Origin of the sequence: Brevibacillus reuszeri, from assembly GCF_002897295.1 — a bacterium.
Classification (GTDB): Bacteria; Bacillota; Bacilli; order Brevibacillales; family Brevibacillaceae; genus Brevibacillus; species Brevibacillus reuszeri_A.
On sequence record NZ_BEXF01000022.1, the window covers coordinates 1 to 57,671 of the forward strand.

Below are 57,671 nucleotides of genomic sequence, written 5' to 3' on the forward strand. Positions count from 1 at the left end.
TAATTTCCGCGGGATAGCTTACTCTCGTTGCCACAGAAAAACACCTCCAAGTTGTCCCCATATCTTACGACATGGTCGCATTCTCTTGAAGGTGTTTTGATTTGTCTCACGTTATGGGGTCAGTTCCCCTGGATTGTCAGGGGTGTTGGCTTTTTTTATCGTCTAGGTTGCAAGCTGCCCGATCACATACTCATGCTGCAATGTAGCCCAAAACGATTGCACGGCATTATCGGCGAGGAAGCGTTCACCGCGGGTAGATACGTAGCGGCTCATTTCCTCATAAAAAAATGGATCGCAAAGCTTCTCGTATTGTTCGGCAATGTCGTACGCGTCCAGGACAAACAGAGGGTAGTTTTCCCCGAGCAACGCCTCGTTCCCAATCGTGCGTGTAGTCAGGACAGGAACTCCGAGTGCCATGTACTCCAAAATACGCGACAAGTAGGAATGCGACGGGTTTTGATCACTTGTTGTGTCGTAAAGCAAGGCGATGCCAATGCCACTCCTCAGGATCAGCTTCTTGGTTGCCCACATTGATTTTTGCCCGTGATCCACAACTCCCGGGGTACGCAGCAGCGCTTTTGCCTGCTTCTGATATTTGCCCACAATGGATGGATACAGAACACGGAGCTTGGTCTTTGGATGATTTCTGCGGATGAAGCGAATCGCCTTAGTAGCCACACCGAGCCCGTAACGAGGACGGATGACGCCTGCCAAAATGAGATCGAGGTGATCACGAGAAGGTCGGTCAGACAGGGAGTCCTTTGGTGGTTCAACAAACTGGGGGAGAACCTGAATTTTGCGATCAAGCTCCTGACTGGAGTAATTGCCTTTTTGAAGCTGATAGGTTCGGTAGCGATTCGCATTGGGCTCTGTCTGGAAAAAAACGAGTCGTGCATGCTTGAAGATACGGTTGAGTCTGCGCATGATGTACGGGTCGTTCAAATTGTATTGAATCGCCAGAAACAACAGCTTCGAGCCGAGAGCAGGCCTTTTATCCAAAAGCTTGATTGCATCGTTACGTCCACGGATGAAGATATAATCGTACCTTTTCTTTTGATCGCGACGGATGATGTCATCAATCGGATGATTCGACTTGTAAAACTGGACGTGCTGAAACGTAAAACCACCCATTCCATTACGGAACTGGAAGGGGAGGACGCAGTCTAAAGAATATTGCTCCCGCTCGTGTGTTGGCAGCTGTGCCACTTTTCGGTCAAGTGCCCGTAGCAGAATAAAAAACTGCAGAACATTCCCCTTTGGCTTAAATTCGATAAGATTGCAAAAAAAACAAATTCTCATGTGATTTTCTCCTTCGAAGGGCTCTCCACTATCGTATGGAGTTGGGCGTCAAAGGCTACTTGAAATAAAAAGAATTAAAAAACGAACTCAGATAAAATACTTTACTAGAGTTAATTTATTTACTATTATTAACACAAGGGGATTCCAACGAAAGGAAAACGGTCATGACATCAGATATGATTTCACTGCGCGAAAAGAAAAAAGCAAAAACGAAGCTGGCTCTTCTGGAAGGGTGTCTCGAACGCATCGGGGAGGGTACCTTTCGGAGTGTACTTGTGGAAGATATATGTCAGTTTGCAGAAGTATCCAAGGTTACCTTCTTTAAATTTTTTCCGCAAAAAGAGGATTTGTTGACTTACTTTATGAGTATTTGGCAGGCGGAGTGCTTCGTGGAGCTCTCGAATTCCTCCAAAAGAGGTTTGGAGGCGATTCGCTACATTTTTGCCAAGGTCATTGAGGACGGGAAAAAGCATCCAGGCATCATGCTTAGCTTGATCAGCTTTTTGTCCGAACAAAGAATGCATCCATGTGTCCCTGCTTTATCAGAGGCTGAGCTGATCTTGCTTTTTCCAGACGAGGCAAACAGATCAGCGATTGCGAAAACGTCTCTCTATGACATTTTTAAAAAAAGTGTGGAGGAGGCGCGGGTGGATGGAAATCTTACTCCGCGAGTAAGCGACGAGGAAGCTGTTGTTCTGTTGTTCTCGATGTTTTATGGGGCGTATTTGTCGGCACATTTGTTTCGCGCCAATGATTTTATGGCTTTTTACGAGATGCATCTTAAATCCTTAGTCAAGTAGGTGGAGGCTATGTCAAAAATAATGCCAGGAAGATTTACTGCTCAGATGGAAGACTCGTTCGTTGTCTTTATCATCGGGATGCGTATCAATCGATTGCTCGCTGTACACAAATGGGTGCCGGTAGCAAAGGCAATGGGAGGTATGCTGCAAGAGCTTTACCAGAACCCGGAGCTTGGATTTCTGGGTGACAGTGGGAGCTTCAATATGCGTACGATTACGCAGATTCAATATTGGCGCTCCTATGAGCATCTGGAGCATTATGCGCGGAACAGCCACAAGCATTTGACTGCCTGGCGAAAGTTTAATCAGGCGATCGGCTCTGATGGAACAGTAGGGATCTTCCACGAGACGTATCTCGTGGAAGCCGGAAAATATGAGAATGTCTATGTCAATATGCCTCCATTTGGTTTAGGGAAGGTCGGCACGCTCATTCCTGCCACAGGTAAACGGGAAACAGCTCGTGAACGTTTGACGAATTCGTAGCATCAAAACCTGGGTTTATTCGTTCGCAAGACGCAGCAGCCAATCCTTCAGATCGACAATCCGCAAAGTTTGCGGGCGGGTCTTGGTTCCGACTACGAGCAAAGGCACAAGTGAATCTGCTTCGTGTAGGGAGCCATGTGCACCGCCGCCGAGATGGGTGGGAGAGCTCTCGGTAACCAGTTCATAACCTGGTTTTACGGTAACGATTGCGTATCTGCCTTCCTGGGAGTTCATTGCTCCATGGAGTCTCGCCAATGCGTCGGGATACTTGCCATACGTGATATGGTTATTGCGGATTGTCAAATCAAGCAATTTGTCATCTCCATAGATTGTCCACGACTGACCGTAGTCGTCCTTGATCGCGCCTCCAGGACGAAAAGAAAAGGAACTGTTGCTCTTACCTGCCGTGACAATGGTTTTCTGTCCTTCTTTTACCGCGATGATGTCGAACCTCTCTTCCTTCTGCAAACGCTTGACCATATCAGTCAGGGACAGATGAGCATCGAGAGCGTAGATGTAGGCCATTCGTTCATTGGTGGCGATCACGAGCTGATCCTTCCGTTGTATTGGTTGTCCGATTTTGGCAACACGATAAGAACTCAGCAGGCTCCGCATATCGATGGTAGCTGTCCGTCGATCAGGGAGGACAGCGCTTTGCCCACTATCCCCCATAACAACCCATCTTGCCTGATTTACAGCCTGTTCCCATGAACCAAAGGCGTTCAGTACTGCTTGCAAGGCTTGGTCAGCTTTCACTATTCCTTCGATGGTAGCTGGACCTTTTTTATGCACTTCCATATCGTTTTCGGGAAAATAGGTGAGTGTTAGCGAAGGCAGCTTGTTAGTAGAAATGAGAAAGGCTGCCTCTTGCGCGGAGAACTCGTCATTCATCCCGTACTTTCGCCAGATGCGTCTTTGCTCCTTTTGATCCGGATTTAGCTGGGCAAAAGTGGCGTAGGAGAGCATTGCAGGTCCAGTCACCTTTAGCTCCGCTGGCAAAGGCGTGCTCAAGGAAATCAGGCGAGGGATTTTCAAGACGTGATCTGTTTTTCCTCGCCATACGATAGCATTAATCGAAGCCGAATGCTTGCCCATCCCCGCCAATTCCTCGTGGATTGTTTTCGTTTTCCGATTCAAATGGGTCTGATTGAGGTGATGAACGGCGTCCAGCAACACCTGTGGCTGGTCAATCTTTAGCCCTTCCTTTGGCCCCATACCATAGTAGATCATACGTTTTTCCTTTGTGCTATACCAGGATAGGCCAGGGATATGATGCTTGTTCGGGTAGGTTCCTGTAAGCATGGTGCTGTCAATCGTGACCGACATGGTAGGGAAGGAGCTTACTAGTTGGGGGTAGTAGTGCCCGTTTGCAAACAAATACGCTAAAGCAGGAGCGCGACCTTGTGTAATTGCTTCGCGCAACGGCTTGTCCATCAAAGAATCAATCAGGATGAGAATAGTCGGCTTCTGTACGGAAGACAGGCTGGGAGAGGGCGATGATGGCATGCTTTGCTGATGGAGTGGTGGGCTTGTGTTTGTCTTACAACTCGTGACAAGCATACAAAACACGACGAGAAGCACAATGGCATATGTATGTTTGAATCTCATGGGTCGATTCGCCTCCTCCTCATTCCTCTCTATTTTTTTGCTCATTTTCCTAAAATATTCTGGACGTCCTGGAACTGCGCAAATCCCACCCTGTTAATATAAGAGGTGGGATTTGTTGATTTGCTTGTTACCTTTTAAAAGGTAGGCAGGTTATCCAGATTGTTTTCTTTGATGCCATCAGGCTCGCTGCGCAAAATGTCCCGCCCGTATTTATGAAAGACGTCCACATGTGCCAGCTTGCCCGCTTTTGCATCTTGCAGGGCAGTGACGTAATCCAGCTCCCGCCCGGCGCTTGTCTTGAAAGCGATCAAGTCTCCATCGTCATTTTTTCGCACAGCAACAATTTGCTCTTTGCCGGAAGCGTCAGGCGAGCTGGTATTACCACCGCTTTCCTCCAGTGCTTGCTGCTCTCCAGCATTTTTGTAGTCGGCGTATATTTGTTCAAAGCTTTGCTGTTCCATTTGCAATCCCTCCTCATTCATAAGGGTGCCTAAAAGGGGTGGAGAACATGTATTCGTTTTAATAAAATGGGTTGTTGACAAAAGGTTCCATTTGCATGTATCTTTTTGATTAACACGAATGTCAATGAAAAATGAGGGTTCGATCATGTCACCACGTACCAAAGAACAAAATGAAGAGATCCGTAAGCAGCGGACGCAGGAAATTTTGCAGGCGGCGATTCACGTTTATGCAGAGAAAGGATATGCTGCATCGGAGATTGGCGAGATTGCGGAGAGGGCTGGTCTGGCGCGCGGACTAGTCTACCACTATTTTAAAAACAAGCAGACCTTGTTTCGAGAGCTTTTCGAGCATGTAATGGAAAAGACACAGCAATTTACAAAAACACATTTCGAGCAAGAGGGCTCCGCATTTGAGCTGTTCAATACGTATGCACGAATCGTTTGCCGACAAGTATTGGAAGAGCCAGCTGTGTCTCGTTTTTTTTCGCGAATCAGCCTGGATGTACATTACTTGTATACGGCGGAGCAATTTTCTCCGTTCAAATGGGTAAAGAGCTTCCTGCAGCCGATGACACAAGCAGTGGAGAAAGGCATGGAGCAAAAGACGATCCGTGCTGGAGATGCTAGTCTGATGGCCATGCAATTTTGGGGTGCCGTATCACAGGGCATGAATTATTTAGACCAGACACAGCAAGACCTCGCTGACCAAGGGGCGACAGCTCATGAGATCAACGAGCAGCTCAAGGGGCTGTTTGAGCAAGTGATCGAGTCGGCATTATTGGTAATCAGACCAGAGTAATTTTTTTTGCTTTTAAAATTGACTTTCGTGTCAGTCAAAAAACAAAAAGGAGCTGAATTTCAAATGAGTACTTTCGTTGTCGTTGCGCATCCACAGCTGCAGCAATCACGTGTCAACAAACGGTGGGTTGCGGAATTGTCGAAGCATCATGAGCATGTAATCGTGCACGAATTGTATGCCTCATACGCTGATAAAGAAATAGACGTCCAGTATGAGCAAACGCTTCTCGCTGATCACGAGCGACTCGTACTGCAATTCCCGTTTCAGTGGTATGGAACGCCGTCTCTATTGAAGCAATGGCTAGATGAAGTTTTCACGACTGCTTGGTTATTTGGATCTGGTGGAAAGGCGGTAGCAGGAAAAGAGCTTTTGCTCGCCATATCTATCGGAGGTACGCAAGAATCGTATCAAGCGGGTGGGTTGATTGGCTACACGATTAGTGAATTAACGCGCCCGCTTCAAGTCTTTGCCAATCAGGTCGGTATGACGATGCTTCCACTCTTCACCTTTTACGGAGCCGTTCAGGCTACAGAGGAGCAAATCGAGGTTAGTGCCAGACAGTACGTTCAGCACGTATTGAATCCAGAACTCGATCCGCGCATTGCCCGGCGACGAATGCTTGCGGAGATGAAGCAAAAAATGAACGGGTAATCACTGACAGCGCATCAGTGACGAATTTTCAAGCTATCTTGGAACTATGGTAGGAAAATAATGGCTACCACTTGCCCTGGAGGAATGGATCAGTTACAATTTGTTCCCATAGTCCAATCCGTACCGGAGGGTGATTCGCGTGTTACGATTACTGCGTTTTTTTGCGGCCTTACCGGTATATGGTCATCATGACCATGGTATTTGTGCTGCTTCAATCAATTGCCAATCTGTATCTTCCTACGTTGATGTCAGATATCGTCAACGAAGGAATCGTCAAGGAGGACACTGCTTATATATGGAGGATTGGCGGGTTCATGCTCCTCGTATCTGCAGTTGGCGCCATCTTGTCAGTCTGTGCCAGCTATTTGGCGTCCCGTGCGGCTTCAGGCTTCGGGATGCGGCTGCGCAGCAGTGTATTTCGTCATATTGAGCGTTTTTCTTTGCAGGAGTTTGACAAGCTCAGCACAGCTTCCCTCATTACTCGTACAACGAATGACATTACGCAAGTCCAGCAAGTGCTTAACATGATGCTGAGAATGATGGTTATGGCACCGATGATGTGTATCGGTGGGATTATCATGGCAGTATCCAAAGATGCGAAGCTGTCTCTTGTCATTATTGGCGCGATCCCGATCCTAGCTTTGGCGATTTACTTGATCGGGTCCAAAGGTATTCCTTACTTCAAGATGATGCAAACAAAGATCGACCGTTTGAATCTGGTATTGCGCGAATATTTGACCGGAATCCGTGTCGTACGTGCCTTTAATCGTACCGAGCATGAGCGTGCACGCTTTGATCAGGCCAATCAAGACCTCACGGCGACAGCGATCAAAGCAAATCAGATCATGGCGGCGATGATGCCCATCATGATGCTGATGATGAACGTAACCTCGATTGCGATTATTTGGTTTGGTGGCCTGCGCATCAGTACCGGACATATGCAGGTCGGTGATCTGATGGCCTTTTTGCAGTATGCCATGCAAATTTTGTTCTCACTGATGATGGCCTCCATGATGTTCAGTATGGTGCCGAGGGCTTCTGCTTCGTCGCTGCGTATTCACGAAGTGTTGACGACAGACCCTGTCATTTTAGATAGGGAACAGGCAGAAGCAAAAAAAGTCAGGGAGGCAGGAGAAGTCATTTTTGATCAAGTGACATTCCGTTACCCAGGAGCAGAGAAGCCAGCCTTGTCTTCCGTTTCGTTCACAGCGAGGCCCGGGCAGGTAACGGCGATCATTGGTGGTACGGGCTCAGGTAAGTCTACACTCATCAGCTTAATCCCGCGCTTTTATGATGTCGAAAGTGGCAGCGTCCGTATCGGGAACATCGATGTGCGTGACATCCCGCAAAGTGCGCTCCGCTCCATCATTGGCTTTGTCCCGCAAAAGGCGCTGCTCTTCACAGGGACGATCGCAGACAACGTCCGTTATGGAAATGAAGGAGCGACGGACGAGGAGGTCGAGCATGCACTACAGACTGCGCAGGCTTCCGATTTTGTCGCCGCGATGAAGGACGGACTCCAAACGGTGCTGGCACAAGGAGGAGCAAACCTGTCAGGTGGGCAAAAGCAAAGACTGTCTATTGCACGAGCGCTCATTCGAAAGCCGGAGATTTACGTCTTTGACGACAGCTTTTCTGCTCTGGATTTCAAAACAGATGCCAAGCTGCGGGCAGCTCTGAAGAACGAAACAGAAGAAGCGACTGTCATCATCGTTGCTCAGCGCGTGAATACCGTCATGGATGCCGATCAGATTATCGTGCTGGAGGAAGGCGAAATTGTAGGCAAAGGCACTCACCATGAATTAATGGATACCTGCGACGTCTACAAAGAGATTGTCAAATCCCAGCTGACGGAGGAGGAAATCGCATGAGTGAGCAGCAGCGGCGTACACCTCCTGGACCTGGTGGAGGACCTGGGGCGCAAAGACCGATGGGTTTTGGCGGACCTGGAATGATGACAATGCCCGGGCAAAAGGCAAAAAATTTCAAAGGAACATTGCGACGTCTGCTTCGCTATTTGAAGCCGTATCGCTTTCGGCTAACGATTGTTTTCTTGGCAGCCGCACTCAGTACGGTCTTTGGCATTCTCAGTCCAAAATTGCTGGGAAACGCCACGACGACCATTTTTGAAGGCTTCATGGGGAAATTAAAGGGCGTGCCAGGCGCGGCGTTTGATTTTGGTGCAGTTTGGCAAATTATTCTGACCTTGATCGGGCTCTATCTCTTTTCCTCCTTGTTTGCCTATGTGCAGCAGTATTTGATGGCAGGCATTGCGCAGAAGACAGTCTATGCCCTGCGCAAGGAAGCAAATGAGAAGCTGGCCAGATTACCACTCAAATATTTTGACGGACGAACACATGGGGAAGTCATGAGCCGCATAGTCAATGATGTGGATACGATTAGCGGTACTTTGCAGCAAAGTTTGACGCAAATGATTACCTCGGTAATTACTCTGGTGGGTGTTATCGTCATGATGCTGACCATCAGTCCACTCATGACAGTCATTTTGATGGTAACCTTGCCACTTAGCTTTGTCGTGATCAAGCAGGTGGCTGCTCGTTCCATGCCGCATTTTAAGGGCCAACAGCAAGCCATCGGCGAGATGAATGGTCACGTCGAAGAAATGTACACTGGACACAAGATCGTAAAGGCGTTCGGGCGTGAAGAGCAGGCGATTGAGAAGTTCGAAGTGATCAATGAAAAGCTGTACAATTCTGGCTGGAAGGCGCAGTTCATCTCTGGGATCATGATGCCGCTTATGATGTTTGTTGGCAACATCGGTTTTGTGCTCGTTTGTGTGGTCGGTGGTGTGCTCGTCACCCGCGGCAGCATTTTGATCGGGGATGTGCAAGCTTTTATCCAATACGCCCAGCAGTTTTCCCAGCCGATTACGCAAACCGCGAATATCGCAAATATCATTCAGTCCACCCTCGTGGCGGCAGAGCGAGTCTTCGAAATCCTCGATGAGCCCGAAGAGTCTACAGATGTGGCTGCTGCTGATTCCACGCCAGCTACTGCTGCAGGGCTTGCAGGGCATGTGCGATTTGAAAATGTTTCCTTTGGCTACAAAGAGAACGAGCCACTCATTCAAAATATGAATATCGATGTGAAGCCGGGGATGACGGTAGCTATTGTTGGACCGACCGGAGCCGGCAAAACGACCCTCGTCAACCTGCTCATGCGGTTTTATGAGATCGGAGAGGGCAGAATCACGATTGACGGAACCGATATACGCGAGCTGCCGCGCAGTGAGCTGAGAAGTAAATTTGGGATGGTTCTGCAAGATACGTGGCTGTTCAACGGCACGATCAAAGAAAATATCGCTTACGGGCGGGCTGGAGTAAACGATGATGAGATTGTGCAGGCGGCTCGTGCAGCGCATGCGGATCACTTCGTACGGACTCTGCCAGAAGGCTACGAAACGATTTTGAATGAAGAGGCATCGAATATTTCACAAGGTCAGAAGCAGCTTTTGACAATTGCCCGCGCCTTTTTGGCTGATCCGACGATTTTGATTCTCGACGAGGCAACGAGCAGTGTTGACACACGGACAGAGCTCTTGATCCAAAAAGCAATGGCGGGACTGATGGAAGGCAGAACATCCTTTGTCATCGCCCACCGACTTTCTACCATTCGTGATGCGGATCTGATCCTTGTTATGAATCAAGGAACGGTCATCGAGCAAGGCAATCATGAAGAGCTGCTGGAAAAAGGCGGCTTCTACGCAGATTTGTATAACAGCCAATTTTCCGAAGGCAACACGAGTCAGCAGGTGAGCTGACAGACAAAGCTACACAGTACCCAAAACATAGCTGCATTCAAGACGAAACCACCCTGATGTAAATACAGGGTGGTTTTTGTGTGGGCTTTTTACGGGTAAATGATCTGGTAGGTGGGCTTGACGACTCCATTGTCATATCGCTTAAAATCCATCAGCTCAAAGTGTAAGCGAGGAGAGGCATTTCCAAACAGAGGGATGCCGGAGCCAAGCATCACCGGATTGACTTTTAACACGAGTTTATCGATGAGTTTGTGCTCAATCAATGATGCTGCCAATTGTCCACCACCGCACAACCAGAGCTTTCCGTTACCCTCTCGTTTCAGATCCCGGATGTAATCAGCCGCGTCGCTTTTGACAAGCAAGACCTCATCATTGGATTCAAACTCCATCGTGGAAGAGAAAATATAATGCTTTAACCCTTTGTAGCCAGGCTCACCAGGCTTTAGGCCAAACTGAAACCCGAATGCATACGTCTTGCCGCCCATTAATACAGCATCGTACTCTTGGATGTCGGAAAGGAAATCGGTCACATGCTCGCCTTCGTATGAAAAGATGGAAGGGTCAGCATTGCCGTCTACATCGGCAATAAAGTTATCCAGCGTAGTGGCAATATGATAAATCAATTGGGCCATCGGTGTCTCCTCCCTTGTGCGAGCGAAATAAATGTACATAAAAAGTATGTATTTTTTCAAATTTTACAACAGAGACGTCCAGAAAGAAATAGAAAGAGGGCAGCCTGTCGATTTCTCGAAAGACTGCCCTTTTCGTTGGGTGGGTGCTGCCATGAACTTATTTCAAGCTCTTACTTTGTTGTTACTGGTTTGCCTTCGTCCAGCAGTTGGCGAAGAACGGTTTGCAGAATACCACCATTGCGGTAGTAGTCTACGTCTACCATGGAGTCGAGGCGCACGATTACTTCGAATTCGAAAGTGCTGCCATCTTTGCGAGTTGCTTCTACTTTTACGCGTTGGCCAGGTTGAACATCGTCGGAGAGGCCCAGGATGCTGAAGGACTCAGTACCATCGATGCCAAGGGACTTCCAGCTTTGGCCGTCAGCGAATTGCAGAGGCAGAACGCCCATACCAACCAGGTTAGCACGGTGGATACGCTCGAAGCTCTCAGCGATAACCGCTTTGATGCCGAGGAGGAAAGTACCTTTTGCTGCCCAGTCACGGGAAGAACCAGTACCGTACTCTTTACCAGCCAGTACAACGAGTGGAGTACCGTCTGCTTGATACTTCATGGAAGCATCGTAGATGGACATTACTTCGTCAGTTGGCAAGTATTTGGTTACGCCGCCCTCAGTGCCAGGAGCCACTTGGTTGCGGATACGGATGTTAGCGAATGTACCGCGCATCATTACATCGTGGCTACCGCGACGAGCGCCATAGGAGTTGAAGTCTTTGCGTTCTACGCCGTTCGCTTGCAGATAGAGACCTGCAGGGCTTGTAGGCGAGATGTTACCAGCTGGGGAGATGTGGTCAGTTGTCACAGAGTCGCCGAACAGAGCGATGGTGTTCGCTGCTTTGATGTCTGCGATCGCTGCGATTTCGCCAGCCAGGTCTTTGAAGAATGGCGGTTCTTGAATGTACGTGGATTTTTCATCCCACTCGTACAGATCGCCAGTTGGAACATCGATTTTGTTCCAAGCTTCGTTTTGTGTGAACACTTGGCCGTATTCTGCACGGAACAAGTCAGGGTTCATTGCTTTACCCATTGCTTCCGAGATCTCTTGTGGAGTTGGCCAGATGTCTTTCAAGAATACAGGCTGTCCGTCTTTGCCAGTACCGATTGGCTCTGTAGACAGGTCGATATCAACAGTACCCGCCAGTGCATAAGCGATAACCAATGGAGGAGAAGCGAGGTAGTTCGCTTTTACCTGTGCATGGATACGGCCTTCAAAGTTACGGTTACCGGAAAGAACAGCTGCAACAGTCAGGTCTTCGTCAGCGATTGCTTTGCTGGTTTCTTCTGGCAATGGACCGGAGTTACCAATGCAAGTTGTGCAACCATAACCAACTACGTTGAAGCCGATCGTGTTCAAGGAATCGATCAGTCCAGCGTCAGTCAGGTATTGCGTAACTACGCGGGAACCTGGAGCCAGAGAGCTTTTTACGAAAGCAGGTTTTGTCAGGCCTTTTTCCACAGCTTTTTTCGCCAGGATACCTGCACCCAGCATTACGCTAGGATTTGATGTATTGGTACAGGAAGTGATCGCTGCGATAACAACCGCACCTGTTTTCAGCGTAGCTTTTTCACCGTTTGCATATTCAACTGGTGCGCTAGCTGCGATTTTCTCTTCGGAGAGACCAAAGCCGCCTTTGTCGATTGGCGTACGCAGGCTGTTATTGAAGGATTCCTTCATAGCAGTCAGTTCTACGCGGTCTTGTGGACGTTTTGGACCAGCCAAGCTTGGTACTACAGTGGACAGATCCAGCTCCAATGTTTCGGAGAATACTGGGTCTGGTGTAGCATCAGTACGGAAGAGGCCTTGTGCTTTGGTGTAAGTTTCAACCAAGGAGATGAGGTCTTCTTCGCGACCAGTTTGACGCATATAGTTGAGCGTTTCGGAGTCTACTGGGAAGAAGCCCATAGTAGCGCCGTATTCAGGTGCCATGTTAGCTACGGTTGCGCGGTCTGCCAGCGAGATGTTGGACAAGCCAGGGCCGTAGAACTCAACGAATTTACCTACAACGCCTTTTTTACGCAGCATTTGCGTAACAGTCAGAGCGAGGTCGGTTGCAGTTGCACCAGCACTCAGAGTGCCAGTCAGTTTGAAACCAACAACTTCTGGAGTTACGAAGTACAGAGGTTGACCGAGCATTCCAGCTTCTGCCTCGATACCACCAACACCCCATCCAAGAACACCAAGACCGTTGATCATAGTGGTGTGGGAGTCAGTACCTACGAGAGAGTCAGGGAAAGCTACGAGCTCGCCGTCTACTTCACGAGTAGCGATTACAGTTGCGAGGTACTCCAGGTTAACTTGGTGAACGATACCAGTTGCCGGAGGAACCGCACGGAAATTGTCAAACGCAGTTTGTGCCCAACGCAGGAAGCGGTAGCGCTCTTGGTTGCGTTCGAATTCCAGCTTCATGTTGTTGTCCAGAGCAGCTGCATTACCGAAATCATCTACCATTACGGAGTGGTCGATAACGAGGTCTACTGGTACGAGTGGGTTGATTCGTTTTGGATCTCCACCAGCGCGTTTCATCGCGATACGCATCGCAGCGAGGTCAACTACAGCCGGTACACCGGTGAAGTCTTGCAGTACGATACGAGCAGGCATGAGAGGTACTTCTTGGTTTTCGTCGCGGCCTTTTGTCCAAGTCGCGAGTTGTTGTACGTGTTCTTTAGTGATCGCGCGTCCGTCGAACTGACGTACAGCAGCCTCAAGCAGAACTTTAATGGAGAATGGAAGCTTGGAAACATCACCAAGTCCTTGTTCTTCCAATCCTTGCAGGCGATAATACGCGAAAGACTTGTCGCCTACCTGCAGGGAAGATTTTACTTTGTAAGCATCTTTGTTAGCCAATGTATACAACCTCCCTATTGTTACTTGGAGTTTCATCAGATGAAACATAGTTTCGTTTCTTCTTCATCACGACCCTATTATACTCGATTTGTTTCTCGTCTTCTACCCCAAATTCATCATTTCTATACAAAATCCTTGAAGAAAAAACCCCGAAGCCATTTTCCTGTGAAAAGGAAAGGAAAATTTCCAGACTTCCTGTATTATCCCGTTTATATTTCGTTTACATTCATGCGGTATCTTTTCTCTAGCGGGGCTGCACATGCTTCAATGGCGCCAAACGAAAGCTGTGCGATTCCTGCAAACGAGTGAAGTAAATACGGATAGGAGATACAAAAAGATGACGACAAAACAAAAACGTACGTCAGGAAAGCTGAGACCGTTCTTTCATTTAATAAAGGAAACAAAGCCATCCAAGCTGATGCTCGGGACCGCGCTCTTCCTGAGCATTGCAACCACTCTCGTGAGCCTGGTGATTCCGCTTTTCACCAAGGATCTGATCGATGGCTTCACACTATCCTCGATAAGCAAGGGGCAAATTGTCCTTTTGATCGGGGCATTTATCGCACAAGCCGTTGTTAGCGGACTCTCCATTTACATGTTAAATCATGTGGGACAAAAAATCGTAGCCGCACTCCGGGATCGCCTCTGGAAAAAGCTGCTCGTCCTGCCTGTCCCGTATTATGATAACAATCGTACGGGGGAAACGATTAGCCGAATGACCAACGATACAGGTGTAGTCAAAGGATTGATCACCGACCATCTTTCCAACTTTTTTACCGGGACCATCTCTATTATCGGTTCAATCGCTACGTTGCTTTACCTTGATTGGCAAATGACCATGACTATGCTCATTGCAGTGCCGCTCGCCCTGTTGATTTTATTGCCGCTGGGTCGCCAAATGTACAAGATTTCCAAAGGGCTGCAAGACGAAACGGCAAGCTTCACAACGATTATGACGCAAGTGCTGTCTGAGATTCGCCTCGTAAAATCATCAAATGCAGAGCCGCACGAATATGCCAGCGGTAAGCGAGGAATCGACAAACTGTTTCATTTTGGCATCCGCGAAGGCAGAGTACAGGCGATGATCGGTCCACTCATGTCTCTGGTTATCATGGTACTGCTCGTCGTGGTGATGGGATATGGAGGCATGCGTGTATCATCAGGTGCTTTGACAGCAGGAGAGCTGGTTGCTTTCATCTTGTATCTCGTACAAATCATGATGCCGCTCGGACAGTTTACGCACTTCTTTACACAGCTGCAAAAGGCGATGGGTGCAACAGAGCGAATTATTACGACATTGGAAGCTGACGAGGAAGACCATACATCAGGAAAAATCCTGGAAAACGCCAGCTTGCCGATCCGGGTAGAGAATGTGAGCTTTGCCTATGAAAATGGGGAAACGATCCTGAATGATGTCAGCTTTACGATTCAGGCAGGAAAAGTAAATGCTATTGTAGGGCCTAGCGGAAGCGGAAAGACGACCCTCTTTTCCTTGATCGAGCGCTACTATTTGCCACAGCAAGGACGAATCAAGCTGGGAGATAAATCAATTGCCGACTTTACACTTGCATCATGGAGAAGCAAAATCGGTTATGTGTCACAGGAAAGCCCATTGATCGCCGGAACGATCCGTGAAAATATTTGTTATGGCGTCTTTCGTGAAGTGAGTGATGAAGAGCTGCGAAAGGCAGCAGAAATGGCTTATGCCGATGGGTTTATTTCCGAATTCCCGGATGGCTATGACACTGAGGTAGGGGAGCGAGGTGTCAAGCTCTCAGGAGGACAGAGACAACGAATTGGGATTGCCAGAGCACTGCTTCGCGATCCGCAAATTCTGATGCTGGATGAGGCAACCTCCAGCTTGGACAGCAAATCGGAAATCATCGTTCAGCAGGCGCTTCAGAACTTAATGAAGGGACGCACGACACTTGTGATTGCCCATCGCTTGTCGACAGTCGTTGATGCGGACCAGATTCTGTTCATGGAAAAAGGCCGAATTACTGGCAAAGGAACACATGATGAGCTATTCGACAGTCACGATATGTACAAAGAATTTGCGACGCAGCAATTACGTGTAAAAGAGAGGGTGTAATCATGACCAGACTGATGGTAGTAGACGACGATCCGCATATTCGTGAGCTGGTTCGCGTCTTTTTGGAGAGGGAGGGCTTTGAAGTCATGGAGGCGGCAGACGGGGAAGAAGCTCTTTCCTTATTTGCTACCGCTCCTGCAGACCTCGTCATCCTGGATATCATGATGCCGAATATGGACGGATGGGAGCTGTGCCGGGAGCTGCGACGATTCTATCCCGATATCCCGCTGCTCATGCTTACAGCAAAAGGCGAAACCTCGCAAAAAATTAAAGGCTTTGAGCTGGGAACCGATGACTACCTCGTCAAGCCGTTCGAACCCGCCGAGCTGGTCGTTCGGGTAAAAGCACTGCTAAAGCGTTATCGGATCGAGTCTTCCCACACCGTGCAGATCGGGCAACTGCAACTGAACAAGAAAACGTTCGAAATGACAAAGGGAACCAAGGCGCTAACGATTCCGCTAAAAGAATTTGAGCTTCTGTTTAAGCTAGGCAGCAATCCGGGCAAAACGATTACTCGCGAGCAGCTGATCGAGCAAATTTGGGGCTTTGATTTTGAAGGGAATGAGCGGACAGTGGATGTGCATATCAATCGGCTGCGCGAAAGGTTCCCACAGGAGGAATACAGCTTCTTGATTCGAACGGTTCGCGGTTTAGGCTATCGACTGGAGCTGAACCAATGAGCAGAAACCCGGATCACTCGTGGAAATTATTTTTTCTCAGGTTGCTTGGACTCATCGCTTTTATGCTAGCCATGGCTCTTTGCTGGTCGCTTGCATATTGGGTAACGAATTTCTTCTATAGTAATGGCAATCTAAATCTATCTGAATACTTCAAGGGGATCATAAACACAGTCCTCGGCTTTGTCTTCTTTTTCCTGTTAGCATGGATCATCAGATTTAAAAAACCTAGACAATACGATTTTTTTGATGCCTTTCGCAATGCGATCAACCGGATTGCAAAGGGTGATTTCAAGGTGAATCTCGATTTTAAGCTAAAGCATCAGTGGGGTGAGCTGATCGACGGTTTCAATCATATGGCAGAGCAGCTGAACCAGATGGAGCAGATGAAGCAGGAGTTTATTTCGAACGTATCGCATGAAATCCAGTCTCCATTGACGTCGATTAGCGGATTTGCCCGCGCCTTGCACAATGAGCAGCTTACACAGCAGCAACGTTTGCATTATTTGGAGATTATTGAAACAGAGAGCAAAAGACTCTCCAAGCTAAGTGACAATTTGCTGAGACTGACTTCTTTGGAGGCAGTACAACAGCCGCTCGAACGCAAGACGTACCGTTTGGATCTACAGATTCGGGGAATTATTTTGGCTTGTGAGCCGCAATGGCTGGAGCAAGAAATCGAGATGGATGTAGAGCTGGGAAAGGCGGAAATAACAGCAGATGAAGATATGCTCAGTCAGGTATGGATGAATCTGATTAGCAACGCGATCAAATTTACTCCAGCAGGTGGGACGATCACGGTTCAGCTGAAACAGGAAGGTAATGAATTGGTTGTCCACGTATCAGATACAGGGATCGGGATTACCGAGGAGGATCAGGGGCGAATATTCGAGAGATTCTTCAAAGCGGATAAATCGCGCAACCGGGGCAAGGGTGGCAGCGGTCTTGGCCTTTCTATCGTTCAAAGAATTATAGATATGCATCAAGGCAAGATTACAGTGAAAAGTCACTTTGGAGAAGGTACGACCTTTACCGTTCGACTGCCAGTTGCAGTAGCGGATACAAAAAGTCCCCATTCGTAGAGGAAAGGGGACTTTGTTTGTGTAGTGAAAACAAGAGCGATTATGCTCCGATATATTTGGCGTGCAGCGTACGTGCCAGGCTGCTGTCGTCTGTACCTTGGACGAGCACACGTCCATCGGGGAAAACAACAAGCGTATACGGCTCGACCCGAAAGCGCAGCAAAAACTTGTTTCGCTCGATTTGACCGAGTGGGGCAAGACGCTCAGCAAGCGCATCGAGATCGAGTGAGATCGCAGCAGAGGGCGAGATTTGCACCGTATCGCGTCCACAAAGCGATACAGCTTGTCCTTCTGGCGTATCCGGCTGTAAAAAAGCAAACTCGCGCTGTCCACAGGCGGGACAGTCTGCCCGGCGGCCATTTGAAACCTTGATCTGCTGATGGCGGTTGTTCCAAATCTCAAAATGCTCCAGGTTTGGATTGAGTGCATCTGTTGCGCCTACCAGCATTTTAAAAGCCTCTGTTGCTTGATAAGAAGCAACGATATGAATAATCGGACCGATGACACCTGCTGTATCACAGGTGGCCATTTCTCCCGGGTTCGGGGCCTCGGGGAAAAGGCAGCGCAAGCAAGGGGTCGTTCCCGGGCGAATCGCGGTAAAAGTCCCTGTCGCACTGACAGCCCCTCCGTAAACCCATGGGATGCTGTGTTTGACGCAAACATCGTTTACGAGATAGCGAACTTGAAAGTTATCGGTAGCATCGAGCACGAGATCGACGTCAGTCAAATATTGCTCTGCATTGTACGCGGTGAGATCGGCAACAATCGGCTCAATGGTGACTTGCGAATTGATTTTACTCAGCTTGGCGTGGGCAGCAATCGCTTTTGGCAAATGCTCGGCAGCATCCGACTCATCGTAGAGCATTTGGCGCTGCAAATTGCTTGGCTCTACAAAATCACGGTCAATGAGGCGAACAAAGCCGACTCCAGCGCGGACCATGTGGTTGGACAAGACGGTCCCGAGCGCTCCCATCCCGACAATGGCGACTCGGCTTTGCCCGAGCTTCTCCTGTCCACTTCGCCCGATCGGAGCAAACAAGATCTGGCGCGAATAGCGGGTATCCACGGTGTTATTCCACCTTTCCTTCTGTCATCTCCAAGGGGTTCCAGGGACCTTGCTGATGGCCCTTCCATTCACTTCCATCTTCCCACATTTCTTTTTTCCATATCGGAACGATCTGCTTCAGGCGCTCGATCGCATAGCGTCCAGCCTCAAAGGATTCGTTGCGATGAGCAGTAGCGACTGCTACGATCACGGCGATCTCCTCGACAGCCAAATCCCCGATCCGGTGATGCATCGCGACCTCGGCACCGGGCCAGCGCTCCTCGATCTCAGTGGCAATCTGCTTCATTTTTTCAACGGCCATTGGAGCATATGCCTCGTAGGAAAGATAGACAGTCCGCTGTCCATGGGTAAATTCACGAACGGTTCCGACGAAGGTCAGAATCGCCCCTGCATGCGGATTGCTGACCAGGCGAACAAGCTTGTCTGCCTCAAGCGGCTCCGTCGTAATCGCAAAGCGAGGTGCTTCTTCACCGCCGCTGACCGGAGGGAGCAGGGCGACCTCATCAGCTGGTCCGATGACTTTATCTGGTGCAGCGTATTCATGATTAACCGAAACAAAGCAGCTTCCAAGCAGAGGAGAGAGGGCAGGATACTGTTCCCCGATTACCTGCAGAAGATCACGTACATTCGTATTTTCTGGCAGGGTCAATTGTATTTCTCGAACATTGGCTCGCTCGGCTAGGCCAGCAAACAGCAAAATAGTAATCGTCAAGGCAACTCCTCTTTTCCCGTTGAGATAACAGTTCTCTATGGCTTGAAGATATCATAATCGGGCACATATGCCAATGAGCGAGAGAGGCAAAACCTGCACACTAGCTTAGGGAGCAAAGCCTTTTTGACTCAAATACACGTCCTCTTTGCCAAATACGCGAACAAAACGCTCATATACAAGCTGAAAAGCGTCGGGATCATACCATTTTTCTTGTCCAAGCTGTTCATAGAGCGATGCTATTCCCAATTTCCTCGTTCTTTTTCCTCCGCTGCCATCTCCCATATAAAAATCGTCGATACACACGCGATTCACGAAAGGACGCAGGCGATGAGCGAACGCTTCGCTGCTCGGCAAAACGGGTGCAATGGCGACTTGTGTGGGGACGCCTGCTTCTGCCAGGAGCTGCAAGGTCCTAAGGCGTGCCTGAATCGGCGGTGCTTGCGGGGAAAAGTGTTTGCGGATGTCATCCAAATCCGTTTCTACGGTCATGCTGACGCGTACACGGTCCTGCATCGACAGCAGCAGATCGATATCGCGGCGAACTAGTGGACTGCGGGTTTGAACCAGCAGAAAATCGGGCGGGTCATCTGCCATGACCTCTAGCAGAGAGCGAGTAACCTGCTCCTTTTGCTCGACGGGCTGATACGGGTCGGTAGCAGAGGACATAAAGATTGTAACCCTCCCCTTCGCCTTTGCCCGTAGAAGCTCTTTGCGGAGCAGCTTTCCAGCTTCCTGCTTGATATCTACCCAAGTTCCCCACGGCTGATCGCGAAAAAGCGAGACAGGCATTTGCCGTACATAGCAGTACGAACAGGCAAATGAGCATCCCGTATACGGATTGAGGGAGTGTGTATAATCGGAAAGAAATCCGCTTCCTTTATTCAGTAACGTTTTCGGATGCTTGTAAAATAAAGCAGTCTTCACATCGACTCTCCTTACTTGGCATCATGAAAAATGATCCCGAGGCTGTACCTGTTTCCGGCAGTAATCGTACTAACGCCATGGCGCAGTGTAGCCCGATAATAACCACGTGCTCCAGCAACAGGTCGATGGTTTGTTGGGAAAATCAGCCCGGCACCTTGTGCAAGTGTAATAACATGCCCTCTGCTTTGTGCCCGAGGGCGCTGCTCCAGCAGTAAAAACTCTCCACCCGTGTAATCGATCTCTTTTTGACTCAGGACAAACACGACTTGAAAAGGAAAATAAACCTCACCATACAAATCCTGATGCAAGCAATTGTACCCGCCAGCCTCATATTTCAAAAGCAGAGGAGTGGGACGGGATTGCCCATGCTGATGACAGTGCTCTAAAAAATCGGATAAAGCAGCGGGATAGATGGCTTCCCCTCCAAGCTGTCCAAGCCAGCGGTTTGCGGCTTTGGCAAGCTCAGGATAAAAGTTCTCGCGAAGCTGCTGCAACAGCGGCGGAAGGGGAGCTTGATAGTAACGGTACTGTCCAATCCCGAAGCGGTATCTCGCCATATCGATAGTGCTTCGAAAAAGAGCGTCATCGGAGTAGGTCGCGATGATGTCTTCGCATTGATCAGGCTCTATTATGGGTGGTAGCGTGGCATAGCCTTGGTCGTCCAGCGTTTGTTGCAGGTAGGCCCAATCGAGAGCGGCGATCCGTTCGGAAAGACGATTAGGCATTTTGCATCCTTCCTTTCGTGTGCTGGCCTGCGCCTTCAAGCTCAAGCAGCTTGGTCTTCATCTCCAAACCGCCGCGATAACCGGTGAGAGCACCATTTTTCCCGATAACCCGGTGACAAGGAACGGTGATTAATACGGGATTGGCACCGATTGCTGTGCCTACTGCCCGCACCGCTGCCGGCTTTTGAATCTGCTGGGCGATATCCGAGTAAGACTTGGTTTCTCCATAAGGAATTTGGCATAGCGCATCCCAGACAGCGAGCTGAAAGGGTGTGCCCTGATAATCAAAGGGAATGGTAAATTGCTTCCGGCTTCCTTCTATATACTCGGTGATTTGTGTCGTATAGGGCTCTAGTGCGGCTGCATCTTCGACAAGCGTGCAATTGGGAAAGTGCTTATTTGTCCATGCCACCAGCTCGTCGAATGGCTTGTTCAGCGAACCGACATAGCAAAGTCCTTTTGTGGTTGCTGCCAGAAACAGACTCCATTCCCCGGTAACGAGCTCTGTCCAAAAAACTGTTTGACTTTTATTTGTACGCATATCTATTTCCTCCTCCATCAACTACCGTTATTCAGTGTGTTCAACTTAAGCACAGTATAGCGCTGCCGCGGGCATGATGTACGGATTTTGGAATGGAACAGCAAGATAACGAAATAGGTTGTGATCCTGTTATGATAAAACAAAGAGAGCTGGCGAACGTATCAGGACCTGAATGGAGGATAACGATGTATTCATATACGGAAAATCAGGGGTGGAAAGACTCCTGGGAAGACAATGGGCAAGAGCTGCTGCTGACTGTACCAAAGGAGTTTTCCTTTGCGCAAAATCGAAACTACTTGGCAGGTGCTCCCAATGAATGTCTGTTTCATCTGAGGGAGGAGCGAATATATCGAGCCATTCCTACGTTGCGAGAGCTGTCGATTGTGGAAATTGGTGAGGCAGACCAGAACACTATGAGGATTCGGTTTCTGGGAGACACGGCGCCAACGTCAAAAGAGGGGCGAGCAGCCGTAGCCAGGTATGTACATGACTGGTTTGATTTGGATACGAATTTGCAGCCTTTTTATGAGCTGGCAAAAACCGATGCTCTTCTCAAGCGTGCAGTGGATTCGTTTTATGGTCTGCGCAATGTCGGGATTCCCGATTTATTTGAGGCGATCAGCTGGGGGATTATCGGTCAGCAAATCAATATGACCTTTGCCTATACGCTGAAAAGGCGTCTGGTAGAGAGCTTTGGTCGGCAGGTAACATGTGAGGGTGAGGTATACTGGCTGTTTCCAGAGCCTGAGCGAATCGCTGCGCTTCGCGTAGAGGACTTGCATGCACTCAAAATGACAGGCAAAAAAAGTGAATACCTCATTGATGTAGCGAAACTAATCGTAGAAGGGAAAATGAGCAAGGAGCAGCTGCTCGCAGCTGGCTCAGGAAAGGCAGCAGAAAAACAGCTCGTTCAAATCCGCGGGATCGGCCCGTGGACAGCCAATTATGTATTAATGCGCTGCTTGCGAATTCCGTCCGCTTTTCCCATCGACGATGTGGGACTGCATAATGCGATCCGGCATCTTTTGGAGACAAAGGAAAAGCCTACAAAGGAGGAACTGATCCGACTGTCGGCGGGCTGGACGAACTGGGAATCCTATGCAACCTTTTACTTATGGAGATTTCTCTATTAAATATGGCACATCCTCCTCTATGTTCTCATTGCATTTCGAAAGCAGCGGGAGTAAGGTAAGAAGTAGATGACAGTGCGACCGATGAATTACACGTAGGCATGGTATTTATGGATACTTGCTTCCATGGAGGATAGAGGATAAGCATGAGTGACCAATTGACGCATTTTAACGAACAGAATCGGGCAAAAATGGTGGATGTCTCTGAGAAGGATATCACGAAGCGTGAAGCCATTGCCCATAGCCAGATCATCATGAAGCCAGAAACACTTGCGCGTATTCGCGAGGGACGTGTGGAAAAAGGGGATGTTCTGGCGGTAGCACAGGTTGCTGGTGTGATGGCTGCGAAAAAGACGTGGGAAATCATCCCGATGTGCCATCCACTGCCACTGACTGGTATTGATATCCGTTTTTCGTTTGCAGATGAAACGACGCTTGAAGTCGAAGCATCTGTAAAAACCACGGGGAAAACGGGCGTGGAGATGGAAGCACTGACTGCTGTCAGTGTGGCTGCCCTAACCGTATATGACATGTGCAAGGCGATGGACAAAGGAATGGTTATTGGACCGACAAGCCTCCTCAAAAAGACAGGTGGAAAAAGCGGCGACTTCATGCGAGGAGAGAAGTAACTCATGAAAGAGAAATGGGAATCCTATCCGAGCAGCATTCGGCTTTTGGCGATTGCTGCTGTCATTTTCTCTACAGGTATGGCATGTATTTGGCCGCTTGTAACGATCTATATTCACGATTTCCTAGGAAAGCCGCTTACTGTTGCCGGCTTTTTGTTGCTTTTGAATCAAGGGGCGTTTCTGGTTGGCAGTCTGGTTGGCGGGATGCTGTTTGACCGTTGGGGGAAGATGAGAACGATCATTTTATCCTCTGCAGGAATCATTTTGATGTCGGTTTGCTTGGGCTTGACCCATGATTTTACGATCTACACGATTTTGTTTTTATTAAATGGACTTTTTTACGGGACGTTGTCTCCGGTTATTAACGCACTCGCTGTTGTCTTGTGGCCAGAGGGAGGCCGCAAAGGGATCAACATGATCTATGTGGCGCTCAATGCAGGGGTAGCTGCCGGTGCTGCTTTGGGCGGGGTTCTGGCGAGCGTGTCGTTTGCCTGGACTTTTTTCGGAAATGCCTTTGCCCAAATTATCGTACTTGCCATGTTTGCCTTTATTTTGCCGCAGCATGTAAAAGCGATGGCAGCAGAAAAAGCAAAGAGCGGGGGAGAGCGTGCTCAGGCTGGGGAGACAGTGGGAAGATCGGCTCCTGTAAAGCCAGTGAAAAAGGTTGCCTGGGGCGCGCTCGTCATGCTCTGCGCAGGGCTTTTGATCAGCTGGATCGTGTATGTCCAATGGACGACCGTCCTGTCCGCATATATGCAGTCACTAGGTATTTCCCTACGCCAATATAGCCTCTTGTGGACGATTAATGGAGGTTTGATTTTGTTCGGTCAGCCGTTGATCGCGTGGGTCATTCGTCGTTTTGCTCGAACACTCAAGGCTCAAATGCTGCTCGGCTCGTATGTATTTGTTCTGTCGATGCTCATCCTGTCGCAAACGACCTCGTACGCTGGATTTGTCGCCGCGATGTTCGTTATGACACTAGGCGAAATGCTCGTATGGCCAGCAGTTCCGGCTGTAGCTGCCGAGTTTACACCAGAGGGACAGGAAGGCTTCATCCAAGGCCTTGTCTCAGGTACAGGCTCCGCAGGACGTATGCTTGGCCCACTTCTCGGCGCTTTTATCTTTCAAAACTTCCAGGCCCAAGGACTGCTCTACATCATGGCCGGCCTGGCCCTGCTATCCGTCGTATTCTTTGCTTTCCACAGCTCTTTCCAAAAACGAAGCCACCAAGTGCCTGTACAAACGGCAGAAAAAATGTAATTCTCCTGTTTACGTATTGAAAAGACGCCCTGCGCGTCTTTTTTTGTTCTAAATAAGCAGGGAAAAACCACTCCAACTGTCGTGAGGAAAACGGAGAAAATGCGAGGATCTTTGGGATACATCCCAAGCGGAGCGAAAAAAGCGAAGCACGCCCTTAAGCCTCCACCTTTGTGATGCCTCAGCGAATCCACCACTTTGGACGCGGTTTCGCTTTTTTCACGGAGCTGAGCAGGAATGCCCCCCAGCAAGTATCCCAAGAATCCGGAGCATTTTCTCCATTTTCCTCCCCACCACCACAGCTCAAAAAAGTGCTTTTCCCCAGCGCCCCAGGTGTCTTGACACAAAACACCCGCTCAAGTAATATAAAATTGCTAAAAACATTATATTCCGTGTGCTTTACTTATAAAGAGAGGCGGAGGGACTGGCCCTATGAAGCCCGGCAGCGGATCTGTTTTCAAATCGATTTAGATTGAAGAAACAGATGCTGTGCCAATTCCAGCAGGATCTTTCCTGGCAGATAAGGACGTGACGAAGCTGATCTACCCCTTTTTCTGTAAAGAAGGAGGGGTTTTTTTGCAGTGTAGAATCATGCAGTACCCGACAGAAAGGAAATGAAGAACGATGCGCATCCAACCCTCCGATATGATTGATCGGCTGCCGACCCAGTTTTTCGCTACATTAGTAGCAAAGGTAAACAAGGTCATTGCTGCTGGTCATGACGTTATCAACCTAGGCCAAGGCAATCCTGACTTGCCGACACCGCCCCATATTATTGAGGAATTGCAGGCCCAGGCAGCTCAGCCGCTTCATCACAAATACCCGCCATTTTCCGGTCGGGTAGAGCTGAAGCAGGCAGTTGCACACTGGTATAAGCAAGAGTTTGACGTCGATCTCGATCCGGAAGAAGAAGTAGCGATTTTGTTTGGCAGCAAAACCGGGCTTGTGGAGATCTGCCAGGTGCTGATGAACAAAGGGGACGTAGCTCTGGTGCCAGACCCTGGTTATCCTGATTACTGGTCGGGTGTGGCCGTTGTCGATGGTCGGATGGTCATGATGCCGCTCATAGCGGAAAATCAATTTCTCCCGGATTACAGCAAGCTATCCCAAGCGGATTTGGAGCGGGCTAAGCTGATGTTTCTGAACTACCCGAACAATCCGACTGCGGTGAATGCACCGTTCGAATTTTATGAAGATACGGTTCGTTTTGCGCGTAAAAATGAAATTGTTGTCTGCCACGATTTTGCCTATGGAGCAATCAGCTTTGATGGGAAAAAACCGGTTAGCTTCTTGCAGGTTCCAGGTGCGAAGGAAGTGGGCGTAGAGTTTTATACACTGTCCAAAACCTACAATATGGCTGGCTGGCGGGTAGGGGCGATGGTTGGAAACCGTGAGCTCGTTCGTCTGATCAATTTGATCCAAGACCATTATTTTGTGAGCTTGTTCGGAGCTGTCCAAATGGCTGCTGCGCGTGCCATGACTGGTTCGCAGCAGTGTGTTCGCGACCTGGTGGCTGTATACGAGGGTAGACGCAATGCGCTCTACTCCAACCTGCATCGCATCGGCTGGCAAGCACAGCCCTCCCAAGGCTCGTTTTTTGCATGGCTGCCAATCCCGAGCGGCTTTACCTCTGTCCAGTTTTCCGATTTGCTGCTGGAAAAAGCGCATGTTGTAGTAGCGCCAGGGGATGGGTTCGGGCCGACGGGTGAAGGCTATGTTCGTGCGGCGCTGCTATCGGATGAACAGCGACTGGCTGAGGCCGTGAATCGCATTGAAAAGTTGGGCTTGTTTACCCCGAAAATATAGGTGTTTGCAAAGGATCAGACCACATATGCTGGTAAGCAGCAGGTCTGGTCTTTTTTTTTGCGATGAAAACGGAAAAGTGGGCAAGAATAGTGGTAAGCGAAAAAAATAGGGGCTATTCTCAATAAAAATCATTCTCAGCGTTGACAGATAATGATTTTCATTATACGATGTTAATGATAATTAGTCTCAATAAATTACTTGTCATTTATGCAAAGCAGGAGGGTAACATGCGCTATCAGATTAACGGTTACACGGATATGTATACGGTGATCGCCAACGAGCGTAAGGTAGGCGGAGCCATTGAAGCGGGCCAGGTTCGGCTGCGCACAGGTGAGGTTTTTGCCAATGCTGTTCTCACTCGTATGGAAATGTCAGGTGCGCATTTTTGCTCGATCGGTTTTGTGACAGAAGAGGGACAGCGACTCATTGTTCACGTAAATGATATCAGCATGATTGCCGATGCGCGTCACGTAAATGTGTGTGAGCTGACTAACGATTGTATGCGAGCAGAAAAAACGTCAGATCGCCTGAAGCGTCTAAAGCGCCTCTGCGAATTGAATGAAGGAAGCTGTACACCAACGTTCCAAGAGGAAGCCTTGCTTTTGGCAGAGGACATCGGTGTAGAAGAAGCGCTGAAGCATGTGGACCTCTCTTTCTTGCCGCAGGTAGAAAAAGCGCGTGTCTTCCGTATCGCGTAGATTCTTTGATGAATACATAGACCCCTTTCCTTTTTACGGAAAGGGGTTTTTTGCGTCCGTTTGAAGCTGGAATCGTGGTATAAAACCACCAATCGAGCGAACAATCGCTCGACATAGTCAAAACCTATCTCCCCATAGCTAGCGAGGATTGGACATTGTTCAATGACAGTGATAAAACAAATATAAGCAAAATCAAGGGGGAACGGAACATGGAGTACAAATTTTCAAAATCAGTAGAAGCATTATCTTCTTCGGCGGTCCGGGAAATCTTGAAGCTGACCCAAGGCAATCAAGTACTCTCACTTGCTGGAGGCTTACCAGCGGAGGACTCTTTTCCCATCGCAGAAATGCGTGAAGCCTTTGTTCGGTCATTTGATCTCGGAGCGAAAGCCCTTCAATATGGCTTAACAGATGGATACCTTCCACTTCGCGAGTGGGTTGCATCTCGCATGAAGCAAAAACAGATGAATGTTGGCGTGGACAATATGTTGCTGACTACCGGCTCCCAGCAGGCCGTCGACTTGCTCTGTCGTGTCTATTTGGACGAAGGCGACGTCGTGCTGGTAGAAAATCCTACGTACCTGGCTGCGGTCCAACTGTTCCAATTTCGAGGGATTCGCGCCATTCCGGTGGATGGTGATGAAGAGGGCATGGATTTGGATGATCTGGCACATAAAATTGCCCAGTATCGCCCAAAAATGGTTTACGTCATTCCGACCTTTGCAAACCCTACCGGAAAGGTTTGGAGCTTGGAGCGCCGTCTCGGCTTGCTTCGTCAATGTAAGGAAAATAACATTTTGATTTTGGAAGACGATCCGTATGGCGAAATCCAGTTTGACGGGCAAGAGCCGTATCGTTCGATTTTCTCTCTTGACGAGCATCCGGAAGACTCTTGCGTCGTTTACACCAGCACCTTCTCCAAGATCGTAGCACCTGGCCTGCGTACAGGATGGGCTATTGGCGATAAGCGTGTGATTCAGATGATGGTAAAAGCGAAGCAGGCGGTTGATTTGCAATCCAGTACGATTGACCAAATCGCGTTGCATCAATTACTGGATAACTTTGACCTCGAGAGCCATATCGAGAAAATCCGCGCGTCTTACAAAGCACGGATGGAATGGATGAATGAGCTGATGCTCGCTCAAAACTGGAATGGCGTGAAGTGGGAAAAACCACGCGGAGGTATGTTCCTCTGGGTTACGCTGCCTGAGCACATCGATTCAGAAAAGCTGTTAGCTGCATCTGTAAAGGAAGGCGTGGCATTCGTACCAGGCAAACCATTTTATGCAGCTGAACCGCAGTCGAATACAATGCGCTTGAATTACACATTGCTGGATCGTGACGATACACAGCTGGCGATTTCCAGGCTGAGTGCAGCATTAGAAAAATACAACCAGAGCCAAACCGTCAAACAATAGTTCTTCAACTAAATAGATAGAGGAAGAGGCAGCCATATTTTGGTTGTCTTTTCTTTTTGCAGTTTTTTCCTCTCTATCCAACAAAGAATAAAGGCAGGAAGTTCGTGCAAGGATATTCTCAAAAGAAAGGAATGTAGACGTACAGATAAAGCGAGGAAGGAGGAGACGATGTGGATCGAAAATGGGGAAAACGAAGCGGGGGCAGTGCTGGACAGTATACAGATGACATGGACCCGATTCATCATCAATTACGCTGGCTGAAGGAACGGCTGGCCAATTGTTCGGATTTAGTCATTCATACGTTTGAATCGCGATTTCATCAAAAGTGTGCGCTTGTTTACGTAGCGGGGTTGACCGATCAAAAAAACATTCAGGAGGAAGTGCTGCGAGCAATTTTCTCATTAGATGTGAGCACTGCCGAGGAATTTGTGGCATCCATTTTTGAGCGTAAGCAACTGCCCGTTTCAAACTATGAAGTGATTCCGCTTGAGGCAGGGCCAAGTTCCGTAGTCGAAGGTCGAGTTCTCTTAGTTATTGAGGACGAGCAGAGGGCCATCAGATTTAAACTGCCATTTGTCAAAGGAAGAGCCGTTGACGAGCCAATAAGTGAAGCAACGGTTCGAGGACCCCGAGAAGCATTTATCGAAAGTGCTGACGACAACCTTTCGCTCATTCGAAAAAGGCTGAAAACACCAGATTTCAAGACGGAAACCATGCAAATGGGCACTTATACACAAACAAAAGTGATGACTCTTTATATCCAAGGGCTTTGTGACAACGAGCTGATTGAGAAGGTTCGAACCGTTCTGTCGCAAATCAAGATAGACGGTGTTCTGGGCAGCAGTTATTTAGAGGAGCATCTGGACAGCTCTCCCTTTTCTCCTTTTCCGCAGGTGCAATATACGGAGCGCCCTGACGTTGTCTCAGCTGCACTGCTCGAAGGACGATTGGCCATCATTGTGGATGGCTCACCAATGGTTTTGGTTGTTCCTGTTACGCTGTTCATGCTGCTCCAGTCAGCGGAGGATTACTACCAGAGGTATGTAGCTGGAACCTGGATACGCTGGATTCGCTATTTATTCGTCTTTATCTCATTGCTCCTCCCTTCCTTTTACGTAGCAATCACGACGTTTCATCCTGAAATGATACCTTCCAAACTATTGATTACGATTACTGCATCACGAGAGGTTGTGCCGTTTCCTGCTCTAGTCGAAGCATTCATCATGGAAATATCCTTTGAGGCATTGAGAGAAGCTGCCGTACGAATCCCCAAGTCGATTGGACAGGCTGTATCGATTATTGGGGCATTGATCATCGGGACAGCAGCTGTGCAGGCTGGGATCGTCTCTGCGGCCATGGTCATTATCGTCTCTTTTACAGGGATTGCTTCGTTCATTATTCCACATTTTGATCTAGGCCTGGCCGTTCGATTTCTCCGGTTTCCAATTATGATTCTGGCTGGGATCTTTGGTCTGTTCGGGATTGCATGCGGGTTAATTTTGCTCTATATCCATCTCATCAATTTACGCTCAATGGGAACTCCTTATTTGACGCCTGTTACTCCATTCGTTGTCAGTGATTTGAAAGACACACTCATTCGCGCGCCATGGTGGTTCATGAGGAAAAGGCCGTATCACGAGAAGCAAAACAAATGGAGGCAGCCCAAAAATGAAACCAGCAAGCTGGGCGAGGAAGAAGAGGAGATTAGAGATTGAGAGCTTATAAGCTATTGCAAAAGCTGTTTATCTTTATTACGATGCTCCCCATGCTGCTGACAACAGGCTGCTGGTCATCTATAGAATTAAACAACAGAAGCTTTGCCCGAATGCTGTTGGTAGATAAGGCCGAATCTGGTGTTGAATTAACGCTTGCCTTTCCCCTGCCGAATCGTTTGATTCCAGGGCAATCGGGAACAGGTGGCCCGCAAACTGGTAAGCCATACACGTATATTACCAAGACAGGACAAGACATAGGTGAAGCCTATCGCTCTATACAATCTGATCTTTCGCGAAGTATTACATTTGGACAAACCAGTGTAGTGGTCATTGGTCACGAACTGGCCAAAGAAGGAATTACCCCTGTTTTGGAGTTTATTGCACGTGAACCGAGGTTTCATATCAATGCCGATCTGTTTGTAACACAAGGCAGGGTGCTGGACTTAACTAAGGTTCCCATCGTATTTGAACGATTCCCGGCAGATATATTGATTGCCTACGGGAGGGAGCATGTGACGGTTAATACAACGACAACAGATTGCCTGATCGCTACGTATCATGGGGGAGACATGATCATGCCCTTGTTAAAGATCGAGTCCAAGCAGATGCCGGGCGAAAAGCCAGAAGAAGTCCAATGGCTAGGAACAGATGGAGCAGCTATTTTTAGAGAAGGAAAGCTCCAGCGTACTCTCTCCACAGATGAAATGAGAGGAGCTCTGTGGATTTTGGGACAATTAAAGAATGCCGAGATTTCCGTTCGCTCTACCACGGATGGAAAGAGTGTGAACTACATGATCAACAAAGCCCGTACAAAGATCACCCCCTCTATTTCGGGTAATCAAGTTTCGATAATGATCAGGACGAAAGCAGAAGCCTCGCTTATTTCATCAGACTCCAATGTCAATTTGCAAGATCCGCTCCAGCGAAAAAAGCTCCAGAGGGGAATTGAAATTCTGGTCGAGGAGAGAATGAACAAAGCGATTGAAAAAGCAAGGAAGGCGGGAGCTGATGTTTTTTCATTTGGTCAGTATATTGATTGGCATTATCCAAAAGAATGGAATACCCTTGCATCGCGGTGGAGAGAACTATATAGCCGTGAGCTAAAGGTCACTACCGAAGCGGATATTACGATAAAACGGGTAGGAAGTGTCAAAGAACCGACGAAAATTCGGAAGACGTCACATCCGGAGGGTAAAAAATGATCATCATCGCGCTCATCTATGTGTGTCTATTATTTTTTGAATGGCGATATTTGTATCGTAAAAACCGGACGGCTCGGACCTATCGCATTGTTTTTGCCTTTGTGATCTTTACGTTCCTGAGCATCGAAGCTTTGTATTACTTCAGAGATCAATTTATGCTCGCGGATGTCATCGAAATGGTATTTGATCCAATGGAAAAGTTCATTGTGTGGGGTATTGAAAAGAATGAATGATAAGTACGAGAAGGTCACTCCAACCCAGCTGTACATGCTCTTCTCGCAATATCTTTTTACGACCATTCTCAGTTTTCGACAAGGTGCGCTGGTAGGTGAAGCCAAGTTTGGCGTGTGGGTTTCCTTACTGATCGGTTCTTTTGTGGGGTTGCTCTTTCCCTATTTTTCGTATCGCTTGGCGAAGAGGCGACCAACAAGATTCTTTAGTCATTATGGGAGAGAAATTGTGGGCAGCTGGCTGCATTATCCGTTGGTTTCGATCATGATTTTCTCGTATTTGTTTTCAGCTGCATTTGTCTTGAGGGAAATGCAGGATTTTATGGTGGAGGTCTTTTTGCCGGATACACCTGATTGGGCTGTAACCTCCATTTTCTGTATTTGTGTTGCTTATGCTGTGCGCTCAGGGGTTCAGACCATTTTTCGATGTGCACAAGGGGTCTTTTTTCTGACGATGATTGGGATGCTGCTCATTCCTGTGTTTGTCATGGGAGAATTGAACAAGGACATGAGCGTTGCCTTTCTCAATCATTTTGATTGGAAGGGTATTAGCAGCGGCAGTTATTTGGTTGCATCCTTGTACGGACAAATGAGCTTTATCCTCTTTCTTTTCCCTTTTTTCTCCAATCGGCAAAAAACGATGAAGTCGTTAATATGGGCGACTGTTACTTCTCTTTTCATTATCTGCTCAAATTTGATACCGACGATCTTGATTTTTGGTCCTGATCTGACGAGTAATTTGATCTACCCTGAGCTTGAGTTGATCCGCTATATTCGAGCCGGTTATTTCTTGGAAAATCTGGACCCGGTGCTGATCTCGATTTGGTTGACCAGCCTCTTTATTAAAATCAGTTTGTTTCTGTATGTTGCTGTCCTCATCCTGACACATAGTTTTTCCCTCCAGGATCACAAACCGTTATCGCTGTCGATGACAGTATTAATGGCAGGGATATCCCTTCTTATGGTAAGGACCGGAGCAGACCTTGTACGTTTAATGGGTCATGGTGAAGTCATGTTTTTGATCGTGACGGAGGCAATTCCGATTCTTTACCTGGTAGTGGACTGGATTCGATCACGATTGGGAAAAAGTTCAAATGAAAAAGCAAAGGCGTAACCAAGGTGACTTTTGTCAATGGTTACGCCTTTTGAATGTCGAGCGTTTTATTCTTCGGTTTCTTCCAGTGTGCAAATCGCGCTAGGGCGTTTGATACGCAGAACCACGCACTCATACACACGGAACAGGCTGTTCATTTGCTCGTCACCGAGGAAAGCAGAATCGAAGTCCTCAGCGATTGCGAGGTCGAGATTATGGCGACCGGTTGCTACGAGAACACCGGAGCGTCCTTTGATCGTAGGGGACTGGTATACACCGTCAGTCACCAGATTACGTACATGCTCGATCTCCAGTACGTTGGTGCCTTTATGCACGCGGTGCAGGAGCGAATACAGCTCTGGGGAGACAACCAGGGCGTATGGTCCGCTGTGCCCCATTTTCAAAAGCTTGTTGCGCGCTTCTACGATGTCAGCAAACGCATTGCCGGATTCCATCCAATCGCTTTTCAGATGAGTGAGGCGACCTTTGACATTCATCAGACCTGGCAGATCGAATTCTGCAGCGCCGTTGAAAATGAGGTCGTCTTCCATGAGTGCACCGCCAGCAGCAGCGTTGGCAGCAGCACTCATGTCAAGCGGCATGCCAAGTGTACGAGCTTGTGCCACGTCACGCCAGTAGAGCATGAAATCTTTGTACAAAATCGGGATTGTCATGCTGACACGGCGACTAGGCTGGGTCATTTCGAGCGACTCACCACGCAGGGAAAGTCCGCCAAAACGAGACTCATCGTATACGTCGTTCGTGATGGTTTGGATACCTTCTCCCAGTGGTCCGTATATATCGATAAAACGGCGACCAACGAGCTGGCGGCGGGCCATGTCAATAACAGTTGCGTCCAATTGATTCCATTCGTCATGGGTCAATGGGGAGTCAGGGTATTTGCGAAGCTTGTCCATAGCGTAACCTCCAAGTCATAAAGGATCGTGATTTCCTTACTTTCCTTTCAAGCTGCCTACCGTCAGTCCTTTTTTACCAGGAGCAGGAGCGGGGGAGTGCTTAATCACGGAAGCAACACCGTGCGGAGCAGAAGCAGAGGCTTTTAGGTGATCGACCTGATGAATATCATGGCCTTCATCGTGATCAGTCAGATCCGCTTGGTACACATCGGAAAATCTTCCGCTGAGTGTAGCCATCATCTCTTTCACCTGCAAATAGTCCTCATGCGTTTTTTCCCGCATGCCATCAAGGGTTTGGCGAGTTGCGTCATCCTGGAACTCATACAGAGACAGCTCCAGATGCTCGCGGAAGTTGTGCAGTCCAAAACGCTCCAAATTAATATCGGAAAGCATTTGCGACAGCTCGCGGTCACTCAGCTTGTCCGTCTTATTCTCAGCAGCGAGCGATTCTAAATAAGGAATCAGCTCTTGCAGGCGTCCCATACGCTGCTCTTCTTCCTCCAAAATATGGTGGTAGTACAGGCGCGTATGCTCGTCCTGGGCAGCGTCAATAATCGGCTGGATGATCCCCATAAAACGATTGATATAACCTCTGGTTCGATCAAAAATGGCGTGCAGCTGTGTAATTTCTTGCACCCTACGCCACCTCCTTATTGCGATCTATTTAATCATTATACATTTGGAAAAATGCACCGGGCAACAACTATGTACAATTTCCCCTATATATGTGAAAAACAGCGCGTCGTTCTCATCGCCCATTTCCTCTAGTTTTCTATTTTTACAAAAAAGTTATCGTGGAGAGTATTGTCAAAGGTAATTGGGAATGATAATATTTATCAATAAGAGTGATATTCATTATCAATTAAATGACTGAGAAAAAAACATAAATCAAACGTATACCCATTTTGAAGGAGGTAGCAAGTATGTCATCCATTTTAGTAATAGGCGGAGATCGCCTCGGAAATATTATTGAGCTGTTGCAAGGACAAGGTTTTCGTGAAATTCACCACGTTACAGGGCGCAAAAGCTCCCAAACGGGTGTAAAAATTCCTTCGGGGATTCATATGATTCTCGTCCTGACCGATTTCGTCAACCACAATCTGGCGAAGACCGTGAAAAGCCAGGCGAAAGACCGCGAGCTCCCGATTCTCTTTTGTAAACGCTCTTGCGCTGCTATAGCCAAAGCATTTGACATGACTGCGTAAATACATACTTCCTGACCTGGACAGACTACATAAAGAGTCTGATACCGATGGAGGAATGGCGCATGGAACCCAATTCACTCGCTGAACTGCCTATCGCGCAGCTGACGGCCGTACAGCTGCAACAGTTGAAGCAGGCAGAAGAACAGATCAACCACGAAGGTCAAAACGTTTACCTCATTGCATTTGAGAAGCAAGCCCCGTCCCGATAGACGGGGTTTTTTCTATTCCTGCACCGCTTCTCATTTGAAAACGTATTGATCAAGCTGAAGCTTCAGGGCGTCAATTCCAATCGCAAAGCCGAGACACTGGCTTGATTGAATGATGAAGGCATTCAATCCGATTACTTCGCCATTCAAATTAATCAACGGACCACCACTGTTACCGGGATTGATTGCTGCATCTGTTTGGAAAATTTCCTCATACAGCCGTTTGGCTACCTGCAAGCGTCGATTTTTAGCACTAATGATACCAGCAGTGACGGAATTTTCCAAACCTAATGGGGAACCACTGATCCTCATAGAGGCAAAATACAAGCTAATGAAAATTTAGAAGCGTGAGACGGATGCAACGTTGTGGGGCTGTCGGATCCAGCTCAGCCTCGAGTCGTTGGATCAAGCAGCTGGCGAGCAATTTTCGCTCGGCCTCTGTTGCTTCTAGCCAAACATGATTCCAGTTTGTGAGCAGTGTGAGTCCTTTGTCATCGACAGGGAAGGTGGACGGGTGGGGAGAGCTGAGCGCTTGCGAAAAATGTTGGGGGGCTGCTTGCTCCAAACCCTGCAGCTTCTTTTTAAAAGCAGACAAGGTGAGCAGCCCTGCTGCGTATGCCTCTTCCCAGCGCGTCCGCTTTAGCTGCTGTATATGCTCTCTTTTGCCCTCATCAGCAAGCTTTTCTTGTTTTTGCAGAAAGGCGATTGCTTCCAAGGCAGCTGCCCGGGCCTCCAGCGGAAAACGATTTAGCTCGCCCACAATCTTTTGCTCGATCCAGTCTTGCCGAAGTGGAGGGGCATCACATGAACCAGCTGTTTTATTTTTGCACCAATAGTAGTGATGCGTGTAGTGCCCACCTTTGGCGCGCTTTGTACGGGTCGTTTTACCGCGCATGGCTGATCCGCAGCGTGAGCAGTACAGTAGCCCGGAAAAGAGAAAGGATGAGCCAAGGGTTCGTGGGTGTTTTGTGCTGCGAGTGTTCAGACGCTGCTGAACGCGGAAAAAGGAAGCTTCATCGATAATGGCTGAATGCGTTTTTTCCTCGATTAGCGAGTGCTCGGAGGGATTTTGCCGTTGCTGTGCAGTGGCATAATTCCAGCGGAGTGCTCCATAATAAACGGGATTTTTTAACAGGCGTAATACCGCACTTGCGCTCCATAGAGCGCCGTTTTTTCCACGCCAGCCTTTGTGATTGGCTGCATCGGCGATTCGACGCGGGGATTCCCCCTGTGCATACTGAGCAAACATGGTACGAACCCCGACTGCTTCCACATCATTGATCAGTAAGCGTCCATCGATAAGATCGTATCCATAGGGTGGTGGTCCACCTGGGCGTTTTCGTTCTCTCACCATTTGCCCCATTCCCATTTTCACCCGCTCACCCAAATTTTCACGTTCCCATTGGGCCAGAGCGGCAACGAGTGTGATAAACAAGCGCCCGATAGCAGTTGTCGTGTCGTACACCTCTGTACTGCTTTTAAAACGGACACCATGGCGGTCAAACTCCTGCAAAAGCTGATAAAGATCCAAGACAGATCTCGTGAGTCGATCAAGCCGATAGACGAGGACAACATCAATTTTCCCTGCGCGCACATCTGCTAAAAGACGTGTCAGCTCTGGACGATTGGTGTCTTTGGCACTGACGCCTTCATCCGCGTAGATGTCGGTTAATTCCCAATCCTGGGAGTGAATGTAGGAGAGCAGCTTTTCTCGTTGAGCAGGTATGGAAAAGCCTTCTTTTGCCTGATCATCTGTGCTCACTCTCATGTAGACAGCCGTTCTCATCGAACCCCTCCTGCCATTTCAGGATGCTAGAGTCTACAGCAAGAGGGGAGAGCTTATGTCTGTCCAAACAAAAAAAGCCCCGTCATCCGTTATTGGACGAGACGGGGATAGAGCTACATCCATTTTTGACCCCATTCATGTATGGAATCAATGACCGGACGCAAATCTTTTCCTTTTTCTGTTAGTTCATATTCGATGCGAACGGGAGTCTCAGGGTACACCCTGCGTTCCAAAATCTCAAGCTCCTCAAGCTCCTTCAAACGCTCCGAAAGCATCTTATCGCTCATATGCGGAACCATTTCACGAATGTCTTTGAAGCGCACAGTTCCACGCAATAAGACATGAATAATCAAACCAGTCCATCTTTTGCCGAGAACATTGATCGCACCTTCGTACTTCGGACACATGTGTTCGCCAGCAAATTCATGATTCATTACGGCGTCACCTCTAAATAAAGCATGTTTGCGTTATATTGTACCACAACAACTTGAAAAAAGTAAGTAAGGTAAGTGTGGACAAATGTATGCAGCCCATCTCTTGTTGTCACCAGACTCACAGCTGCTTATGCTGGAAACTTCGTTTTGAAAAAGTTGTCCAAGCCCGATTCCCACGAGAATCGTCTCTCCTATTTACGCCAGCACATAGACTGTAGGCGAGAGCAATGACGAGGAGAGGGTGGGGAAATGCGTCAAAAGCGGGTGATTGGCATTTTGACATGGCGAGAGGGACAGCGTTTTTCCGAACCGGATTATCTGCGACGACTGGTAAAGGCAGGCTGGAAGCTCGGGGCGGAGGTATATGTATTCTCCCATCAGGATGTGAATGCCAAAGAACGCAGAATCAAAGGCTTCACTCCCAAAACGGGTGGCGGCTGGGAGAGCAAATCGTACCCGTGGCCAGATGTAGTCATCGATCGCTACCGAAAACGGGTTCCACAGTATATGAAGCTGCGGCACAGCGGTCTATTCGACTTTGCAAACAGTCCGTTCAGCAAAAAGTGGAGAGTCACACAGCTCTTGGCTGAGGATGAACGTGTAAGCCGATGGGTGCCAGAAACGCATGTGTACACAACAGGGAAAGTGATAGCGATGCTGCGTCGGCATCCGCTCCTTTACATCAAGCCTGGAAACGGCACAGGCGGCAGAAGTATTCTGAAAGTCGCTGCTGTAGGCAAGCAGTACCAGCTTCAGGGCCGCGACAAGCAGTACGGCAAACACCAAGTCCGGGTGGCAAATGCAGCTGCCTTAGAGAATTGGGTAAAGCGCTGGGTCACCAAACAGCGGATCAGTGACGGCAACTTTTTGGTTCAGCAAGGTCTGGATTTGGCTCTGATGCCTAACCGGGTAGCGGATGTTCGGCTTCTGATCCAAAAAGACGGGGATGGAGTATGGGATGTGACCGGCTGTGGGGTTCGTATGGGGGCGAGTGGCAGCTCTACCTCGAATCTGCATGGAGGAGGCAAAGCAATACCGTTCGAGGCGTTCATGTCCAAGCGCTTTGGGGAGGACGGCGCCCAGCGGATTTTGAATGAGTGTCATACGATGGCTCATCGAATCGCGCAAACGTTGGAGGAGAGGTTTGGCAGGATGATGGAGTTTGGTCTTGATATTGGCGTAGATGTGAGCGGGCGTGCGTGGCTGATCGAGGTAAATCCGAAGCCAGGACGAGAAGTCTTTCGGCAAATGGGGAGCATGGAGACGTACACCGAGGCGATCGCGAGACCGATGAAATTTGCCTTGTATATAGCCCATAACGGCGCGGGGTTGCCCGAGAAGAAAAGAAAAGGAGCTGGGTAGTATAGCCTGGTTTTTGTCTCTATGACAACAAGTGGGGAACCGACGCTGATGACCCATTCGCCAACCTTAGTATGAGACGAGTGGCCAAGTGCTAGCGGGTACAGCCTGCAATCTGCATCAATTTTAATAACAGCGTAGTCGCGAACACGATCAGCGAGAATGCGTTTGGCTTCAAACACCCGCCCGTTGAAAAGCTTGACGAAGATGTTTTTTGATTTACCAATCACATGTTCACTGGTCAGAATGTAGCCTTTGTGATGAAAAATGAATCCTGAACCAAAGCTACGCTCGGTTGGAGTCGAAGGCTCTTCTTCATTAATCAGGCTGCGGATTAATGAATCTACATCTTTGGTATGGGGTGCGTCCTCGGTAACGATGGAGACGACACCCTCCTGTACGCGCTCTACAATCGGAACAAAAAAATTAAAGGGATGCAAGCTGCTGCTGCTCACAGGGTACTTTACTCGCGTATATTGGGACCATTTTTTACTTTTCAACGATCTCTCCCCCTACAGCAGATAGGTATGTATCATCTTATGGGAAGACGAAAGGGAAGGGACGCCCAATTTAGAGACGTTATGTACGATTATCATTATTTTTGATTGATATAATAAAGAAATAGCATTGGTATAATTATAAGAATCGAATTATAATACCTGTAGTTAAAGAATATTTAGAACATAAAGGCTTTGCAGATACCTTCGAACGGGAGGGAGGAATCTGCGTACGGCTGCTAGAGAGAGAAAAAGAAAGCTAATGGAGGATGCGAAGAGATGGACGTTAAAACGATCATACTTGGGTTTTTGAACTACGGCGAGATGAGTGGATACGACATAAAGCAAGCGTTTACTAACAGCATCGGTTTCTTCTATGACGCTAGCTTTGGTGCGATTTATCCGGCGCTCCGCAAACTGGAAGAAGAAGGCTTTGTGACCAAGCAGGAGATTATCCAATCGGGAAAACCGAACAAAATCCTATACAGCATCACTGACCTTGGAAAAGAAGCTTTCCGCCAAGAGATTCAAACACCGATTTTGCCACCTGTCCTGCGCTCAGATATGTTAGTAAAAATGTTTTTTGGCAAAAGTCGTACAAACGAAGAACAGAAAAATTTGCTAGAAGGTTGCATCGAGCTACAGCGCGATATGCTGCAACAAAGCAAGGTGAACTTCAAAAAGCTCGAGGTTCATTTTGACGAGTATCAGCGTTTTTGCTGGGAATATACAATTCATCATCTCGAGACGACCATTTCGTTTTTGGAGCAAAAAATGTCTTCGTTAGTTAAACAACCAGCCTATTCTGTTCCGGTTTAAGCATCGGACAAATAAATAGAAAAAGCGAAGCGACCTTGCGCGAGGTGCTTCGCTTTTTTTCTGTGAAAAACGTCTCGACGTTTTGTTTGTAATTGATTATTTCAGGTTCTCAGGATTGAGACACTCCAGCTCTGGTACGACAAAACGGCCATCCTTGCGAATCAGACGATCGTCAAACCAGATTTCTCCGCCACCCCATTCTGGACGTTGAATCATAACGAGATCCCAGTGAATGGAGGACTTGTTTCCATTGAATGCTTCATCATAGGCTTGACCAGGTGTGAAGTGGAAGCTGCCATCGATTTTCTCGTCGAACAAAATGTCCTTCATCGGGTTTTGGATGTATGGATTCACGCCAATTGCAAATTCCCCAACATAACGAGCGCCTTCATCTGTATCAAACACTTCGTTGATTTTTTCTGTATCGTTTGCGGTAGCCTCGACAATTTTGCCGTCCTTAAAGGTCAGCTTGATATTGTCATAGGTAAAGCCTTGGTAAGGAGATGGTGTGTTGTACGCGATCGTTCCATTAATAGAGTCGCGAACCGGAGCCGTGAATACTTCGCCATCTGGAATGTTGGCTTCCCCGGCACATTTGATCGCTGGGATTCCTTTGATGGAGAACGTAAGATCAGTTCCTGGACCAGTCAGGCGGACCTTGTCAGTCTTCTCCATCAATTCAACCAGGCTGTCCATCGCTTTATCCATTTTGCCGTAATCTAGCGTACATACTTTGAAGTAAAAATCTTCGAAAGCAGCAGTGCTCATGTTCGCGAGCTGCGCCATCGAGGCATTCGGATAGCGAAGAACGACCCATTTGGTATCAGGGACACGAACATCCAGAACAGGGCGCATCAAAAGCTTGGAGTACTGCTGCATTTTGTCGCCAGGGACGTCAGCCAGCTCACTGATGTTATCGCCGCCGCGAATCCCTATGTAGCAATCCATTTGCTTCATGAAGGAAACGTCTGCTTCGCGCATCACGCCAAGCTGTGTTTCGTTTGCACCGAGCAAGAGCTCGCGCTGGATGCTTTGGTCGATCAGCTGCACGTACGGATTTCCGCCAGCTGCATATACCTTGGCGATCACGGCGCGCACGAGTTCATGAACGCTGCCGATTGCATAAATCAATACATTTTCACCCGCTTGTACACGGGTAGAATAGTTGACAAGAACATCTGCTAACTGCTCAATACGTGGATCTTTCATAGGAAAAGGATCCCTCGCTTTCCATGTCTTTTCTGTAGTATTGTACACAACTTGCACAGAAAAAAGCTACCCAATGTGAGTGGGTAGCGTCAGGTGAAACGCACAACAGGATTCGGTTTTACTATATATGCAACTCCCTGCTATAAATTGCTAGTGGTTAGCGAAATTAATCGCAGCCGCAACCAACGATTACCAGCAGGATGAAAAGAATCAAGACCAAAGTGAAACCGTCGAAGTCTCCGTTGAAAATGCTACTCATGTGATAAACATCCTCCTTTAGTGTGTTAAGCGTCTTGTGCTTACATCCATAACATATGGGTTTTCGCATAGAGCCGATACGGGCATTCGCCCATTTTTGGGAAGATTCTTTTTGTTGAATTCATTTTCGGTACTCGCACTTCCACGAAAAATCCGCAGTTCTGCGATTGCTACGTTTATTATTCTGAAAAGCAGGAAAAGCTAGAGGATACCAAAAGACTTTGCAATAACGAAAGGATGTCAGTGATATGCAAAGATCATTATCTAGTCTTCAACACGACCTCTTTCCCATTACAATTAATGTAGGGGAAGATTTTAAATCCATTGTTTGGAAAGCTCAATATGATATGGATTTCAACACCGAATGCCTCTTCTGTTTTTCCGATCAAATTACAGGTTACCGCGTAGAGGATGAAGCAGGTCACGCAGGCAAGGTAGCGGTTTGTCCGCATTGTGAGAAGGTCAACGCGATTTACGCTTGAGCGAAGCACACAGCAAAAGCGATGCCAATGGAGGCATCGTTTTTTTGTTCTTTCCTGCCACTGTATCCACCAAGTACCACCTGTTGTTTAGCAGGATTGAAGGGAGGTTTCACGAATACGTAGGAGAGCCATACATATGGAATAGGGGTGAAATCATTGCAGAAGAAATGCAGCCGCTGCGGAAGTGACATGGAGATGGTGCTGCGCAACGTTGTATACCGTAACCGTGTAAAAATTATGAATGTACCTGTACACGTTTGCGTGGACGATGCGTGCGCTTATTCCCAAGTGGTGGACGTAATAAAAGACGATCTAAAATCACTCATGGAGGAACTGGGCCAACACCCGCAGCGTCAGGCGATTGAGTTCGAAGAAATGTCAGAGTTATCCAACTTATTGGTATTGATTGCTAATGAAGGGGAAGACTCAACCGTACGTGAAGTACTCAGCGAACGGGTCAACGAGCTTTTGGATCTGTTTTTGTTGGCGCAGTCCCTTGGTGATGAAAAGTGGATGTTGGAGCTGCGCGAGCGGTTAACCAAGATCATGGTATAGCAATGTAAACAGATAGAGGGAGGGAAGGCGCCTGCATTACCGTAGGCGTCTTTCACTAGTTTATTGTCGTCTTTTTCTTGCTTATTTTCTTTTTCCCTTTGCCTTTTTTGTTAACCAACTCATAAAGATAAAGCTGGTGAGAGGAAACCGGAGAAAAAAGCGAGGATCTTTGGGATACATCCCAAGCGGAGTGAAAAAAGGGAAACACGCCTTTAAGCGTCCACCTTTGAGAAGCATCTTGAACCATCCACTTTGGACGCGGTTTCACTTTTTTCACGGAGCTGGCCAGTATGACCCCCAGCAAGTATCCCAAGAATCCGGAGCGTTTTCTCCGGTTTCCTCTCCTCCACTACAGCTTAACCCAAGCCCCACCATAGACTTACAGGCTGTGCTTTTTGTATACTGGAAATCACATGGCATCAGATAAAAAGGAGAGATGGTTTGTGAGCCAAAAACAGCTGCACTCAACTGAAGAGCTGGACCAATTTGTAAATGAAAACGGTAAACGACTTTTGTTTAAGCATAGCACGATCTGCCCGATCAGCACGGCAGCCTACGATGAGTTCCAGGCGTATGTGAAAGATCATACGGTTCCTTCTGCTGTCATCCTCGTTCGCGAAGACCGCCCAGTATCCAATGCGGTAGCAGATCGCTTTGAAATCAAGCACGAATCCCCGCAAATCTTTTTGCTGGAGAATGGTCAAGTGAAATGGCACACCTCCCACTGGAAAATTACGAAAGATGCCATTGCCCAAGCTGTACAAGAATAGAAACAGGAAAGAGCTACCAACTCAAGTCTGAGTTCGGCAGCTCTTCTTTTTTACGTAAGGCTTATTACTCCCAAAACAGCTCAAGCTTGTCTCCGCTTTTCAGCTCAGTCTGGAAGGTTGCCAGCTCGCCATTGACCAGCATGACAAAGCCAGAGATGCTTTCCCGATCAGGCTTCTCCAGCGAAACCTCAACAAAGCGAAACACATCGCTGAACACAGGAGTAGCAGAGGGTGACGATTTGACTGTGATTACAGCGCCATCCACTACTGTATCCTCTGGGCTTGCCACACGACCATCCATCGTGATAGCAACCTGTGCAACAGGCAGCACGACCTTTTCCCCGTTAAATAAAACAGTGACGGTCTCTTGTACCCACTCATCCAAAGGAATGACATCGCGAATGGTGGGGGAAGTGATTTCTTCTCTGCGATAAACGAGCTCATCGCCCTGACGGACATAATCAGAGAGTGAGGCGGTTTTCCCGTTGAGGAGGATAACCTCGCTCCGAGATGGAATCGAATAGCTGTGTCCATTTACGCTAAACTGCAAGTAAGGAGTAGCCTCTTCCTCCCCACCGGCTGACATTTCGGCAGAGCGGAGCACTTCCTCAATCGTGCGTGGCAGGCGAATCTCGACCTCGCAGCGATCCACGAGAGCAGCATCTAGCCGCTGTGGTTCACCATTAACCAAAATGATCGGACCCAAAGAGAGCGGACGGTCATTGCAGATCACTTCCAATGTATCCAGACGATCCAGCAAGTCCTTTACTTCAGCATGAGCATCCTCACCGTTTACTCCAGCGACGATCACGATCATATCTCCATCCCCAATAGGTGTATCCAATCCCGCGGCTTCCCCGTTTCTTTGAATAACGGGCGGTGTGCCGTGGCCGCCTGGAATCATTTTGATGCGGCCGTTGATAGTGACGGTCATAGCAAGTCCAGGGCGTCCATACAGACGACGAATGTCCAAACCAGCTCCGATCAGGGCATCACCTAAGGTCATTTTCCGCAGGTCAAAGATGCGGATTGGATTGTCGTTGACTGTAACCGTGACATAACGCAGAGGGTGACGGCGTGCAGCTACCGCAATCCCCACAGGGGTTACGAATTCAGGCCCGGACAAGAGCGGATGGTCACCTACGAATTGCTTGATCGCATCGCCACCTCGTACAGCGACTCGTGCTGCCGGAATTTGCAGCACCTGAGCGACTTTTCCCGTCAACCCAGGTGTCAAGCTACCGCCGCCGATCAGCATTACTGCCTGAGGAGCTTTTCCATTTAACTCCATAATTTTAAAGGCGATTTTTTCTGCGAGGACCTGGATATCAGTGTCGATAGCAGCAATTACCTCAGCAGCGCTCATGGTCTGCTCCAGGCCTAAAATATCTGTGAAGGTAACATGTTCAGCGGTGGAAAGCACACGCTTGACCTCTTCTGCCATCGGGAAATCCAGCAGAAAGGCATTCATCAGGGCATCGGTAATTTCGTCGCCTGCGACAGGCACCATGCCATATGCTGTAATAGCGCCCTCCTCAGTCAGAGCGACGTCAGATGTACCCGCTCCGATATCAACGAGCGCGATGTTGAGGCGACGCATGGTGACGGGTATGAGCACATTGATCGCGGCGATTGGCTCGAGGGTCAGAGCCTGCATCTCCAGATCGCAGCGTTTTAGGGCAGCAATCAGAGAGTCGACAACAACCCGTGGTAAAAAGGTAGCGATGACGTCTGTACTGGCTGTGTCGCCGCGCTGATCGATCAGGCTGCCGATAAGCTCGCCGTCTAGATGATAGTTCACGACACTATAGCCTACGCAGTAATAACGGGTCACATCCTGCTCGTTCAGTTCTTTCGCGAGTTGGGCTTGCGCTTCCTGTACAGCGGCAAACTCCAGAGTGACTACATCATCGCGCGTAATGAAGGCATGACGGGAGAGCGGCATGTCGATACGGACTCGGCGTGTACGCAGAGAGCGGCCAGCAGCAGCTACAGCCACCTGATGCAGCTTTCCATATTTTTGTTCCAGTTCTTCTTTTATTTGTTGGATCACTTTGGCTACAGCAATAATATCGTGGATTTGTCCGTCGAGCATGGAACGCTCATCGTGTTCTCGAATCGCGCAGTCTAATACGCGAAACTGGTCGCCATCAGCCTCGACAATCAGCCCAACGACGCTTCGTGTGCCAATATCTAATGAAAAAATCAGCTCAGTGGAGGCTGTTTCTGTATGTTCTGACAAAGGTAGGTCACTCCTCGTTCCAGATGAGTATCAGTAAATAAAATATGGAAAACATATGTATGAACAGTTCGACTCGAAACGAAAAGAATCCTGTCGAAACAAGGAATCTTCTTCGAGTTTGGCGAACTTTATGCAAATGCGGAAAAATATTTACAATTTACTTTCGCGCTTTTTGGCGCTAAACTGCTGACAAGGGACTTCGAATCAATTATAATAACCCTAATTTTAAATGAGCTGTACGCAGAAGCAACTATAAAAAGAGGAGAGTGGAGAGAGATGGCACACGATCAAATCGAAGTTATGCGCAAACAAATAGATGAGATCAACTTGGAAATTCTTGAGCTGATCAACAAGCGCGCAGCCCTCGTTCAAGAGGTGGGCAAAGAAAAGGAAAAGCAGGGAAGCAACCGCTTTGATCCAGAGCGCGAGCGCCAAATGCTCAATCTACTGGTAGAAAATAACAAGGGACCTTTCAATGACAGCACTGTCCGTCATTTGTTCAAGCAAATTTTCCAAGTATCTTTGGATCTGCAAAACGACGAAAAGAAAAAGGTTCTACTGGTTAGCCGCAAGAAAAAAGCCGAAGACACTGTTATCACAGTAAAAGGTGTAGAATTTGGCGGAAGCAACCCGATTCTGATTGCGGGACCTTGCTCGGTTGAAAGCTACGAGCAAGTAAGAGCAGTAGCGCAAAACCATGCTGAGCGCGGTCTGCGTACATTGCGTGGCGGAGCTTACAAGCCACGTACCTCCCCATACGATTTCCAAGGCTTGGGTGAGGAAGGCTTGCAAATCCTGAAGCGCATCGGGGATGAATTCAACCTCGTAACGATCAGTGAGATCGTGACGCCTGGTGACCTCGAGATGGCTTCGCAGTACATCGATGTGATTCAAATCGGTGCGCGCAACATGCAAAACTTTGAGCTGTTGAAAGCGGCTGGTCGTGTAAACAAACCGATTTTGCTGAAGCGTGGTCTGGCAGCAACAATCGAGGAATTCATTTACGCAGCAGAATACATTCTCTCTGAGGGCAATACACAAGTCATGCTGTGTGAGCGCGGTATTCGTACGTATGAAAAAGCGACTCGCAACACACTGGACATCTCTGCTGTACCGCTTCTCAAACAAGAGACTCACTTGCCTGTATTTGTAGACGTGACGCACTCCACAGGTCGTCGTGATCTGCTCCTGCCTTGCGCGAAGGCTGGTATCGCGGTTGGCTCTGACGGTATTATGGTTGAGGTTCACCCTGATCCAGACGTGGCTCTCTCCGATGCGAAGCAGCAGCTGAACATCCCGCAATTCAATGAATTTGTAGACGAGCTGATTGCTTCTGGACTGTACAAAGGTGAAGCAGTTGCTTCCCGCGGATAATTCAGTCAGAACGAAAGGCCCTTCCAGCATACGGGAGGGCCTTTCTCATTTGACGAAAAACTTGCGACCAAGTAAGCTAGGAGTACGTGCTATATCGGCGAAGGAGGATGTGCCAGATGAATGAACACGACCAATGCTGCTCGTCTGAACGAGCCACTCCCCGGACGGATAAAATCAAGTCGAATCTCGTTTCCAGACTTAATCGCGTAGAAGGACAAATACGTGGAATTCGCGGGATGGTGGAGAAGGATGTTTACTGTGACGACATTCTCAATCAGATCGCCGCTGTTCAATCTGCACTGAATGCGGTTGGTAAAATACTCCTCGAGGGACACATGAAAAGCTGTGTCATGGAGCGTATTCAGCAGGGCGATAGCGAGGTCATTGACGAGCTGTTGAAAACAATGAACAAACTAATGAAGTAAGAGGATACGCAAGCTGTAAAAACGATTGCAACCACTTACAGCTTGTCGTATCATAAGTGCATATATTTATGAAAATAATTATGAAAACCAGAATATGGGGAAAGTGAGGGTGTGTGATGCCGGTTACTATCTACGATGTGGCAAGAGAAGCGGGGGTTTCTATGGCGACGGTCTCCCGTGTTGTTAACGGGAATCCAAACGTAAAACCTTTAACCCGAAAAAAGGTGTTGGCTGCAATTGATCGCTTGGGATATCGACCCAATGCAGTCGCACGTGGTCTCGCCAGCAAAAAAACAACAACAGTCGGTGTCATCATCCCGGACATCTCCAGTTTATTTTTCTCTGAGTTGGCACGCGGAATTGAAGATATCGCCACCATGTACAAGTACAACATCATTTTGTGTAACTCCGACCAACGCATGGAAAAGGAATTGCAGCTGATCAATACCTTGCTTGAAAAGCAGGTGGACGGGCTCTTGTTCATGGGTGCGGAGATTAAGGAAGATCACCTGCAGGCACTTACCAGCACCTCTGTACCGACCGTTCTGGCCGCTACACGCGACGCTGATAACGTGCTGCCGTCGGTGAGTATCGACCACTTCCAGGCAGCTTACGACGCGACACAGGCCTTGATTGATCGTGGACACAAGCGCATCGCCATGATTACAGGACCTCTAAATGATCCACTCGGTGGTCTGATGTGCTTTGAAGGCTACAAAAAAGCTTTGGTAGATGCAGGAATCGGCCTGAACGATGAGCTGGTTGCTACAGGAAATTACTTTTATGAGTCAGGTCTCAGCGTGACAAAGGACTTCATCAAGCTGACGGAACCGCCTACAGCGATTTTCTCAGCGAATGATGAAATGGCCATTGGAGCGATTCATGCGATTCAAGACTCCGGACTCCATGTACCAAATGATATTGAAGTGATCGGTCATGACAATATTCGTCTGGTGGAAATGGTTCGCCCACGACTGACCTCTGTTGTACAGCCTATGTATGATATCGGTGCTGTGGCTATGCGCCTGTTGACTAAATATATGAATAACGAAAACGTAGAAGAGCATGTCGTACTTCTGCCGCATCGAATCGAGTACCGGGAAAGCACTAGACCGGAGCAGTCTTGATTCACGGATAACGAGTAGAATAGCAGCAAGAGGGGGATGGATGATGCGGATCGGAATTATCGGCGCAATGGATGAGGAAATTGCGCTGTATTTGGAAGCGATGGAGCAGCCGACGAAAACAGTAAAGGCTGGCATCACTTACTATGCTGGTGTTATGGAAGGCAAAGAAGTCGTTCTGTGCAAATCGGGTGTTGGCAAAGTAAATGCAGCAGTGACCACCCAAATTTTGATTGATACGTATCAAGTAGAGCGTGTCATTTTTACAGGAGTAGCCGGAGCCGTCCATCCTGACCTGAATATTGGTGATATCGTGGTCTCAACTGATTGCATTCAGCATGATATCGATGTGTCGCCGCTCGGCTTCGCGCCAGGCCAGATTCCGTTTACAGAACAGTGGATCTGGAGTGCGGACCAAGACCTAATTCAGCAAGCAATCGATGCGGGAAAAGAGCTGGATGCCGGTATACAAGTAGTTAGCGGACGAATTCTGTCAGGCGATCAATTCGTGGCTAGCCGGGAAAAAGTACAATGGCTGCACGAGCAATTTCAAGCACACTGCACGGAGATGGAGGGCGCTTCTGTCGGACAAGTGTGCGCGATGAATAGCGTACCATTTGTTGTTGTTCGTTCTATGTCGGACAAGGCTGACGGTTCCGCTCACGTAAACTTTGCTGAGTTTACTAAGCTCGCTTCTGAGCGCTCGTACGCGATCGTTCGCAATATGCTCAAAGCGACCTCGCAAGACGCTGGAGTGATCGTCTATTCCACGAAAAATTGTGTAGACTGCAATCTGGTCAAAGAATGGCTGAAAGCCAAAGGAATTTCCTTCGAGGTCCGTGATGTCATGACCAGCCGCGCCTACCAGGAAGAAGTCGAACGCTTCGGCTTCATGGGCGTACCAGTAACCGTAGTAGGAGATAAAGCCGTAAAAGGCTATGCTCCATCCGAGCTGGAAGAGCTAGTTGGCAACAAATAAAGAACAGAACACACAAAAAACGGCTTCTCTTCGGAGAGGCCGTTTTTCTATACAAATGTATTACATCCATGATACCCCTCATCGTCCCCAAAAAAGCCACCGTGACCATCCCTCAAAAAAGTAGCGATGGTGCAAACCAAAAGCTGTTGGAGGAAAAAGGAGAAAAGGCGAAGCTCTTTGGGGACCAACCACTTTGGACGCGGTTTCTCTTTTTCCATGTAGCTGTACAGGAATGACCCCCATGCAAGGTCCCCAAGAAGCTGGAGCATTTTCTCCTTTTTCCTCTCCTCCACAGAAGTATGAACGAACGATGCATTACTCCTTGCTTGAATTCGTCCCGGTAGGCCCATACATAATTGCCCGCTCCAGCGTCAGCCGATTTTTTTCCGTGATTTCTGCGCGCCGAGGAATCGCAGGAAACCCTTCATCAAACAGACGGGGGGGTAATTGCAGCTCAGACTGCGGCTGCCAACGCTCAAGCCATTCATTGGGGAGAGGCTGGTCACTCAAAGGCTGATCGCTCATCTCACTCCATAACAATGTCCAGGCACGAGGGACGACCCGCCATATATCGTATCCACCGCCACCGACCGCAATCCACCGTCCATCGCAATATTCATGGGCCAAGCGGTGGGCGAGACGGGGAATCTCCTGATAAATTTTCATCGTACAGGAGAGATGCGTAAGCGGATCGTACGCGTGTGCGTCACAGCCATTTTGGGTCAGGATCACATCTGGCTTGAAGCCTTTGACGAGCTTAGTCACCAGCTCTTGATAAATGTCCAAGAAAGAATCGTCCTCTGTAAACGCATCCAAAGGAACATTTATGGAATAGCCGTATCCAGACCCATCCCCGCGTTCAGTCGTATTACCAGTACCCGGAAACAAATATTTGCCTGTTTCATGCATGGAAATAGTCAGGACATTCGGATCGTCGTAAAAGGACCATTGCACACCGTCTCCGTGGTGAGCATCTGTATCAATATACAAGACGCGGGCATTCCAATGCTTGCGCATGTACGCAATCGCTACAGAGCAGTCGTTGTAAATACAAAAGCCAGAGGCACGACCAGAAAAGGCGTGATGCAATCCGCCAGCAGGATTAAAGGCGTGCTGTGATTGTCCCTTCATCACGGCATCCACGGCATTCAGCGTACCACCGACAATGAGCGCAGCAGATTCATGCATATTGGCAAAGCAAGGAACGTCTTCCGTGCCCAGACCGTAGCTTCCCGCCTGAGGGAGTTCTTTTTCGCTGTGGCCCTGATCGCGGACAAACTGGATGTAGCGCGGATCATGCACCAGGGTGAGCTCCTCATCAGTGGCAAGCCGGGGAGCAAGGATGTCTGCCTCCGTGAGAATTCCGAAGCTGCTCATCAGATCGTGAGTAAGAAGCAAACGCCGCTGGTTAAAAGGATGATCATCGTTAAAATAATACTGCGTGTAGTCCGGAGAGTAGATCAGACGAGCATTGCGGCTCACAGGAATACCTCTCCTTCCGTCGGACCGACAACCGTGAATCCTTTGTCAGTAAGCAGCTGCATGACCGCGCGAGGATCAATCGTTTGAACGCGGAAAACCAGATTCTTTTTGTTTGCCTTCTTGCAAGGATAGACAATAACGCTCGATACATTTACGTGTGCTTCCCGAAAGATTTGACTTACTTCTGCGAGCATTCCGACACGATCATCGACCTGAACCTCGATGTGGGAGCTCGGCCTGTTCACACCGAACAATTCAATTAAGCTGGAAAATAAATCGGATTCGGTAATCATGCCAACGAGCCGGTTGCCTTCGACGATAGGGAGAGAACCGATTTTATGCTCGTATATCTGGAGGGCTGCATCCTCGATAAAATCAAGCGGGTGGGCGGTAATGACATGCTTTTTCATGATGTCCGCTACCGGTTTTTGCAGGACCGTTTCGTCATCATCGTGAGTGATGAGACGAGATGGCAAGGCATCCCGCAGGTCACGGTCAGAGACGATGCCGACAAGAATGTCTCTCTCGATAACTGGCAGGTGCCGGATTCTGTTGGCTCTAAGCAGGAGTAATGCTTCCCCGATCGGGGTCGTGGGATTTACGGTGATCACCGTTTTTCGCATGATATCTTCTACGCGCATGAGAGAGACCTCCTTTTTTCCTAGAGAGGACGACAGAATTAGTACAGAAATCGATTTTGAAAGCGTATGGCGTCAAATGCCACAACGGTTTCTGGAGGGACGCGGTCGCCAATTCTGGCCATTAAGCAATTGGCGGGGTGGGAGCATATTTCGGGATCATCAGTCGCTACCCAGCTCATACCGACGCTGCCCATCACCTTTTCCATTACTTTTCGGTATTGCCACACGTCCAGGCCAGTTCCTTTCAGATCCCAGTGCCAATAATATTCGGTTGCGATTACGATGTAGTCTTCCATGGCGTCATCTAAAAAGGAGACTTCGAGCAATTTTTTTGCCACACCGCCAGCTCTTACGGATTGGCAGATTTCGATTGCGCCGAGCTCTAGAAGATCCGGAAGCTTTGCCTGCGACCAGCGCTCGAGTGGGTCCGGATGGAGAAAGGTGACATAGCCAAGAACGAGATCGCCATCTCGGGCAACAATGATCCTGCCTTCAGGAAGATCTGCAATTTCGATGAGTGCCTCGTGCTGTTGTTCTGGAACACGAAAAGCCTTGAGCCCCTCGTCAAACCGCAATGTGGCAAGCTCGCTTCCAGAAATGGGACCTTCAATGAACAATTCTTTTCCATTCACAGTCATGCTCGTGGAATGATAGCGCTTGACGTGGTCCATTCGTACCTCCTGTTTTAGCCTTTTGTGTAAAAAACAGAGATGGCGTGATAACCATCTCTGTGAGTTCTTGCTGTAAGTTTATTCTATGGTGTTGCAGATACGCTGTTGGATTGTGACGATTCTCCGTAACTATTGACTGCAGTGACGTAGTAGGTACCGTTTGTTCCGTTTGTTGAATGGGTGTAGCTCGTAGCCGATACTGTGTCGAGAAGCAGATAGCCACTGGCAGCGTCTGGACTGAAATAAATGTTGTAGGCAATGACTTGGTCAGCCGCTTTGTTTTCTTTCCATTGCAGCTTCATACTCCCGCCATTTGCCTTAATAGACAACGATTTAGGAGCAGAAGGAGGAACTGCATTGGACGAATTTGATCCATTGCTCTCTTGACCATCAGGTGGCGTTGTCGTATCTGGTGGATTGGTTTGTCCATTGTTTGTACCCGGATTGGTTGTCACATTTCCATCTGGATTTTCGGTGCCGGCATTTGGATCTGGAAGCTCCCATATATGCGAGCCCGAGCCGACCGAAGCGATCGCAGAAGGCTGAGATTCATTTCCGGAAATATCAACAGAAGTGACGTAGTAACCGAAATTACCGCCTGCACCTGCATCAAACGTCAATACGGAAGGATCCTTCACAGTGGAGACGTGAACAAATCCGTTTTGAGCGTCCGCGCGATAGATGCGATAGCCAAGCAGGTCAGCTTCCTTGGCAGATTGCCAGCTCAGAACGACCTGTTTGCCATTGTTATTGGCAGTAAGTCCACTCGGAGCAGAAGGGGCTCCTGCTACTTCTGTACGTGGATCCTCGCGATCAGGAAGTCGCTGCTCCCAGTCTGGCGGTTGGACAGCCACTTTAGAGTTTTTCGCCTGGATTTGCTCCTTGGTTGGGAGCGGATCAGGAGAACGGAAGAAGACGCCTTCTGATACAAAATCATCAGGTGTTCCTTCTTTAGCCAAATATCTCTCGCCATTATACGTAATCAAGCGCGCTTTTTGATGGGAGTCATCTACTTTTGTAGGAACAAAGCGGCGATTGAATATGTCGGTAATGGTGTGGCCTGCTTCTCTGGAAAGCTCGCTCGGCAGCAGACCGGACTTCGAGTCGACGGTTGCACTTACGATTCCTTCCGGCTTTTTAAAGGTAGCATCAGGTGGAGAGAGCTCTGGCTGCTTTTCGATAATTTCCTTCATGACCTTGCCCCATACCACCATAGGCACGTACTTGTCTGCATCTGGCATCGGATACGGTTCATCGAAGCCGACCCAGACACCCATTGACAGCTCTGGAGTATAGCCGACAAACCAGAGGTCGTTACTGTTATTGGTTGTACCGGTTTTACCTGCTACATCTACTTTGCGAGGTACATATTTGCGAATATGTGTCCCTGTACCTGCATTCACGACGGAGCGCATCATGTCAGTGATCAGGTAAGAGGTTTGCTCGCTGTAAACTTGTACAGGCTGTGATTCGTGACGGTAAATGACAGCCCCTTGACTATCCTCGATTCGATCAATGAGGTAGGCATCCACAAAAGAGCCATTATTTGCAAAGGTAGCATAGGCATTCGTGATTTCCTCAGCGGTCGTACCGTATGTAAGTCCGCCGATTACTCCCGTGGCAGCGTAGTTGTCTGCATCAACCAGGGTAGTAATTCCCATTTTCTTTACGTATTCAAGTGCTGTCGGTATGCCGACCTTGAGGTAAGTCTTGATTGCCGGGATGTTCCATGACATCCGCAACGCTTCACGTGCACTCATGATTCCTTGCCATTTGTTATTCCAGTTCTTCGGCAGGTGAGAGCCGTTTTGGCCATCTGCGAGCAGTACTGGTGAGTCATCGAGTGGAGAAGCTGGCTGCAAAATGCCGAGCTCAAATGCCGGCGCATAAGCAGCGAGCGGCTTCATCGCCGAACCAGGCTGACGGGGAGCGGTAGCATGGTTAGTCTGTTCAACTTTAAAGTCACGCCCACCGATCATCCCGAGAATCGCACCCGTTTTGTTATGGATCAGCATTGCGCCGACCTCTTCCAGGGCATTCTCGATTTTCTCCGTTTTGCCGTTTGAGCGGCGGATCGTATACGAACGATTTTTTCCAAAGTTGTTCGGATCAGCTGCGATCGCTTGCATGATATCATACACGTTCTTGTTAATCGTTGTATGGACCTTGTAGCCTTTTCGCAGGAGGTCGCGTCGTTTTTCTTCAATCAATTGACGGTACTCATTGCGTCCGATCGTTGATTTGTCACGACCTTTTTCCTTGAGGTCGGCGTCAACTAACTGCCTAGCTGCGCGTTCTTCAATTTCCATCATCAAAAATGGAACTTCACGGTATGCCTGTTGAGTTGGTTTGGCCAATTGCGCTTTTAAATCTGTTTTGTAGGCTGCATCGTATTGGTTTTGGGTGATGTAGCCATTTTCCAGCATGCGGTCCAATACCATTTTTTGGCGTTCCTTGCCTCGCGAATAGCTTTCATTGCCAAAAGGAGCGTAGGCGCCCGGATTTTGAATCATGCCTGCCAGATAAGATCCTTCGCTGAGATTCAGCTCTTTAACATCTTTTCCAAAGATCCCTTTTGCAGCTGCCTGAACGCCGTAAACGTTGGAGCCATTGGCGTTTTTCCCGAAGTAGATTTCGTTCATGTAGGCTTCTAGAATCTGGTCTTTGGAAAACATGCGCTCGATCCGCATCGCGCTGAAGATTTCCCGTACTTTACGGGTATGGCTTACTTCGGCGGAGAGAATCGTATTTTTAACTAGCTGCTGTGTGATCGTACTACCACCGGTTACGACTGGTTGATTGGTAAATTCCTGGATTGCCCCGCGCAGCGTGGATTGAAATGCTATCCCGTTATGGTGGTAGAAATTTTTGTCCTCGGTTGCGATGATGGCATTAATCAAATAGGGCGAAACATCTGCTTTTTTCACCAACCGCCGATCGCCCTCTTCGGCGCGTAATTGCCCGATAAGAGTGCCGTCATTGTAGTAGGCGAATCCGGTAAGGTAGTTCGTGAAAATCTTGTTTTCCAACTCCGCTTTGTTGCGAACAGGCTCGTCCTTTACGAGCGAGGCAACATAACCTGTCACGATTCCCCCGGCCGCTGCGGCTCCCATAAGCCCTAGCAGAAATAGCAGCTGAACGATGATCCAAATCGTCCTTCCACGGCTGCGTCTGCGTTTTTTCTTTGGCGGTTCAGAGGAAGATGTGTGGTTATTCGACATATTATTACGACCCCCTAGCATACCCCCTGATTATACCATACGAGGAACCTGTAGGGATAGAAGCTGCGAAGTTGACAGATCCAAGTTTGTATGCATGAATAGCGATTTTGTCACTATAACTATGAAAAATAGGATGCTCCCTAAAAGACATCGTTTGAAAGGCGTAAGTTGGCAAAAAAAGTCGAATGAGGAGTGGCTTGTGCGAGGAGAGGAGTGAGGTGAAAAACAAAAAAGAGTAGGCCGACGAGCGGCGCTACTCTTTTCATCCTCAAACGATTAACGGCTGTAGAACTCAACGATCAGAACTTCGTTGATTTCAGCTGGCATTTCTTCACGGTCTGGGAGACGAGTGAAAGTACCTTCAGCTGCAGCATCGTTGAATGTGATGTAGTTCGGCAGGAAATTGCGGCTTTCCAAGGAGTCCTTGATCAATTGCAGACCACGGGACTTTTCACGAATAGTGATCACATCACCCGGTTGTACACGGTAGGATGGGATATTCACTTTTTTGCCGTTTACCAGGAAGTGACCATGGTTTACCAGCTGACGAGCAGCAGGGCGAGTTGGTGCAAAGCCCATACGGTAAACTACGTTATCCAGGCGGGATTCCAGCAATTTCATGAAGTTTTCGCCCACTACGCCAGCCATTTTGTTAGCATGGTCGAAAGTGCGACGGAATTGTTTTTCGTTAAGGCCAAACATGTGGCGCAGCTTTTGCTTTTCTTGCAACTGGAGACCATACTCGCTCAGTTTACGACGGTTGTTTTGACCGTGTTGACCAGGAGGATAGTTGCGTTTGATGTCTTTTCCTGTACCATCGAGAGAGATACCCAGACGACGGGCCAGTTTGTGACGAGGTCCTGTGTAACGTGACATAATTTCATTCTCCTTTAATATGGATTCGCAGGTGTTTACTTCCGGCAGGTTAGTTCCTACTTTATCTACACGAACTTCAGACGGTAGCGTTTCCGCATCGTGCTCCTCACAGGTAGTTCAGCCGCTGCCTGAAAGGGAGGGAACTAAGAGGATGAATCCTTCCGTTTTTACCTACAATCAATGCTACCCTGTACACATACAATCAATAATACTCGGATAGGCATCTGTAAGTCAAGCAAAAAGAAAGGGCCATCCATTGCCAGCAGTGGCTTGGATGGCTTTTTTTGCCGACCTTCTTAGTCCCGGAAAACGATAGGTTGTGTATCCTGCTCGCCTCGTTTTTCGAGGAAGCGAGTAAAGGTGATGGCAGCGTCAGCGCGTGACACTTTAGCTTGTGGCTGGAAGGTTTGTTTGTCTGTCGGAACGATACCTAAAGTGGTTGCGATGACGATAGAGCCGCGATGCTTTGTACCCGTAATGTCAGTGAGCTGGGATTGGAACATGCCGGAGTAGTCGGCAAGCTTGCTGTAACCAAGAGCGCGTACAATCATATCAGCCAACTCTTCACGATTGATGGCTTCATCTGGATTTAACTTGGACGCATTTTTGTCGAGCAGCCCGCGATCGACCGCTGACTCAACTGCAGAGAAGTAGCGGGAACCGTTGGCAACGTCACTGTAGGTAGCTTTTCGGTCAGCTGCGTACATCGGATAATGGCGTCCTTGATTGAGGCTGATCATCAGCATTTCGATCATTTCACCACGGGTAATTTGCTTCTGCGGCATGATTTTTCCATCTTCTAGAGAGAGTGCATCATATTCGTACATCAGCATCAGTTCTTTTTCGGCAGGATGTCCTTTTAAATCCTCAGGTGCAGCACGGTGCAAGCTTAGGGTTTTGCCAGATGCGAGTGAACGCCATTCACCTGTGGTCGCGTCCAGGAAATACGGCTGATCCAGAGGAGTCGTAGTCGCACGGTACACTAGCTTTGCAGACCGCTTCGGAGTATAGGACGACTGTTGCTGTATTTTCTGTTGTTCTTCTGGAGTGAGAGGGGTCAGCATGTAAACAGCTTCAACCTCCGCTTCCTTCGACCATGCGTCGACAGCTTCTTCGGCAGAGATATGCTTCGGTGGCTGCTCTGGGTAAGACTCGCTTCCACTTTCGGTACTGTAAGACAAGATTTCGCCCGACTCGGTGTCAAAAGAGAAGAACGCAGAGCCGCTTGCAGCCATAATATCGCCAATATATCTGGTAAAGCTGATGTGATAGCGATCTGAATTGTAAATCTGCTCGTCACCAGGGTTATTATCATTCAAGAACAACACGTTTGCAGAGGTCGGCGTCCATTTGCGGATCGATTCCATCGCCTTTTCCTTGAGCTTCTCAGGGTTTTGCTTCTTCGCGGACTTCTCGCTGTCTTTCTCTTTTACCATCGGAAGGTCCTTGTTATAGGAATAAATATCACCTGTTTCCGCGTCGATGGATACGTAAGCGTAGCGGACGTCCGATTTGCTCTCGCTCATGAATTCCAGGTTCCAGACAGGACGGTTGCTGCGATAATCGGATTCACTGTAATTGCTGGATCTGAGCTTGTAGCCATTTAGATCAAACAAATTCGTTACCATGTTGACAGCTTCATCCTGGGAAAGGGCTTTGCCCGAATGACGCGCTGGTAGCTTCTTGGTGCTGACCGGGATCGGATCAGTGGTGGAGCTGCGAGGA

54 protein-coding genes, 1 pseudogene and 1 riboswitch (1 of these 56 running past the window's edge) are annotated in these 57,671 nt (G+C 48.4%); of the genes and pseudogenes, 30 read left to right on the forward strand and 25 right to left on the reverse strand.

All coding sequences use genetic code 11. From position 1 onward, the window contains the following. Nucleotides 1-162: 162 nt before the first annotated feature. A complete protein-coding gene (locus C3B52_RS26300) occupies nucleotides 163-1,299 on the reverse strand; it encodes a glycosyltransferase family 4 protein (protein WP_103109346.1) in 1,137 nt (378 codons plus the stop codon). A gap of 164 nt (nucleotides 1,300-1,463) precedes the next feature. Between C3B52_RS26300 and C3B52_RS26305 the strand changes: the two genes are divergently transcribed. Beyond that, entirely contained in the window at nucleotides 1,464-2,099 is a 636-nt protein-coding gene (locus tag C3B52_RS26305; RefSeq protein WP_103109347.1) for a TetR/AcrR family transcriptional regulator, read from the forward strand. A 9-nt stretch (nucleotides 2,100-2,108) separates the two neighbouring features. Further along, nucleotides 2,109-2,582 (forward strand): DUF4188 domain-containing protein, encoded by a 474-nt coding sequence (locus tag C3B52_RS26310; RefSeq protein ID WP_103109348.1) that lies wholly within the window; start codon nucleotides 2,109-2,111, stop codon nucleotides 2,580-2,582. 15 nt (nucleotides 2,583-2,597) lie between these two features. Here C3B52_RS26310 and C3B52_RS26315 read toward each other — a convergent pair whose 3' ends face one another. Next, nucleotides 2,598-4,190, reverse strand: coding sequence for an alkaline phosphatase family protein (locus tag C3B52_RS26315; protein WP_103109349.1), 1,593 nt, complete (start codon nucleotides 4,188-4,190; stop codon nucleotides 2,598-2,600). Between the two features lie 134 nt (nucleotides 4,191-4,324). After that, nucleotides 4,325-4,651 carry a DUF3892 domain-containing protein gene (locus C3B52_RS26320; protein ID WP_103109350.1) on the reverse strand — a complete coding sequence of 109 codons (327 nt, stop codon included), beginning with the start codon at nucleotides 4,649-4,651 and terminating at the stop codon, nucleotides 4,325-4,327. A 145-nt stretch (nucleotides 4,652-4,796) separates the two neighbouring features. On the opposite strand from C3B52_RS26320, the gene C3B52_RS26325 reads away from it, so the two are divergent. The 4 genes from C3B52_RS26325 to C3B52_RS26340 all read left to right on the forward strand — a co-directional run bounded on the left by C3B52_RS26325 (nucleotide 4,797) and on the right by C3B52_RS26340 (nucleotide 9,882). Then, entirely contained in the window at nucleotides 4,797-5,450 is a 654-nt protein-coding gene (locus C3B52_RS26325; RefSeq protein ID WP_103109351.1) for a TetR/AcrR family transcriptional regulator, read from the forward strand. A gap of 63 nt (nucleotides 5,451-5,513) precedes the next feature. After that, a complete protein-coding gene (locus C3B52_RS26330; protein WP_103109352.1) occupies nucleotides 5,514-6,101 on the forward strand; it encodes an NAD(P)H-dependent oxidoreductase in 588 nt (195 codons plus the stop codon). Nucleotides 6,102-6,289: 188 nt separating this feature from the next. Then, nucleotides 6,290-7,972: an ABC transporter ATP-binding protein gene (locus tag C3B52_RS26335; protein ID WP_235615867.1), complete on the forward strand. Its 1,683-nt coding sequence runs from the start codon at nucleotides 6,290-6,292 to the stop codon at nucleotides 7,970-7,972. Next, nucleotides 7,969-9,882, forward strand: a complete 1,914-nt coding sequence (locus tag C3B52_RS26340; RefSeq protein WP_164684940.1) for an ABC transporter ATP-binding protein — start codon at nucleotides 7,969-7,971, stop codon at nucleotides 9,880-9,882. Before C3B52_RS26335 ends, C3B52_RS26340 begins: the two co-directional genes overlap by 4 nt. 89 nt (nucleotides 9,883-9,971) lie before the next feature. On the opposite strand, the gene C3B52_RS26345 is transcribed toward C3B52_RS26340, so the two are convergent. After that, nucleotides 9,972-10,514 carry a dihydrofolate reductase family protein gene (locus C3B52_RS26345; protein ID WP_103109353.1) on the reverse strand — a complete coding sequence of 181 codons (543 nt, stop codon included), beginning with the start codon at nucleotides 10,512-10,514 and terminating at the stop codon, nucleotides 9,972-9,974. A gap of 170 nt (nucleotides 10,515-10,684) precedes the next feature. After that, nucleotides 10,685-13,417 carry an aconitate hydratase AcnA gene (gene acnA, locus C3B52_RS26350; protein ID WP_103109354.1) on the reverse strand — a complete coding sequence of 911 codons (2,733 nt, stop codon included), beginning with the start codon at nucleotides 13,415-13,417 and terminating at the stop codon, nucleotides 10,685-10,687. 337 nt (nucleotides 13,418-13,754) lie between these two features. Here acnA and C3B52_RS26355 point away from each other — a divergent pair, with 337 nt between their 5' ends. The 3 genes from C3B52_RS26355 to C3B52_RS26365 are packed head-to-tail and all read left to right on the forward strand — an operon-like array spanning nucleotide 13,755 to nucleotide 17,268. Then, entirely contained in the window at nucleotides 13,755-15,509 is a 1,755-nt protein-coding gene (locus C3B52_RS26355) for an ABC transporter ATP-binding protein (RefSeq protein WP_103109355.1), read from the forward strand. Between the two features lie 2 nt (nucleotides 15,510-15,511). Beyond that, nucleotides 15,512-16,189: a response regulator transcription factor gene (locus tag C3B52_RS26360; RefSeq protein WP_103109356.1), complete on the forward strand. Its 678-nt coding sequence runs from the start codon at nucleotides 15,512-15,514 to the stop codon at nucleotides 16,187-16,189. Then, a complete protein-coding gene (locus C3B52_RS26365) occupies nucleotides 16,186-17,268 on the forward strand; it encodes a sensor histidine kinase (RefSeq protein WP_103109357.1) in 1,083 nt (360 codons plus the stop codon). Before C3B52_RS26360 ends, C3B52_RS26365 begins: the two co-directional genes overlap by 4 nt. Nucleotides 17,269-17,308: 40 nt before the next feature. Here the strand turns inward: C3B52_RS26365 and C3B52_RS26370 are convergent, their stop codons facing one another. The 5 genes from C3B52_RS26370 to C3B52_RS26390 all read right to left on the reverse strand — a co-directional run bounded on the left by C3B52_RS26370 (nucleotide 17,309) and on the right by C3B52_RS26390 (nucleotide 21,236). Beyond that, the gene (locus C3B52_RS26370; RefSeq protein ID WP_103109358.1) at nucleotides 17,309-18,334 is read right to left on the reverse strand and encodes a ThiF family adenylyltransferase; all 1,026 of its coding nucleotides are present in this window, start codon (nucleotides 18,332-18,334) and stop codon (nucleotides 17,309-17,311) included. 4 nt (nucleotides 18,335-18,338) lie between these two features. Continuing rightward, nucleotides 18,339-19,046, reverse strand: coding sequence for a molybdenum cofactor biosynthesis protein (locus C3B52_RS26375; RefSeq protein WP_103109359.1), 708 nt, complete (start codon nucleotides 19,044-19,046; stop codon nucleotides 18,339-18,341). A 105-nt stretch (nucleotides 19,047-19,151) separates the two neighbouring features. After that, nucleotides 19,152-19,970 (reverse strand): SPL family radical SAM protein, encoded by an 819-nt coding sequence (locus tag C3B52_RS26380; RefSeq protein WP_103109360.1) that lies wholly within the window; start codon nucleotides 19,968-19,970, stop codon nucleotides 19,152-19,154. Nucleotides 19,971-19,981: 11 nt separating this feature from the next. Then, complete coding sequence (locus tag C3B52_RS26385) at nucleotides 19,982-20,695, reverse strand: 2OG-Fe(II) oxygenase (protein WP_103109361.1); 714 nt, start codon at nucleotides 20,693-20,695, stop codon at nucleotides 19,982-19,984. Beyond that, nucleotides 20,688-21,236 (reverse strand): methylated-DNA--[protein]-cysteine S-methyltransferase, encoded by a 549-nt coding sequence (locus C3B52_RS26390; protein ID WP_103109362.1) that lies wholly within the window; start codon nucleotides 21,234-21,236, stop codon nucleotides 20,688-20,690. Before C3B52_RS26390 ends, C3B52_RS26385 begins: the two co-directional genes overlap by 8 nt. 185 nt (nucleotides 21,237-21,421) lie before the next feature. Here C3B52_RS26390 and C3B52_RS26395 point away from each other — a divergent pair, with 185 nt between their 5' ends. The 10 genes from C3B52_RS26395 (at nucleotide 21,422) to C3B52_RS26440 (ending at nucleotide 32,435) form a co-directional block, all read left to right on the forward strand. Continuing rightward, nucleotides 21,422-22,369 carry a DNA-3-methyladenine glycosylase family protein gene (locus tag C3B52_RS26395; protein ID WP_103109363.1) on the forward strand — a complete coding sequence of 316 codons (948 nt, stop codon included), beginning with the start codon at nucleotides 21,422-21,424 and terminating at the stop codon, nucleotides 22,367-22,369. A 143-nt stretch (nucleotides 22,370-22,512) separates the two neighbouring features. Further along, nucleotides 22,513-22,995 (forward strand): cyclic pyranopterin monophosphate synthase MoaC, encoded by a 483-nt coding sequence (moaC, locus tag C3B52_RS26400; RefSeq protein ID WP_103109364.1) that lies wholly within the window; start codon nucleotides 22,513-22,515, stop codon nucleotides 22,993-22,995. A gap of 3 nt (nucleotides 22,996-22,998) precedes the next feature. Then, a complete protein-coding gene (locus C3B52_RS26405) occupies nucleotides 22,999-24,255 on the forward strand; it encodes an MFS transporter (RefSeq protein ID WP_103109365.1) in 1,257 nt (418 codons plus the stop codon). A 397-nt stretch (nucleotides 24,256-24,652) separates the two neighbouring features. Beyond that, a riboswitch (SAM riboswitch) is annotated at nucleotides 24,653-24,779 on the forward strand. Nucleotides 24,780-24,876: 97 nt separating this feature from the next. Further along, nucleotides 24,877-26,058 (forward strand): pyridoxal phosphate-dependent aminotransferase, encoded by a 1,182-nt coding sequence (locus tag C3B52_RS26410; RefSeq protein WP_103109366.1) that lies wholly within the window; start codon nucleotides 24,877-24,879, stop codon nucleotides 26,056-26,058. Nucleotides 26,059-26,285: 227 nt separating this feature from the next. Further along, on the forward strand, nucleotides 26,286-26,756 hold the full coding sequence (locus tag C3B52_RS26415) for a hypothetical protein (RefSeq protein WP_103109367.1): 471 nt from the start codon (nucleotides 26,286-26,288) through the stop codon (nucleotides 26,754-26,756). Between the two features lie 209 nt (nucleotides 26,757-26,965). Further along, nucleotides 26,966-28,174, forward strand: coding sequence for an aminotransferase-like domain-containing protein (locus C3B52_RS26420; protein ID WP_103109368.1), 1,209 nt, complete (start codon nucleotides 26,966-26,968; stop codon nucleotides 28,172-28,174). Between the two features lie 170 nt (nucleotides 28,175-28,344). Then, complete coding sequence (locus tag C3B52_RS26425; protein WP_235615868.1) at nucleotides 28,345-29,889, forward strand: spore germination protein; 1,545 nt, start codon at nucleotides 28,345-28,347, stop codon at nucleotides 29,887-29,889. Beyond that, nucleotides 29,886-31,091, forward strand: a complete 1,206-nt coding sequence (locus tag C3B52_RS26430) for a Ger(x)C family spore germination protein (protein WP_103109369.1) — start codon at nucleotides 29,886-29,888, stop codon at nucleotides 31,089-31,091. The genes C3B52_RS26425 and C3B52_RS26430 overlap by 4 nt, the downstream gene beginning before the upstream one ends. Continuing rightward, on the forward strand, nucleotides 31,088-31,324 hold the full coding sequence (locus C3B52_RS26435) for a hypothetical protein (RefSeq protein ID WP_103109370.1): 237 nt from the start codon (nucleotides 31,088-31,090) through the stop codon (nucleotides 31,322-31,324). The genes C3B52_RS26430 and C3B52_RS26435 overlap by 4 nt, the downstream gene beginning before the upstream one ends. After that, nucleotides 31,317-32,435, forward strand: coding sequence for a GerAB/ArcD/ProY family transporter (locus C3B52_RS26440; RefSeq protein WP_164684941.1), 1,119 nt, complete (start codon nucleotides 31,317-31,319; stop codon nucleotides 32,433-32,435). The genes C3B52_RS26435 and C3B52_RS26440 overlap by 8 nt, the downstream gene beginning before the upstream one ends. Before the next feature lie 47 nt (nucleotides 32,436-32,482). Here C3B52_RS26440 and C3B52_RS26445 read toward each other — a convergent pair whose 3' ends face one another. Both C3B52_RS26445 and C3B52_RS26450 read right to left on the reverse strand, forming a co-directional pair. Next, complete coding sequence (locus C3B52_RS26445; protein ID WP_103109372.1) at nucleotides 32,483-33,331, reverse strand: family 1 encapsulin nanocompartment shell protein; 849 nt, start codon at nucleotides 33,329-33,331, stop codon at nucleotides 32,483-32,485. Nucleotides 33,332-33,367: 36 nt separating this feature from the next. Further along, nucleotides 33,368-33,967, reverse strand: a complete 600-nt coding sequence (locus C3B52_RS26450) for an IMEF encapsulin system ferritin-like cargo protein (protein WP_103109373.1) — start codon at nucleotides 33,965-33,967, stop codon at nucleotides 33,368-33,370. A gap of 287 nt (nucleotides 33,968-34,254) precedes the next feature. Here C3B52_RS26450 and C3B52_RS26455 point away from each other — a divergent pair, with 287 nt between their 5' ends. Both C3B52_RS26455 and C3B52_RS36800 read left to right on the forward strand, forming a co-directional pair. Then, a complete protein-coding gene (locus C3B52_RS26455; RefSeq protein WP_049742501.1) occupies nucleotides 34,255-34,536 on the forward strand; it encodes a DUF2325 domain-containing protein in 282 nt (93 codons plus the stop codon). A gap of 62 nt (nucleotides 34,537-34,598) precedes the next feature. Continuing rightward, a complete protein-coding gene (locus C3B52_RS36800; RefSeq protein ID WP_164684942.1) occupies nucleotides 34,599-34,745 on the forward strand; it encodes a hypothetical protein in 147 nt (48 codons plus the stop codon). Between the two features lie 30 nt (nucleotides 34,746-34,775). Here C3B52_RS36800 and C3B52_RS26460 read toward each other — a convergent pair whose 3' ends face one another. From C3B52_RS26460 to C3B52_RS26470, 3 genes are all read right to left on the reverse strand, one after another. Further along, nucleotides 34,776-35,054, reverse strand: a complete 279-nt coding sequence (locus C3B52_RS26460) for a S1C family serine protease (protein WP_103109374.1) — start codon at nucleotides 35,052-35,054, stop codon at nucleotides 34,776-34,778. 16 nt (nucleotides 35,055-35,070) lie between these two features. Beyond that, nucleotides 35,071-36,528 (reverse strand): recombinase family protein, encoded by a 1,458-nt coding sequence (locus tag C3B52_RS26465; protein ID WP_103109375.1) that lies wholly within the window; start codon nucleotides 36,526-36,528, stop codon nucleotides 35,071-35,073. Nucleotides 36,529-36,641: 113 nt separating this feature from the next. Then, nucleotides 36,642-36,962 (reverse strand): winged helix-turn-helix transcriptional regulator, encoded by a 321-nt coding sequence (locus C3B52_RS26470; protein ID WP_103109376.1) that lies wholly within the window; start codon nucleotides 36,960-36,962, stop codon nucleotides 36,642-36,644. A gap of 249 nt (nucleotides 36,963-37,211) precedes the next feature. Between C3B52_RS26470 and C3B52_RS26475 the strand changes: the two genes are divergently transcribed. Beyond that, the gene (locus tag C3B52_RS26475) at nucleotides 37,212-38,324 is read left to right on the forward strand and encodes a YheC/YheD family endospore coat-associated protein (protein WP_103109377.1); all 1,113 of its coding nucleotides are present in this window, start codon (nucleotides 37,212-37,214) and stop codon (nucleotides 38,322-38,324) included. Nucleotides 38,325-38,365: 41 nt separating this feature from the next. Here C3B52_RS26475 and C3B52_RS37885 read toward each other — a convergent pair. Next, a pseudogene (locus C3B52_RS37885) lies at nucleotides 38,366-38,776 on the reverse strand (S1C family serine protease); the annotation flags it as partial. Nucleotides 38,777-39,097: 321 nt separating this feature from the next. Between C3B52_RS37885 and C3B52_RS26485 the strand changes: the two are divergent. Beyond that, nucleotides 39,098-39,637 carry a PadR family transcriptional regulator gene (locus tag C3B52_RS26485; protein WP_103109378.1) on the forward strand — a complete coding sequence of 180 codons (540 nt, stop codon included), beginning with the start codon at nucleotides 39,098-39,100 and terminating at the stop codon, nucleotides 39,635-39,637. A 96-nt stretch (nucleotides 39,638-39,733) separates the two neighbouring features. On the opposite strand, the gene C3B52_RS26490 is transcribed toward C3B52_RS26485, so the two are convergent. Both C3B52_RS26490 and C3B52_RS26495 read right to left on the reverse strand, forming a co-directional pair. Beyond that, complete coding sequence (locus tag C3B52_RS26490) at nucleotides 39,734-40,846, reverse strand: aminopeptidase (protein ID WP_103109439.1); 1,113 nt, start codon at nucleotides 40,844-40,846, stop codon at nucleotides 39,734-39,736. 166 nt (nucleotides 40,847-41,012) lie between these two features. Then, complete coding sequence (locus C3B52_RS26495) at nucleotides 41,013-41,105, reverse strand: YjcZ family sporulation protein (protein WP_103109379.1); 93 nt, start codon at nucleotides 41,103-41,105, stop codon at nucleotides 41,013-41,015. Nucleotides 41,106-41,352: 247 nt separating this feature from the next. Between C3B52_RS26495 and C3B52_RS38105 the strand changes: the two genes are divergently transcribed. From C3B52_RS38105 to ytxJ, 3 genes are all read left to right on the forward strand, one after another. Then, the gene (locus C3B52_RS38105) at nucleotides 41,353-41,586 is read left to right on the forward strand and encodes a hypothetical protein (protein ID WP_049742494.1); all 234 of its coding nucleotides are present in this window, start codon (nucleotides 41,353-41,355) and stop codon (nucleotides 41,584-41,586) included. A 156-nt stretch (nucleotides 41,587-41,742) separates the two neighbouring features. Further along, the gene (locus tag C3B52_RS26510) at nucleotides 41,743-42,141 is read left to right on the forward strand and encodes a hypothetical protein (protein ID WP_306418837.1); all 399 of its coding nucleotides are present in this window, start codon (nucleotides 41,743-41,745) and stop codon (nucleotides 42,139-42,141) included. 443 nt (nucleotides 42,142-42,584) lie between these two features. Continuing rightward, nucleotides 42,585-42,911: a bacillithiol system redox-active protein YtxJ gene (gene ytxJ / locus C3B52_RS26520; protein ID WP_103109382.1), complete on the forward strand. Its 327-nt coding sequence runs from the start codon at nucleotides 42,585-42,587 to the stop codon at nucleotides 42,909-42,911. 64 nt (nucleotides 42,912-42,975) lie between these two features. Here ytxJ and C3B52_RS26525 read toward each other — a convergent pair whose 3' ends face one another. Beyond that, nucleotides 42,976-45,153, reverse strand: a complete 2,178-nt coding sequence (locus C3B52_RS26525) for a cell division protein FtsA (protein ID WP_103109383.1) — start codon at nucleotides 45,151-45,153, stop codon at nucleotides 42,976-42,978. Between the two features lie 276 nt (nucleotides 45,154-45,429). Here C3B52_RS26525 and C3B52_RS26530 point away from each other — a divergent pair, with 276 nt between their 5' ends. The 4 genes from C3B52_RS26530 (at nucleotide 45,430) to C3B52_RS26545 (ending at nucleotide 49,055) form a co-directional block, all read left to right on the forward strand. Continuing rightward, complete coding sequence (locus C3B52_RS26530; protein ID WP_103109384.1) at nucleotides 45,430-46,527, forward strand: bifunctional 3-deoxy-7-phosphoheptulonate synthase/chorismate mutase; 1,098 nt, start codon at nucleotides 45,430-45,432, stop codon at nucleotides 46,525-46,527. A gap of 116 nt (nucleotides 46,528-46,643) precedes the next feature. Then, nucleotides 46,644-46,952, forward strand: coding sequence for a metal-sensitive transcriptional regulator (locus C3B52_RS26535; protein WP_103109385.1), 309 nt, complete (start codon nucleotides 46,644-46,646; stop codon nucleotides 46,950-46,952). Between the two features lie 116 nt (nucleotides 46,953-47,068). After that, a complete protein-coding gene (gene ccpA, locus C3B52_RS26540; RefSeq protein ID WP_103109386.1) occupies nucleotides 47,069-48,079 on the forward strand; it encodes a catabolite control protein A in 1,011 nt (336 codons plus the stop codon). Between the two features lie 43 nt (nucleotides 48,080-48,122). Beyond that, on the forward strand, nucleotides 48,123-49,055 hold the full coding sequence (locus C3B52_RS26545) for a 5'-methylthioadenosine/adenosylhomocysteine nucleosidase (protein WP_103109387.1): 933 nt from the start codon (nucleotides 48,123-48,125) through the stop codon (nucleotides 49,053-49,055). 315 nt (nucleotides 49,056-49,370) lie between these two features. Here the strand turns inward: C3B52_RS26545 and C3B52_RS26550 are convergent, their stop codons facing one another. The 6 genes from C3B52_RS26550 to C3B52_RS26575 all read right to left on the reverse strand — a co-directional run. Next, nucleotides 49,371-50,537 (reverse strand): acetoin utilization protein AcuC, encoded by a 1,167-nt coding sequence (locus tag C3B52_RS26550; RefSeq protein WP_103109388.1) that lies wholly within the window; start codon nucleotides 50,535-50,537, stop codon nucleotides 49,371-49,373. Then, a complete protein-coding gene (locus C3B52_RS26555; RefSeq protein WP_103109389.1) occupies nucleotides 50,534-51,178 on the reverse strand; it encodes a CBS and ACT domain-containing protein in 645 nt (214 codons plus the stop codon). Before C3B52_RS26555 ends, C3B52_RS26550 begins: the two co-directional genes overlap by 4 nt. Before the next feature lie 38 nt (nucleotides 51,179-51,216). Continuing rightward, nucleotides 51,217-51,849, reverse strand: coding sequence for an N-acetyltransferase (locus C3B52_RS26560; protein WP_103109390.1), 633 nt, complete (start codon nucleotides 51,847-51,849; stop codon nucleotides 51,217-51,219). An 83-nt stretch (nucleotides 51,850-51,932) separates the two neighbouring features. Further along, nucleotides 51,933-55,070: a penicillin-binding protein 1A gene (locus tag C3B52_RS26565; RefSeq protein WP_103109391.1), complete on the reverse strand. Its 3,138-nt coding sequence runs from the start codon at nucleotides 55,068-55,070 to the stop codon at nucleotides 51,933-51,935. A gap of 276 nt (nucleotides 55,071-55,346) precedes the next feature. Continuing rightward, nucleotides 55,347-55,946, reverse strand: a complete 600-nt coding sequence (gene rpsD / locus C3B52_RS26570) for a 30S ribosomal protein S4 (protein WP_049742482.1) — start codon at nucleotides 55,944-55,946, stop codon at nucleotides 55,347-55,349. Nucleotides 55,947-56,242: 296 nt separating this feature from the next. Beyond that, nucleotides 56,243-57,671, reverse strand: the 3' portion of a protein-coding gene (locus C3B52_RS26575) for a YcdB/YcdC domain-containing protein (RefSeq protein ID WP_103109392.1). The gene runs 869 nt beyond the window's last position; the window shows 1,429 of its 2,298 coding nt (coding positions 870-2,298); its start codon lies beyond the right edge, outside the window; its stop codon occupies nucleotides 56,243-56,245.

Coding starts and splice junctions, on each gene's coding strand:
- C3B52_RS26360 (WP_103109356.1), top strand. CDS start 15,512: ATGACCAGACTGATGGTAGTAGACGACGATCCGCATATTCGTGAGCTG.
- C3B52_RS26495 (WP_103109379.1), bottom strand. CDS start 41,105: ATGAGTAGCATTTTCAACGGAGACTTCGACGGTTTCACTTTGGTCTTG.
- C3B52_RS26470 (WP_103109376.1), bottom strand. CDS start 36,962: ATGAATCATGAATTTGCTGGCGAACACATGTGTCCGAAGTACGAAGGT.
- C3B52_RS38105 (WP_049742494.1), top strand. CDS start 41,353: ATGCAAAGATCATTATCTAGTCTTCAACACGACCTCTTTCCCATTACA.
- C3B52_RS26455 (WP_049742501.1), top strand. CDS start 34,255: ATGTCATCCATTTTAGTAATAGGCGGAGATCGCCTCGGAAATATTATT.
- C3B52_RS26395 (WP_103109363.1), top strand. CDS start 21,422: ATGTATTCATATACGGAAAATCAGGGGTGGAAAGACTCCTGGGAAGAC.
- C3B52_RS26345 (WP_103109353.1), bottom strand. CDS start 10,514: ATGGCCCAATTGATTTATCATATTGCCACTACGCTGGATAACTTTATT.
- C3B52_RS26545 (WP_103109387.1), top strand. CDS start 48,123: ATGCGGATCGGAATTATCGGCGCAATGGATGAGGAAATTGCGCTGTAT.
- C3B52_RS26465 (WP_103109375.1), bottom strand. CDS start 36,528: ATGAGAACGGCTGTCTACATGAGAGTGAGCACAGATGATCAGGCAAAA.
- C3B52_RS26460 (WP_103109374.1), bottom strand. CDS start 35,054: ATGAGGATCAGTGGTTCCCCATTAGGTTTGGAAAATTCCGTCACTGCT.
- C3B52_RS26335 (WP_235615867.1), top strand. CDS start 6,290: ATGACCATGGTATTTGTGCTGCTTCAATCAATTGCCAATCTGTATCTT.
- C3B52_RS26330 (WP_103109352.1), top strand. CDS start 5,514: ATGAGTACTTTCGTTGTCGTTGCGCATCCACAGCTGCAGCAATCACGT.
- C3B52_RS26485 (WP_103109378.1), top strand. CDS start 39,098: ATGGACGTTAAAACGATCATACTTGGGTTTTTGAACTACGGCGAGATG.
- C3B52_RS26325 (WP_103109351.1), top strand. CDS start 4,797: ATGTCACCACGTACCAAAGAACAAAATGAAGAGATCCGTAAGCAGCGG.
- C3B52_RS26490 (WP_103109439.1), bottom strand. CDS start 40,846: ATGAAAGATCCACGTATTGAGCAGTTAGCAGATGTTCTTGTCAACTAT.
- C3B52_RS26385 (WP_103109361.1), bottom strand. CDS start 20,695: ATGCCTAATCGTCTTTCCGAACGGATCGCCGCTCTCGATTGGGCCTAC.
- C3B52_RS26445 (WP_103109372.1), bottom strand. CDS start 33,331: ATGGACAAGCTTCGCAAATACCCTGACTCCCCATTGACCCATGACGAA.
- C3B52_RS26305 (WP_103109347.1), top strand. CDS start 1,464: ATGACATCAGATATGATTTCACTGCGCGAAAAGAAAAAAGCAAAAACG.
- C3B52_RS26535 (WP_103109385.1), top strand. CDS start 46,644: ATGAATGAACACGACCAATGCTGCTCGTCTGAACGAGCCACTCCCCGG.
- moaC (WP_103109364.1), top strand. CDS start 22,513: ATGAGTGACCAATTGACGCATTTTAACGAACAGAATCGGGCAAAAATG.
- C3B52_RS26415 (WP_103109367.1), top strand. CDS start 26,286: ATGCGCTATCAGATTAACGGTTACACGGATATGTATACGGTGATCGCC.
- C3B52_RS26555 (WP_103109389.1), bottom strand. CDS start 51,178: ATGCGCGTAGAAGATATCATGCGAAAAACGGTGATCACCGTAAATCCC.
- C3B52_RS26440 (WP_164684941.1), top strand. CDS start 31,317: ATGAATGATAAGTACGAGAAGGTCACTCCAACCCAGCTGTACATGCTC.
- C3B52_RS26420 (WP_103109368.1), top strand. CDS start 26,966: ATGGAGTACAAATTTTCAAAATCAGTAGAAGCATTATCTTCTTCGGCG.
- C3B52_RS26565 (WP_103109391.1), bottom strand. CDS start 55,070: ATGTCGAATAACCACACATCTTCCTCTGAACCGCCAAAGAAAAAACGC.
- C3B52_RS26410 (WP_103109366.1), top strand. CDS start 24,877: ATGCGCATCCAACCCTCCGATATGATTGATCGGCTGCCGACCCAGTTT.
- C3B52_RS26315 (WP_103109349.1), bottom strand. CDS start 4,190: ATGAGATTCAAACATACATATGCCATTGTGCTTCTCGTCGTGTTTTGT.
- C3B52_RS26355 (WP_103109355.1), top strand. CDS start 13,755: ATGACGACAAAACAAAAACGTACGTCAGGAAAGCTGAGACCGTTCTTT.
- C3B52_RS26435 (WP_103109370.1), top strand. CDS start 31,088: ATGATCATCATCGCGCTCATCTATGTGTGTCTATTATTTTTTGAATGG.
- C3B52_RS26320 (WP_103109350.1), bottom strand. CDS start 4,651: ATGGAACAGCAAAGCTTTGAACAAATATACGCCGACTACAAAAATGCT.
- rpsD (WP_049742482.1), bottom strand. CDS start 55,946: ATGTCACGTTACACAGGACCTCGTCACAAACTGGCCCGTCGTCTGGGT.
- C3B52_RS26300 (WP_103109346.1), bottom strand. CDS start 1,299: ATGAGAATTTGTTTTTTTTGCAATCTTATCGAATTTAAGCCAAAGGGG.
- C3B52_RS26310 (WP_103109348.1), top strand. CDS start 2,109: ATGTCAAAAATAATGCCAGGAAGATTTACTGCTCAGATGGAAGACTCG.
- C3B52_RS26340 (WP_164684940.1), top strand. CDS start 7,969: ATGAGTGAGCAGCAGCGGCGTACACCTCCTGGACCTGGTGGAGGACCT.
- C3B52_RS26560 (WP_103109390.1), bottom strand. CDS start 51,849: ATGGACCACGTCAAGCGCTATCATTCCACGAGCATGACTGTGAATGGA.
- C3B52_RS36800 (WP_164684942.1), top strand. CDS start 34,599: ATGGAACCCAATTCACTCGCTGAACTGCCTATCGCGCAGCTGACGGCC.
- C3B52_RS26405 (WP_103109365.1), top strand. CDS start 22,999: ATGAAAGAGAAATGGGAATCCTATCCGAGCAGCATTCGGCTTTTGGCG.
- C3B52_RS26530 (WP_103109384.1), top strand. CDS start 45,430: ATGGCACACGATCAAATCGAAGTTATGCGCAAACAAATAGATGAGATC.
- C3B52_RS26475 (WP_103109377.1), top strand. CDS start 37,212: ATGCGTCAAAAGCGGGTGATTGGCATTTTGACATGGCGAGAGGGACAG.
- C3B52_RS26365 (WP_103109357.1), top strand. CDS start 16,186: ATGAGCAGAAACCCGGATCACTCGTGGAAATTATTTTTTCTCAGGTTG.
- C3B52_RS26390 (WP_103109362.1), bottom strand. CDS start 21,236: ATGCGTACAAATAAAAGTCAAACAGTTTTTTGGACAGAGCTCGTTACC.
- ccpA (WP_103109386.1), top strand. CDS start 47,069: ATGCCGGTTACTATCTACGATGTGGCAAGAGAAGCGGGGGTTTCTATG.